This window comes from Microbulbifer mixtoriginis (SeqCode) (assembly GCF_052466695.1).
Genome location: NZ_CP174285.1, coordinates 4,880,726 through 4,927,283 on the forward strand (window position 1 = coordinate 4,880,726; position 46,558 = coordinate 4,927,283).

Below are 46,558 nucleotides of genomic sequence, written 5' to 3' on the forward strand. Positions count from 1 at the left end.
AGTGCTGACATCGTCGGCCAGTTGCTGGCACTCCTCGTCAGTAAGGGTGAGTGGAGGCAGTAGCCGCACCACATTGCCGGCGGTGACGTTGATCAGTAACGCCTGCTCCCTAGCCCGCTCAACCAGCTCAGCGCAAGGGTGGTTGAGTTCAATACCGATCATCAGACCCTGTCCGCGAATATCCACAACCTCAGGGCAATCGCCCAGTCGCATGCGCAGGGAGTGTAGTAATTGTTCGCCCAGTTTTTCTGCGCGCTCGATTAACCACTCGCCCTGAAGAGTCTCCAGCACTGCAAGACCGGCACGGCAAGCGAGAGGGTTGCCGCCGAAGGTCGAACCGTGGCTGCCAGCGGTGAAAAGGCCGGCAGCCTTGCCGCGGGCGAGACAGGCGCCGATAGGGACACCATTGCCGAGCCCTTTGGCGGTGGTTAATACATCCGGCACTATGTCGGCGTGCTGGTAGGCAAACATTCTGCCGCTGCGACCGTTGCCGGTCTGGATCTCATCCAACATTAACAGCCAGTTGTGTCGATCGCAGAGTGTACGAAGTTGTTTTAGGTAATCGGTATCTGGTACGCGGACACCGCCTTCCCCTTGTATTGGTTCCACCAGTATGGCGACGATATCGCTGTGCTGTTGTGCCAGGTTTTCAATGGCTTGCACATCGTTGAAAGGCACCCGCAAAAAACCCTCGGGTAAGGGGGCGAAGCCCTGTTGTGCCTTTTCATTGCCTGTTGCCGTAAGCGTGGCGAGTGTTCGCCCATGGAAAGCGCCCTCCATAACCACAATTTGCGGTGTCACCAGCCCGCGCTCATTACCGAGTTTACGCGCTAGCTTGATAGCGGCCTCATTGGCCTCAGCACCGGAGTTGGAGAAAAATACATTATCCATACCCGATAGGAATACGAGCCGGTCGGCCAACTGCTGTTGGGGAGGAATGTTGTACAGGTTGGATACATGCAGCAGGGTGTTGGCCTGCTCCTGTAGGGCTTCGGTGACTTTTGGATGGCAGTGGCCAAGACCGCAGACGGCGATACCGGAAATAGCGTCCAGGTAGCGGTGGCCGCGATCATCCCACACGTAGTTTCCCTCGCCGCGGACCAGGGTCAGGGTCCTTTCGCCATAGTTGTGCATCAGTGTGTGGGGGGGCACTGAGACGCCTCCTTATTTAATCATTGGGTTTGTTTAATAGAAGTCGTTTCCGCAGATAATTCTGTTTGATGTATTTTAATCTGCAAATTATATTGTTGAACTAATGCTAACACAGCCTTTACGGCGTGTGGGCCATCTATTTGATTTCTCTTTGTAAAGGATGGGGCCATTGGGGAGTGGTGCGCATTTTTTGGCTATGCACTGCTGCGGGTACTTATTCCCCCCTGCGCTGAGGTACAATGGCCGACCGTGCGCAATGGCTGGGTGCCGATGCGATACACGTTAATAAATTTGCTTCCACCACCTGAGGTTTCTCACGCTTATGGATACACTGGAGAACATCAAACAGCAGATTGCTGACAACGACATTCTGCTCTACATGAAAGGTAGCCCCAACGCGCCCCAGTGCGGCTTTTCCATGCGCGCCTCCCAGGCGATGATGGCCTGCGGTAAGCGCTTTGCTTATGTGGATATCCTGGCTAATCCAGATATTCGCGCTGAATTGCCCAAGTACGCCAATTGGCCGACTTTCCCTCAGCTTTGGGTGAAGGGTGAGTTGGTCGGCGGTTGCGACATCATTATGGAAATGTATGAAAATGGTGAGCTGAAAACCCTGATCGATGAGGCATCGGCGGAGAGTGAAGGCGAAGGTTAATTTTCGTTTTTGCTTCGATGTATCTGCCTGGTGAAAGCGGCAGTACATGGTTGAGAATAAAAAAACCGCAGTTGAAACTGCGGTTTTTTTATACCTGTTAAGGTTGTTCTAATTATTTGCCAGAGTGGCCGGCTGCAGTTTCCATTTGAGTTTGCAGGTAGTTTTGAATGCCCACTTTGTCAATCAGTTCGAGCTGAGTCTCCAGCCAGTCGACATGCTCTTCTTCGGAGTCGAGAATTTTTTCCAGTAATTCACGGCTGCCGTAATCGCGTACCGATTCACAATAGGCGATGGCTTCGCGCAGATCGGGAATTGCTTTGGATTCAATCTTCAAGTCGCACTTGAGCATTTCCTCGGTATTCTCACCGATCATCAATTTGCCCAGGTGCTGCAGATTGGGGATACCCTCAAGGAACAGGATACGCTCGATCAGCCAATCGGCGTGTTTCATTTCATCGATGGATTCGTGGTATTCCTGTTTGCCTAGCTCTTTTAAACCCCAGTTGTCGTACATGCGCGCATGCAGAAAATACTGGTTGATAGCTACCAGCTCATTGCCCAGTACTTTATTTAAATGTTCGATAACCTTGGGATCGCCTTTCATAGCTTTTGCTCCTGTGGCCCTGCGAGCTAGATAACACCCTCAGAGAATTCCTATTTGTTGGTTACTTGAAATAAGTAGCAATAAAAAGTCACTAAATTGTGTTAGTCACTTATGTCTGCAGCTGACCGATTTCCCACAATTTATTTTAGGGTGATAGCTGCAATCCGGGCCGAGTTTGCGTTGCGATTTGCGGCAAGTCAAGAAGAAGTTGTTAGCTGCGGAATGCAGAAAAAACACGGTTTTTAACACGAATTTGGCCGAAAATAGCAACGAAAATGATTCTTGTTTAGGTTGCAGTGTCAGCTGGCGAGCTTTTTTTGAATAGCAGATATTATTTGCTGAATTTCAGTGGAATCGGTTTCACTCCTAATAAAGTTTTTATTGTCGTTGGCCAGACGTTGCAGATAATTAAATAGTGCAGTCTTGTCTTTTTCCCTTTGGCAAACTTCGGCGAGATGTTCCAATGCGTTGAGTAAGTGGCGCATAAAAACGCCATTGGCGCGGCCGTGTTCGACGATTTCATCCAGTGAAGCATCAAGCAGCTGAGCAAATTCCAATTTGCAGCTGATTAGGCGTAAAGCTCCGCTGGAGTCAGTAAAACAATTCGCAGGTTCCGGTCTTTGCAGCACAGTACCCAGCCCCTCAATGAGGCGGTCAACACAGGAATAGGCTGTGAAAGGATCATTAATACCGGGGGATAGTGCACGTACTGCAATCTGTGATAACTGGCGCACTGAAAAAACAATGTCCTGCTCGGCAGTGGGCAATGCGCCAATTTGTAGGGCGGACTGCAGTGGTGGAATTATCTTTTCAGGGTTGTCGCCCTGATAAATTCTGCCGATGTGTCCCCAGTGATGCACATAGGAGCCTGGGTGATAATTGACCTGCACACAGCAATTAAATTTTTCCGCAATGGCAATCATTTTTTCCCGATCGATGATTTGTATATAGCCCCCGCGGGGAGTGGGTAAGGGGATCCACCCAGGCCCCAATGCCAGGCGCTCAGTATCGAAGTGCTCGCCGCGTTTGGGCTCTGTTGAGCTTGGGTATTCACGGTTTATTGCCTGGTGGAATTCCAGGTTGATCTGGTGGGCGATGTTATCCACTTGGATGGATTGCGCCACGTTGTGGATGAAATAAACGAGGTAGCCGACGCTGATTAGAGTGAGCAGTAAAGCGACTTGGATAGCAAAGCCATAGGTAGTGATTTCCCCAGTGCTACCCTCAATACCGCGCATTGTGACCAGTGCATAGACATAAGTTGAGAGAAAGATCCCGAGGGACCCCTGGGTACTGCGATCGCGGATAAAGTTTCTTACCAGGTGAGGGCCAAATTGGTTGGAGGCAAGGGTTAGGGCCACCACAGTAATTGAGAATACAGTACCGGCAACTGTAATAGTTGAACCGGCAATTACCGAGAGCAAGGCGCGTGCGCTGTTAACGTCGGTCATATGCAGCCAGTCGAGAGTGGCGATATGGCCTGTTTCAAATACAGGCAGTGCGCTTAAAAGGGCGTCCAGCTGACGCATCAGGTAGGCGAGCAGCAACGCCGACAGAATCATCACGAGTGGCACACTCCAAAAGCTGGAGCGAAGCCGTTCATAGAAGTGTAAGAGGTGCTTCTTCATGGGCAAAGCTGAGCACATTGATGTGCACCCAGCTTAGCGCACCGAGTGTGATTGCCAGAAGTCTAGGGAAAGCTACAGGGGTAGGGCTTTAAGTATAACTGGCCGCCATTCATGGCAATCTATTCGTGCGCGGCGGCCAAAAAGAGAGCTTAGCTGGCGGAGTAAAACAGTCCGCTGGTGGCAGAGGAAATCATTCCGGTACCCAGGGTTTCACTGATAATTTCCTTGGTCTGCTCGGCGCAGCGACCGCACTGGGAAGAAACTCCGAGCTGGCGTCTTAAGGCCTTCACTGAAGTGGAGCCATCGTAGACAGCCTCTTTGATTTGGCGGTCGGTTATACCTTTACAGATACATACATACATCGTGGTGGGCTCTGCTCGATTTCTGTTCAATACTAGACTGATGTGAATCCTATTGCAATTGAGAATGAGTGTCAATAAGATTCCAGAAAGATTAAAAAGCGACCTCTGTGTTTCTTTTTTATGCGAATTATCGGTTGTTTTTTCCTATTTTGAGGCCTGGTTCACGCATAGCTTTTCCGCTATCAGGCTCATTAAAAAAATTTATGGGCCTGCAATTAGTGGATGTGTATCATAGCGGCCCACTATCAATTCCTATTCAATTTATAGCTGTTGCGTATAAATTGAACACTTCACTCTCTTTATCAACAACCCATCATTGGATTGAGGAGGTTTTCATGGCAGTACTGGTAGGCAAGCCGGCTCCGGACTTCACCGCTGCAGCGGTATTGGGTAATGGCGAAATCGTCGATACCTTTAACCTGAAAGAAGCGATTAAAGGTAAGAAAGCAGTAGTTTTCTTCTATCCGCTGGACTTCACCTTCGTATGTCCTTCTGAGCTGATCGCTTTCGACCACCGCTTTGCCGAGTTCGAAAAGCGTGGTGTTGAGGTAATCGGTGTTTCCATCGACTCTCAGTTCTCTCACAACGCATGGCGTAACACCCCGGTCAACGACGGTGGTATCGGCCCTGTAAAATACACTCTGGTTGCCGATGTTAAGCACGAAATCTGCCAGGCGTACGACGTAGAAGCTGACGCTGGCGTTGCTTTCCGTGGCTCTTTCCTGATCGATGAGGAAGGTTTGGTTCGTCACCAGGTTGTGAACGATCTGCCGTTGGGCCGCAACGTTGACGAAATGCTGCGTATGGTTGATGCTCTGGCGTTCCACCAGGAGCATGGCGAAGTTTGCCCGGCCGGTTGGCAGGAAGGCGACAAAGGTATGAACGCTTCTCCGGAAGGCGTAGCGGCTTACCTGAGCGAGAACGCTGAGAAGCTGTAAGCTCAAGATCGCTGGGCTAGCTCGAAGCTAGTCCCGATGCAGAAAAAACCGCCGAAAGGCGGTTTTTTCGTTTTAATGAGTGCCAATACGCAGATCTATGCGGGTGGCATGGGGATTCACACAAGACTAATGGCAAGCGACTAGAATTCAGCAGTCAGTCCTGCGTGGCGCCTAAATAGAGTTTTTGTCCGTTGGCTGCTAGTCTTATCTGCATGTACCGGATTGCTTTGGCGGCTCGATTTGCTTATGAGACCTGCAATTCTTTCAAATATCGTCTACCACCTACGTGCCTGGAAGGCGTGTACCATTCTTTCACTACTGCTCCTATGCGCTGTGGCGCTACCTGTGCGGGCGATGGATATAGACGCCAGGGCCAAGGAGTTCGATCGATACTTCCGCAAGATGATGGCTGGCAAGTCGATCCCCGGTGGTGCCTATGTCATTGTTGATGGCAACCGGGTGGTGGCCATGGACACTTACGGTGTGCGCACACGCGGAAAGAAAGGTAAGGTGGATTCGGATACCGTTTTTCGCCTGGCCTCGGTCTCAAAGACCTTTGCCGCCAGTATGGCCACTCTGTTGGAGCATGAGGAGCGCTTTAATTGGGATGACAAGGTAGTCAATTATGTGCCGGATCTTAGCTTCAAGACGCCGTCCCTGTCTCGCCAGCTGCAGGTAGAGCATTTACTCAGTCACTCCTCCGGCTTAACGCCCAATGCCTACGATGATTATCTGGAGGACAATAAACCGCTCAGCAAAATATTGCCGAAATTCGCGAATATTGACCCACGCTGTACTCCGGGAAAATGCTATGGCTACCAGAATGTGCTGTTCAGCCTGATTGAAGATGTGATTCTTGAGGCGACAGGTACCACCTTTGCCAAACAACTCAAGACGCGAATCTTTGTACCGCTGAAAATGCAGAATGCCTCGGTAGGTTGGGAGAGCTTTATGGCCTCGGACAACCGCGCCGCGCCCCATGTGCAAACAGGCAGTGGCTGGCGTCCGGTGAAGGTGGAAAAAGAGTACTATTTCGCTGCCCCAGCGGCGGGTGTCAACGCCAGTATTTCGGATATGGCCCAGTGGTTGAAAGCACAAATGGGTTACTACCCCAAGGTACTTTCTCCCGCAATGATTGAGGATATGACCACCGAGCGAGTGTCCACTCAGCGCCATATGCGCCATCGTATCTGGCGGGATTACCTATCTCATGCCGGTTATGGCCTCGGCTGGCGTCTCTACACCATTGGTGATGACCGCATTATCTATCACGGTGGCTGGGTGGCAGGTTTCCGTGCGGCAGTTGCCTACTCGGAGAAACTAAAAATCGGTATCGCCATTTTGCTGAATGCCGAATCCCGGGTGATCTCCGATATGACCGCCAACTTTGTGATCGACGTGACAGGCAGCAAGGGCAAAGCCGCAACGCTCAAGGCGAAGGCCAGTCGCAAGCGTTAGTTGATTGTGCAATAGTCAATAATGCGCTCCCCTTAAAGCCCCAGCTGGTGGGGCTTTAAGGGGAAGTCCCAACTCTAAAATGTCTTCTTGAAACCCCACCGTTTCCCGTAAAGTCCCAGCTGAATAGCGAATTACTGTCAGCGCCGTTTGCGTTACGGCATCATGCAGATATCCTCTATTTCCAGCTTTGCCCTTGAAACCTGTCAGCAGGTCCCAATATTTGCTCCCTGTTCCGATTGACGTGTATGGGGAGACCTACAGATGACCGTTGAGGCCCACAAAGAGAGCCACGGGTTCCAGACAGAAGCCAAGCAACTGCTGCACCTGATGATCCACTCGCTCTACTCCAATAAGGAGATTTTCCTGCGCGAGCTGGTATCCAATGCCTCCGATGCCGCTGACAAACTGCGCTTTGAGGCACTGTCCAAACCAGAATTATTTGCCGATGATACGGATTTGCGTATTCGTATCGAGTTCGATAAAGATGCGGGCACCCTGACCATTACCGATAACGGTATTGGTATGAGCCGTGACGAAGTGATCGAAAACCTCGGTACCATCGCTCGCTCCGGTACCTCCGCCTTTATGCAGCAACTCACCGGTGACCAGAAAAAAGACGCGCACCTGATCGGTCAGTTTGGTGTTGGTTTTTACTCAGCATTTATTGTCGCCGATAAAGTGGATGTGTTTACTCGTCGCGCAGGTGCAGAAGCCGATCAGGGTGTGCACTGGGAGTGTCACGGCGAAGCGGAATATTCCGTAGAAAATGCAGAGTTGCCCCAGCGCGGTACCCGTGTCGTTCTGCACCTGAAAGAAGATGCCAAAGAGTTTGCCGATGGTTGGCGCCTGCGCTCCATTATTAAAAAGTACTCCGACCACATCGCTATTCCGGTAGAGATGCTGAAAGAGGAAATGCCGGCGGCAGAGGGTGAGGAAGAAAAAGAAGAGAAGGCGCCCGAGTTTGAAGCGGTCAATGCGGCCCAGGCGTTGTGGACCCGCCCACGCTCCGAAGTGAAAGCCGAGGAGTACAAAGAATTCTATAAGCATATTTCCCACGATTTTGATGATCCACTCAGCTGGAGCCACAATCGTGTTGAGGGCAAGCAGGATTACACCAGCCTGCTGTATATTCCGGCGCGTGCACCTTTTGACTTGTACCAGCGCGATGCCGCCCGCGGCCTCAAGCTTTATGTACAACGCACCTTTATCATGGACGACGCCGAGCAGTTCCTGCCGCTGTACCTGCGTTTTGTGAAGGGTGTGCTGGACTCCAACGATCTGCCGCTAAACGTTTCCCGTGAAATCCTGCAAAAAGACCGCAATACCGATGCGATCAAAAGCGCACTGACTAAGCGTGTGCTGGATATGCTGGATAAGCTGGCGAAGAAGGATGGTGACGAGTACCAGAAATTCTGGGACCTGTTTGGCAATGTGCTGAAAGAGGGGCCGGCAGAGGATTTCTCCAATAAAGAGAAAGTGGCCAAGCTGCTGCGTTTCGCCACCACGCATACCGATACCGACAAACAAGATCAGTCCCTGGAAGACTACGTCAGCCGTATGAAAGATGGCCAAAAGGCGATCTACTACGTGTGCGCAGACAATTTCGCGACAGCGAAATCCAGCCCCTATCTGGAAGTATTCCGCAAGAAGGGTATCGAGGTGCTGCTGCTCACCGATCAGGTGGACGAGTGGTTCGTGGGCCATATGAACGAGTTTGATGGCAAGCCGTTCCAGGACGTGGCTAAAGGCGCGCTGGATTTGGGTGAAGCCGAGAGCGAAGAGGATAAAGCCGAACGCGAGAAAGTTGAGAATGAGTCCGGTGCGCTGGTTGAGCGCGTGCAGTCTGTTCTGGATAGCCGTGTGGAATCTGTACGCGCTACCACTCGCCTGGTGGACTCGCCGGCGTGTCTGGTGGTGAGCGAACAGGATATGGGTCCGCAGATGCGCCGTATCCTCGAACAGGCTGGACAGGCGGTACCAGAGGCTAAACCGATTTTTGAAATCAACCCATCGCACCCGCTGGTACAGCGCCTGGATCAGGAGCAGGATGAGGATCGCTTTGCCGATCTCACCAATATTCTGATGGATCAGGCCAATTTGGCGGCGGGCAACCAGCTAACAGATCCGGCCGACTACGTGCGTCGCCTGAATACACTGCTGCTGGAAATGCACGACTAAGTTTTAATCAGTTGTTATTGGCTTTCAGGAGCCTGGCGCGGTGATTTCTTCGGAAGTTCTTGCGCCTTATTTCTGCGGCCTCAGCGGAACAGCCCGGTTGTGCAACCGGTAGCTTGTCCCGCTGGGGCCGTTTTCCGTTTTTGGCGTGTTAATTTGTAACTTTACGCGCAAGATCCTGATAGTTGAACCCTTTGGGCTGAGCGGGTCATACCTCTATAATCCCTGCCCTCGAGAAGCTTTATCGGTATCAATATGCAAAAGGAAACTTCCAACCCTCTCTCCATCGCTGTATTGGGCGGCGGTAGTTTCGGTACGGCCATTGCTAATATTATTGCGGGTAATGGTCACGATACCCGCCAGTGGATGCGGGATTCGGAGAGCGCGGAAGCCTGTCGAGAAACCCGTGAGAACAGCAAGTATTTGCCCGGAGTGGCCCTGCACCCAGAACTTTGTATCAGCAGCGACCTGCAGGAAGTGGTACGGAACTGCAATATTGTATTTGTCGCTATCCCGAGTAAATCTTTCCGTGAAGTGGTCCGCCGGGTGGCCCCGCTGCTAAAACCGGGCACCATGTTGATTTCCACCACTAAGGGAATAGAGCACGACAGTTTTCATTTGATGAGCGATATCCTGCGCGAGGAGACCCAGGGTATGCGCGTGGGGGTGCTGAGTGGGCCCAACTTTGCCAAGGAAATTGTCGCGGGTCACTACACCGCAACCGTGGTTGCCAGTGAAGATGAGGCGCTGTGCAAGGATATCCAGTCCGCGCTGCACTCCGAGACCTTCCGCGTTTACTCCAGTAACGATGTATTTGGCGTGGAACTGGCTGGGGCGCTGAAAAATATTTATGCCATTGTCACCGGTATGGCGGCGGCCTTGGACCGGGGGCAAAATACCATCAGCCTGCTGATTACCCGTTCGCTCGCAGAGATGATGCGTTTTGCCGAGGCTATGGGTGCAGATCCTATGACTTTTATCGGCCTCGCCGGCGTTGGCGATTTAATCCTGACCTGTTCCTCCGACCTCAGCCGTAACTACCGGGTAGGTTATTTGGTGGGCAAGGGCAAGCCTTTGGATCGTGCTGTCGCGGAAATCGGTCAGGTTGCCGAAGGGGTGAATACGGTTCGTCTGATTAAAAAGAAAGCGGATGAAATGGGCGTCTACATGCCCTTGGTTTCCGCAATTCACGCCATATTATTTGAAGAGCGACCGATTCCTGAGGTAATTCGCAATTTAATGTCGGGCGCGCAAACTTTTGATGTGGCCTACTCGGCCAAGCCTTGATGGAAGCCTCTTATGAAAAATGATGATTTAAAGCGCAACCTGACTTCCGGGAACCAGTGGGTGCGGCTGATCTATATGGTGCTGTTTGCTATCTGCCTGCAGATTGCCAGCTGGGTGCTGCTCGCGGTGGTTGTGCTGCAGTTCCTGTTCTCGATTATTGGTGGCAGTGCCAATGATAATTTGCGTCGTTTTGGCGACCAACTCGCCTCCTATATTTATCAGGCGATACAGTTTTTAATTTACAACTCTGAGGAAAAGCCTTTTCCTTTTGCAGAGTGGCCGGAATCTGAAGTGGACGATCTCTCCGGTTACGAGGGCGCGCAAGAGGTTAATGCAGAAGTTATGGCTTCCGATGATGAAGCCGAGTCCGAGAAAAAAGCTGAGTCCAAAAAGGAAGAAGAAGCCGAGGAGGCCATTATCCTCGGTAGTGATGACGGTAAACCCGAGCTGGTAGAGGAGAGCGCAGAGGAGTCCTCAACGCCCTTCAGTGAGCAGAAGGGTGAATCTGACAAGCGCGGCGACACACACTAAAGCGATTGAGGCGAAGTCAATGCAGCTGTTTATCCTGCGTCATGGTAAGGCCGAACCCATGTACGGTAACGATGCCGGCCGCGCGCTTACGGAGCGCGGTCGTAAGCAGGTGGCGCAGGTATGCAAAGAGCGCGCTGGGGAGTTGTCCTCAGTGCGCGCTATTTGGGCGAGCCCCTTTGTGCGCACTCAGCAGACAGCTGATATTGTCTCCGCCCACTTGGGGTTGCCTGTTGTTACCGAGCCATTGCTGATTGGCGATACCGATCCACAGCAGCTACTCGATAAGTTACAGAAACAGCAAGCCGATCATTTCCCTCTTCTCCTGGTGAGCCATCAACCACTGGTGGGTAGCCTGTTGAACGGTCTCTGCGGTAGTGGCAATCAACACCCGATGGGGACTTCCAGCCTCGCCTGTGTCAGCGCGGAGGTCTGGGCTAATGGTTGTGCTGAGTTGCAGTGGTTACAGCACCCCGGCTAGCCATTTTTCCCTCCGGTTTTTCCCCTTTGCCTTCAAATCCCTAGGTTGCTGGCGCTAACTGTCATTGCCTGCGGGCCTTTGGACCTGCACCATCTGGCTCTTTAATATTCACTTTTTTCTGGAATCTGCGCGCATGAAGCAAGCCGCCCCCCGTGAGATCAGCCTGGAATTCGACAGCAAGACCATTGCCGCAAAGCAGTGGGGGGATGGCACAGGAGAGCCGGTATTGGCACTGCACGGATGGCTGGATAATTGCGCCAGCTTTGATCGTCTGGCCCCACTCTTGAAAGGCGTTAATTTGGTTGCCGTGGATATGGCAGGCCATGGGCGCAGCTACCATCGGTCTCCCCATGCTAATTACAATATTTGGGAAGAAGCTGAGGATATTATCGGTGCCTCCGAAGCACTGGGCTGGCGCAATTTTTCTTTACTGGCCCATTCCCGCGGTGCTATTGCCAGTGTGATAACGGCAGGCACCTTCCCCAAACGCATCAAACGCCTGGCCCTGATTGATGGCCTGGTACCTCCTGCTACCAAGGATAGCGAGGCGCCGGAAATTCTCGCTAAGGCTATCGCCCAGCGTGCCCGTTACAGCCAGCGCAGGGCAAAGATTTACCCCACTTTTGAGGGGGCGGTAGAAGCGCGTATGAACGGCATGTTCCCGCTGACAGAATGGGCGGCGCGTGCGCTGGCCGAGCGGGGGACCCTGCCACTAGAAGGTGGCTTCACCTGGAGTAATGATCCGCGCCTGATGGCGGCGTCCTCTGCCAAGCTTAACGAGGCACAGGTGCGCGCTTTTCTATCCCGCCTGAGCATGCCGGTGCGCCTGGTGCTGGCGAAGGAGGGGATTGCGAATATGATCGAGCGGCTGCGTCCGGTGTTGGAGAGCTATAAAACGATCGAGGTTAGGGAAATACCCGGCAGCCATCACCTGCATATGGAAGAGGGCGCCGAGGGCATTGCCGAGTGGTTTGGTCCCTTCCTGCGTGGAGAAGCTTAGAAGGGCACCCGCTTTGAGTAACTGCCGGGGTCCATTTCACGCACTTCTACCGAGACCGCTGGTACCCCATCGGCAAATTGGCACAGGCAGTTAAAAACCGCTGAACTCAACGCTTCCCGCTCGCGGTTGTTGCGGCCTGCCAGTAGACGGATTTCCGCGTGAATAAAGCTATCGCCGTGCTCACCGGCAATAAATTGGTCGTAGGGCTTGGCGCGGGTCTTGATGGTATGGGAGGCGAATAAGCCGGAGCTATGCATTGCCTCCTGAGCCGAGCTGACCAGGGCGGCGACAGAAATACGGTCTTCCAGATTCTTGGCGTACTCAATAACCAGATGGGGCATGGTGGCTCACTCCGTGATTGCGGGCGGCCCAGGGGACCGCACGTTGCTAGCTCGCAGCCTTTAAGGGCGGCTGATCAGGGAAAGAAACTCGTTGCGTGTGGCTTGGTTCTCGCGGAAGGTGCCCAGCATTGCCGAACTCTTCATCACGGAGTTCTGCTTCTCCACGCCGCGCATCATCATGCACATATGCTTTGCTTCAATAATAACGCCAACACCGGCAGCATTAGTGACAGATTGCAGGGTTTTGGCGATCTGTGTGGTCAGCTGCTCCTGGATTTGCAGGCGGCGTGCGTACATATCGACAATACGCGCTACCTTGGATAGGCCCAGCACCTTGCCTTGGGGGATATAGGCCACGTGGGCGCGACCGATAAATGGCAGCATATGGTGCTCGCACAGGGAGTAGAGCTCGATATCCTTGACCAATACCATGTCGGTGCAGTCACTGGGGAAGAGTGCGTCGCTGACAACCTCTTGAACGGTCTGCTGATAGCCGCGGGTTAGGTATTCCATGGCCTTGGCAGCGCGCTTCGGAGTATCTTTGAGTCCGGGGCGCTGCAGGTCTTCGCCGATTGCTTCAATAATTCGTGCGTAGTGTTCGTTCATGCTGCTCTTTCCAACATCTCAGCCCGAGGGGGCGGGTGCGCTACCCTAAGCGTTTGTAACCCGAGAGTAAAGATCCGCGCGGACCTAGGGGCCTATTGGTACCAATTTGATCGCTACTCTCGGGGCCATTGTGAGCTCGGGGAGGCAAAAGGAGTGAATCCACATAAACGACCGACAATGCAGTTGGGTGAAAATTAGCCTAGGTCCTTCGGGTTACAGCTGTTAAACCGTCACTCAGCGTTACTCGTCGCTTATTTGGAACAACCAAACTACACTCCTCGTGCCTTGATTGGCGCTTCTATAGCCACAGCAGAGGCTACTTAATGAGTGACAATAGGCCTTGATGAGATACATAGCACTTAAGGATAGATTCAATGATAGAAAGGCGTGAATCCAGCCTGCACGAGCTGACCACGGTTTTGGACTATATCCGCTGGGGAGCCAGCCGTTTTAGCGAAGCGGGCCTTTGGTATGGTCACGGCACGGACAATGCCTGGGACGAGGCGGTACTGCTGGTAACCCACGCACTGCACCTGCCGCCCTACAGTAAGCAGGAAATCCTGCATGCGCGGTTGACCATGGAGGAGAGACGGGACGTGCTTACTCTCCTAGAGCGGCGTTTTATCGAGCGTTTGCCAGCGGCTTATTTGACCAATGAAGCGCATTTTTGCGATATGACTTTTTATGTGGATGAGCGGGTGTTGGTGCCGCGTTCCCCTATAGGTGAAATGATCCGCCACAATTTTGAGCCTTGGCTCAATGTAGAACCGTTGGCAATCCTCGACCTCTGTTGTGGCAGTGGCTGTATCGGCCTCGCCTGTGCAGAGGCCTTCCCTGAAGCGAGAGTCGACCTGAGTGATATTTCTGAAGGCGCTATTGAAGTGGCACAGCTGAATATCAATCGCCACCAGCTCAACGAGCGTGTGCGGGCCGTGCAGTCGGATCTTTTCAGTGGTTTGCAAGGCATGAGTTACGAGTTGATCGTGTGTAACCCTCCCTATGTGGATGCACGCGATCTGGCAGAGATGCCGCAAGAATACCTGGCCGAGCCGGAGATTGCCTTGGGTTCCGGTGACGATGGTCTTGATTTTACCCGCCGTTTGCTGCGTGAGGCTGCCAATCACCTGCAGCCAGAAGGCTTACTAGTCTGTGAGGTGGGCAACAGTTGGGAAGCTCTGGAACAGGCTTTCCCGGAAGTGCCATTTATGTGGCCCGAATTTGAGGATGGTGGCCACGGTGTGTTTGTGATTAGTCGCGAAGAGCTGCTCGCCTACCAAAGCCACTTTGAAAAAGAGTAATTCTTTTTCTGAACCCGGCAAAAGCTATTGCCGGGTTCTCTGATAAAGCCACATAGCTGCAGCAATTGTGCTTTTTACCTTGAACGCCGCGCGCGGCGGCTAGATCCTTTATAATGCGCGGCTCTGCATAAAGCCAACCGCTGTTAATTTATCAACCGTTATCTGGAAAAGTCGCATATGTCGGGCAATACCTTTGGCAAGCTGTTCTGCGTCACCACCTTTGGCGAGAGCCATGGTCCAGCCTTGGGCTGTATCGTCGATGGCTGCCCCCCGGGGTTGGAGATCAGTGAAGAGGAGATCCAGCTGGAGCTGGACCGCCGAAAGCCGGGTACTTCTCGCTATACCACACAGCGCCGTGAACCGGATCAAGTGAAAATTCTATCCGGTGTGTTTGAAGGAAAAACTACCGGTACTCCCATTGGCCTGTTGGTTGAAAATACGGATCAGCGCTCTAAAGACTATGGCAATATCGCTGAGCAGGTACGCCCGGCGCACGCCGATTACACCTACTGGCAAAAATACGGTATTCGCGACTACCGCGGTGGAGGCCGCTCTTCTGCACGGGAGACCGCCATGCGTGTTGCGGCCGGGGCCATCGCCAAAAAATGGCTTAAGCAGAAGTATGGTATTGAAGTACGCGGTTACCTGTCCCAGCTGGGACCAATTAAAGTGCAAAAACTGGATTGGGAGCAGGTCGAGCAGAATCCCTTCTTTTGCCCGGATGCTGAACGAGTACCCGAGATGGAAGCTTATATGCAAGCCTTGATTAAAGAGGGTAACTCCATCGGTGCACGGATCTCAGTACAAGCCAGCGGCGTCCCTGCAGGGCTGGGCGAGCCGATTTTTGATCGCCTGGATGCAGACCTGGCCCACGGCCTGATGAGTATCAATGCGGTGAAAGGGGTGGAGATTGGAGCCGGCTTTGAGTGTGTGGAGCAAAAGGGCACCGAGCATCGCGATGAAATTACTCCCGAGGAGGGTTTCCTCTCCAATAATGCCGGTGGCATCCTCGGTGGTATTTCCAGTGGCCAGGATCTTGTTGCCCATATTGCCCTGAAACCCACTTCCAGCTTGCGTATCCCCGGCCGAAGTATCGATCGCTCAGGCAATGCTATTGAGGTGGTTACCAAAGGTCGCCACGATCCTTGCGTAGGTATCCGCGCAACGCCAATTGCTGAAGCAATGATGGCTCTTGTTTTGATCGACCATGCTCTGCGCCACCGAGCACAGAACGGCGACGTAACACCGGGATAATTTGATCGGCCTTTTTCTATTGCGATACCGGCGAAAGCCGGTATCCGGTCTCCTCGCCGCTAAGATGCAGCCAATAAGCTAAGCCCGTGTACTTCCTCTACTTTGTTCCCCAAAAAATAGTTAGCTCCAGCTTCCTCAATTTTATTAATGTTGCGCAGTCGATCCGAGGGGCTTAAAACGCCTTTATTTCCCCGATTTACGACATGGGTATAAATTTCAGTAGTACTAACATCCGAATGCCCTAGCAGTTCCTGAATCGTACGCAAGTCATAACCCGCTTCGAGCAAGTGAGTCGCAAAACTATGGCGAAATGCATGGCAACGAGCCGGTTTGTTGACTCCCGCTAGCTTGACAGCTAAACGAACCTGGCGTGCTAAAGTTGTTGCGTGCATATGGTGCATTCTGTTTTCACCGGAGCGAGGACATTGGCCGATGGTCCTGGAAGGGAAAAGGTATTGCCAGGCGAGTTGTCGGCTTGCACTTGGATACTTTCTTTCCAAAGCGTTAGGTAAATAAACCGAACCAAAACCAGCCAAAAGATCTTGTTGGTGCAATAGGGAAACAGTCTCTATTTGCCTATGTAATTGCACAATTAGCCCGTTGGGTAATATTGTGGTGCGATCCTTATCTCCCTTACCACCTCGAACAAAAATATTATTGCTGTCGAAGTCTATATCCTTTATACGCAAAGAAAGCAGTTCGGCACTGCGAAGACCGCTACCGTACATTAGCTCAACCTGTAATCTGTAAGTGCCTTCAAGATGATCCAAAATTCCTGATATTTCTCTACGGCTATAAACCACAGGCAAGTACTTTTGTTGTTTTGCCAGTTTAAAGTCTAATGCGTGAATATCCCTACCTAAGAATCTCTTGTATAGATATATCAAAGCGTTCAGAGCTATTCGCTGTGTATTTGCGGAGCAAAGACCTTAAACTGCAAGGTGAGAGAGAAACGTCTCAATCTCAACAGCTCCCATATCAGCAGGGTGCATCTTTTTATTGAAATGAATGAAGCGTTTAACCCAATGCGTGTAAGTTTGCTCTGTTCGGTACGATAGTCCTTGTTTTCGGATATGAAATCGCAGATTGTCCATAAAGCGTTCAGGCTTACTTGGAATTTTGTGGCGAATGTCGTCCATGATATTGCTCTTAAACTGTTTTTATATACAGTGTTTGCTCTTTTGTTCTGTTGTCAATATCAGAATTCAAGAGAAGCTTCTCCTATTTCTGGGGGTGAGGGTCTAACTCTTTGACTTTTATAGGGTTGGTAATGTTATAAAGAGCAGAAAAAGCAGGTAGATATATAGTGCCTGCTATATATCTACCTGTTGAGAATTATGCCAAAGCTCTTAACTTTTTGATATTATTGGGTTTTTTAGGTTATCTTGAAAGTGGTGAGTAGAATTATATAGAAGGGTGATATAAAGATGCTTCTTTTGAATTAACTGTTATGAGTAAGGAAAAATCGTGCTAAAACGGAAGTGCCCTGAGTGCGAAAATAAGACTGTTAAAGCCCCCTTAATTAGCGAGCGCTTTGTCTGTGACACCTGTAAGTCTTCATTTATTATAAAGCGCTCATTCAAAATTAAGACTTTCTTGATTGGCATGTTGGTAGTATTGGGGTTACTTTATCTGTCCTTTAATCTACTCCATATTTTAGGTTTTCATCTGCTCCACTTTGGTCTGGTTACCTATATTATCATCCCAATAGTGTTCTCTGTGGTCTTAAAAATAGTGAATATGAAGTGGGGTTCGTTGTCTTTAAGTGGTGTCAGAGGTAGGTTGCGTGAGCACTCATAACAAAGTGCTGAATTTCGTTCCGGCCACAAAAAACGTGGCCTCCACGGGACAGCCTACGCGTTGCTTCGGCTGCCCATTAGCACGGCGTTAAATGCTCAATGGAGAATGAAGTATATGGATGATTTATCGGAAAGATTGAGCAGTATGATACGAAGCTTCGATGAGGAAACTAAAACTCGATTTTGTCATGCAATCATCCAAGCCTCACAAACTGGGCGCTATGAAGCTTGTTGGTGTCAAAGTGGAAAAGAATATAAAGACTGTCATCTCGAAAGGAATAAGCACCGAAAAATAAGTAAAGGAGAAGTAAGAAAAGAGCTATCAAAGATTTTTGACAGTAAAAAATACTGTTCAGCTTCTTTTGATGATAGAAACTGTAAGCTTCCAATAAAAGGTGCACATACAGTGCAACGAGGTAGAGTGCTGTCTAGTATGGCAAAAGATGGTCACGTAGGAACCTTCTATCGGAATATAAATGGTTTTGAACAGCCAAGAGATATAAAAACAGGCATCAAAAAGGAAGCGTCAATATTTTATGGGTTCTGTGAATATCATGATACTGAGCTATTTAAAGACATAGAATTAAATGAATTCATTGCTACACCGGAGAATTGCTGGGCTAGTTCATATCGTGCGGTTTGCCATGAGTACTATCAGAAAAGTGCTGCTAAAAAAGCAGTTATCTGGCAATTAGAAAACTTTGATAAAGGCTATGAGTTGAGTGAACAGTTGATTCTTCAGGGCGAATTGTTTCGCCTAAAAAGAGATGTACTCAAAGGATTTGAAGATATTTCATCAATTAAAAATAAATATGAGAGAGCAAAAGTACAAAGTGAGTATGATTTGCTCTCTTCCTATGTGATTGTGTTGGATGAACCTCTCTGTCTTTCTGTAAGCGCTACAATGTCGCCATATTACAATATCAGTGGAGTCAAGGTTCAGAACTTAGGTGATCCTATGTATCTCTTTCAACATTTTGCTTTGTCTACGGTAACTGTTAATGGTTGTGCTGCTTATGTGGTTTCTTACTTGAAAGAGCATAATGTTATAGAAAAATACTTGGAGGAAGTTTTTGAGAAAGGTTCGGAGTTCGTCAAATCGTGGTTAACGAAGTGTATTTTTGCATACGCAGAAAATGCTTTTTTTAATTTGGATTGGTGGAGTAACCTTAGAGAGTATAAAAAAACTTCGATATACGATCTTGCAATGTCTGAGAATTATACTGTGCACTTTGAAATAGATGACTTGGTCAGTAGTGAAGTACCAGGTTCAATAGTATCCATAGAGCGCATTTAACAAAGCATTGCAGCGGACAAGCCGCTGAATGCGGCGTTAGGCACATAATGAGTATACGTTTAAAAAGTGGCCGTTATTGGGATCCTAGTGTTGATCCATTTTCTTATCAGGGTGCCACTGACAATAATAGAGAGCAGATAGTAGGAAGTGATGTTTGCGGTTGTATTGGCTGTGGTGAAATATATCCACCATCTGAAATTACCAGATGGTGGGATGATGGAGCTACTGCCTGTTGTCCGCGCTGCGGAATGACAGGCGTTGTAGTTGGTTCGGAATCTGGTCTGGCTATCGATATTGAGATGCTAGAAATAGCTGGGGCACACCTTGTTCGCTAGCTTGTACCAAATGCCTAACAAGCGCATGTTACTGGACTGGTTTTCCGCTGCGCTCCAAACCAGCCGCAAATGCGGGCGTTATTGTGGCGGTCAATTTTTAGATAGTTTGTAGTTGCTGCCAGTAACAATCTCTACCTGAACACGCTTCGCCAGAGAGTTTTCCTGCAAGCTGGCACCGCAGTTTTGTTCAAATGCCTTCGTTTTAAGTCAACAGCCCCTGCAAGTCAATTGCACCATTGTGGAGTGCCAATCAGATAGTTAATTGGTGGGGGAAATATGGTATTTTTCCCTGTAAATTTATCGGGCAGTGGCCAGCCAAAGGTGGCTGGCAAAGAGCAAGTAGGTCGGTCAGTGCGCGCCAGCTATAACCAGGCCAAGCAGGCTCGCCCAGACCCTGTGGGGCTAGGCTGGACAGCCTACGCAGCGCGCTTCGCACGCAAACGCTCCGGCTGCCCCTGTTGGCAACGTTAAGGCTCAATCTGACATGGAGGTTCTGAATGGAACTTGAAGGTTCTGGAAGAAGAGTATTAGAGGTTTTAGTTCCTCATCTAAGTAAAGTTGTCCCTGGAAAACCCGAAACCTACCTGGGTTATAAGCATGTCCACGAAGCGTTGGGGCTTACATATCTTGGCCCTACTTGGGGTGAGAGTCTAAAAAAGCAAGGACTTGCAGCTCTCGCTGATTGGACCCATGAGAATAACCTTCCAGGTATAACCGGAATAATTATAAGCACAGACTCATTTGAACCGGGAAAAGGGTACTTCAAACTCTTTGGTAAGGACGAAGGTGATTACCCTTGGTGGGCTGAAGAAGTAAGAAAATCAAAAGAATTTAATTGGACGCCCTATATTCAAGATGAGTTTGATCTTAAGCCGGTAGACCTTTCTTCGCCGGATAGAGAAGATGTAACGGTTTCGAGAATCATCAGAGATTCAAAGCTATCTGCAAAGGTTAAAGCTTTGAATGACTATGAATGCCAAATCTGCGGTTTGACATTAGAGATGCCTGCGGGGAAAAAATATGCAGAAGCCCACCACATTCAACCGCTTGGTGAGCCACATAGTGGGCCTGATGTGGTCGAAAACATGATCTGTGTTTGTCCAAATCATCATGCCATGCTTGACTATGGAGCAATGCAATTACGTTTGGAAAATATCGTATCAAAGGAAGGTCATGCAATATCGGAACAATTCATTGCATACCATAATGCAAATGTATATCAGCCCTAACAAAGTGCTGCTAGGGACAAACCTACGCTCCGCTCCGGTTTGCCCCAGAGCACGGCGTTATGCTCTTTGGAGGAGAAATTAGTTGAGTTGGTATGGTGCTAGAAGCGTTTATCACTTCGGAGTCAATTCTGAGGGCTTGAATATCTTTGAAGAAAGAGTAGTTTGCATTAAAACCGATTCTTTCAAGAAGGCGCATAGTAGAGCGAGAAAAGAAGCTGAGGAATATGCTGAAAGCAACGGCATTGATATGTATCCAGAGCAAGTTTGTTATAAACAGGATGGCGATAAGCTTATTAAAAATTACGAAGTTTGGTCCGAGTTGTTTCAGTCAAACATGAGTCTTGAATCTTTTTATCAAGAGCGTTATTTAAAGTATTTATATGTCCCAGAACAAGCATAACCAGGCCAGGCAAGATCGCCCAGCCGGAGGCTGGGCTGGACATCCTACGCTTCGCTTCGGCTGCCCTTGCTGGCAACGTTAAAGGTACTCAATAGTGTGGCTCTTAAAATTTTCAAGTAAGCGCAAGGCCATACAGATCTTCAAAAGGGATTTGAGGCGTAAATTGTCAGATGATTGGGGTAACAAGAGGAAGTATTTGGCCTCTGAGGTAACTAATAGTGTTCAAAGCCACTACCCCAAATTATCTAAGTATGAAATGTACGCAATATACATGTGGTCAGAGAAAAAGCAGTTTGATAAATATTGTACAGAATCTAACATAAGCCTTACCTCAATCGAGGCTAGGAAAGAAATTGGATCTGTTGTGATCTCCATGAGTAATAACGATTCTTCCGGATTAGAATTAGATTCTAGCAACGACTTTTCTGGCTCAGGAGGTTTGGATTGAACCCATCTTTAACAAGCAAAGGCACCCGACATCAAAACCGTCGCTTTGCTATGGTTTTGATGCAGGTGCTTTAAGCGTTAAGCACCATGGAGAACTTAGTGCAAAATTTAATCTCAGATGTAGTTCTAGGAGCTTCAATCGGGTCATTTATTACGATTGTCGGGATGTGGCTAGCGAATCGTTACCAGTTAAAATCAAAAAAAGAAGATAGAGAACATTCTTTAAAGTCAGGTATATATTTGGCGGCAGCAGAACAACTGGTGACTTCTAAGCTAATGATAATGAAACTTCCGAATATATCGCAGCAAGAAATGGAAAGTTCATCAGCTCAGGGAGTGGCTACAGCAAAATTAACCATAGTTGCAGAAAACTCTACTGTACAAGCCGTCACGGAACTCTCTGCTGCTATTGCCCAGGCTATTCTTGCTCTAGTTCCCGAAAAGCTACCATTGGATAACCTTAGAACAGATATTCAGATTTTATCTTCTCAACTGGATGGTAACTTCCAGAAACAGAATCAAATGCTTAATGAAATGACTGCATACAACCTTAGGGGGGATAGTGACCCGAGACTGTGGAAAGCATTACAAGATAATTTTGATCACTATTCATCGCAGATTGATCATATTGTTAAAAGCAGAGACGCAAAATATACTGAGCTAAACCGAGCTATGAAGGAGTTGTTTGTTAAGTGTATGGAAGCTTCAATAAGCTTGTCAGAGTTAGAAGTTAAAGCCATAACTTGCATACGTAATGAACTTAATATGCCGTTTAATGAGTCAGAGTATCGCAAGACTATAGAGGCGAATAACTCTAAAATGGAAGCAGAATTCAGCAAGTTTTTGGTTCGTGTGCCAGATGCTGCTTAACAAACAGCTCAATCCGACCTCCACTGCGTTGCTCGTTTTGTGCTCTTCCGCTACGCTCGCACAAAACAACCAACTCCGTTCCGGCGGCTTAGCTGAGCGTTAAAACTCAAAAGGAACCTGAGGTTTGATCGAAAAAATTAAGGCGGTTTATAGCCGAAATATCACAGCAAGACTTCGTTGGTTGGCAATGCGCGTACCTAGATTAGTTTGGTTCTTTATGGCAATGCTGACATTTGCGTTTGTTCCAATCCTTTTAGTCTTAAAATTTCAGATTTTCGGCTATGACCTTACAGCATTTCGCATGTTTGCAGAATCTGGATTCAGAGATCACCGGTATTTAGGTCTTGCTTCAATTTTATTTTTGTGGAGCTGTTTGGTCGGCTATTTTGCTAACGCAAGTTGGCTGTTCTTTCGTAAGGCTGCGGAGGGCGCGTTTTAACAAGTAAAGGCACGGGACGCCAAAACCGCCGCTTCGCTATGGTTTTGCCGCCCGTGCTTTAGGCGTTATTGTGGCGGTCGGTTTTATTAATTTTTCGTAGTAGCTGAAGGTTTTGTGCCACTAAATAGCACCCAGTATTGAGCAGTTTTTACTGATTGCTATTCAAGCAGTTTCGCTCCTAGAGCGTTCGCTCAGGTGCTGTAAAAAGAGGCAGTCCACAGCAATTTCGTGGAGTGCCAGTAAGATAGGAATTAGTTGGGGAAAGTGCGGTATTCTTTCCTCGTAAATATTGAGCAGCGGCCAGCCAAAGGTGGCTGGCAGAGAGCAAGTAGGTCGTTCAGAGCGCGCCAGCTATAACCAGGCCAGGCAAGCTCGCCCAGCCGGTGGCTGGGCTGGACAGCCTACGCTTTGCTTCGGCTGCCCTTGCTGGCAACGTTATGTGTTTTAAGAAGGGACTGAGCTTTGCCAAAATATCAAATCCCCAGGTCAGCCGGAGAATTTGAGATTCTTGAATCTAAATCTGGTAATCCAATGATATGGAATCGGAAAAAAGGTAAAGGAAAGGTTATGATTCCATGCAGAGATCGTAATCATGCTGAAGAAATATTAGGGAAGTTAAAGGATCTCAAAAATGGAGGTGAACTATGGATTTAAAGCTTGAATTAGACGGTTCGGCGGGTACACATAACCAGTTGCTGTAGTACGTTCCGGCCACAAAAGACGTGGTCTCCACCGGACAGCCTGCACTGTGTTTCGGCTGCCGCTAAGCAAGGCGCTAAGTTTTATACACAAGTTTTTTCAGTTTTATTATAAAAATCAATGAGTTACAGTTTGTACGTTATAGGGGCTACAAATTTGGCTAGATAATTATGCAGGACTGGGTCAGGGACGAAGTGAAAAATCAGGTTATGGGTGATACACGATTGAATAAGCGCTTGTCCAATATTCTCAGTAATTTAAGTTCCGACCCAAAGGGTAGCATTCCCTGTGCAAACAAGTCTTGGGCAGAAACCTTTGCAGCCTATCGATTTATCGAAAATGATAAAGTCAGCTTTGACTCCATTATGAGTGGCCATAAATCAGCCACTCTTGAAAGAATCAAGGTTCAACCAGTTGTTCTTATCCCTCAGGATACCACTTTCCTAAATTTTGCTACCGATTTAGAAAGCAAAGAAATGGGAACACTCCGACGCAAAGAGACTAATCAGCAGCTCCTACATACCTCTATCGCTATAACACCATCCAGAGATAATCTGGGCATTATTGAGGGTAGCATGTGGCAGCGAGATAAAGAATCTAGTGCTAATTCTCGCTATACCAAGTCGATACAAGATAAAGAGAGTCGACGCTGGCTAGACCATTATGAATCAGCTTGTGAGATACAAGAGCGCTGCCCTGAAACCACGATTGTGAGCATCGCGGATAGAGAGGGGGATATTCATGAGTGGTTTCAATTAGCTGAAGATCAAAATGAACAGCGGCGTGCAAGCTATATTGTTCGAGCCAAGGCTAATCGTAGTTTAGAGATCGAAGGAGAAGATACGACTTTACTTTGGGACTATATGACCAAGCAGAAGTCCATCGGGAAATACTCAGTAGGTATCCCCAAAAGGAATGGACAGCCAGAAAGGGAAGCTAAGGTCAGTGTATCCATTGCAGAAGTAAGATTGCAGGGAAAAGGAAAATCAAAACGACCTCTTTCTCTCTACGCAGTCTTTGCTAAGGAATTAAGCCCACCAGAAGGGGGAAAAGGTATTGAATGGATGCTGCTGACCGATCTTGCAGTTGAGGACTTTAAGCAAGCGAGGATCATTATTGAGTGGTATCGAAGTCGATGGGAAATTGAAACCTATTTTCGAGTGCTGAAAGGCGGATGCCAGATAGAAAGTAATCGCTTTAGAACCGAGCAGCGAATGTTGAACTGTATTGCAATCTATATGATTATTGGGTGGCGTCTACACTTCATGACAACACGGGCACGAACGCTTCCTGATACGTCGTGTACGAAATTCTACTCTGAAAAAGAGTGGCGTATGATATGGATAATGCAAGCTAAAACCTCCCCACCCAATGAAGCTCCAAGTATGAGAGATATAACTCGTATGTTGGCAGGACTTGGAGGCTTTCTGGGGCGGAGCGGCGATGGTGAGCCTGGAGTTAAAACCGTTTGGCAGGGGTACACAAAGCTTCTCCATTATATGGAGGCAGCGGAGGCTTTAAATGGACTTGAATGATGTGTATAAAGCACAGGCAAGGCGTTAAGCATACCTATGGACATCATCGAAAAATTGAAAAATTTCTCATCACGTGAAGATATCAAAAACGAAGGTCTTCAATTGACTGATGGGCTAGTGGAAGGGTGGTATGAATGTTCACCAGTTAATTGTGTAGCATTTGCTACAACGGGTGGTGACGGTGTGCATTTTAGTGTCTTCAAAGAGTTAGCGCTAGAAGAATCCCCGATTGTCATGACTGTTCCAATGAACTTCGGAGAAGAAAATTTGGTTATTGCTCGCAGTATGCAAGATTTTCTGAGATTAGGTAGCCGCTACGGATTCTTCGAGCTAGAGCAGCTGTCTTATAATTTTGAATCAACTGCACAAGGTATTCAGGAGGCGAGCAGTAGGGAAGCAGAATCAAAGGCTTTGCTTGCACTAAGTAAAGAATTTGAATTGGCGCCTATTGAGGGTGTTGTTTACTACATCCGCGAAGTCAATGAAGAGTTTTATTCAAGGCTGGAGCTAAAAAATGCTTAACAAGGCCATGTTGTACGCCCAGCGAAGCTGGGCCGGACAGCCAAAAGCTACGCTTCGCTCCACTTTTGTCTGCCGCAAATGGCAACGTTATGTGTAAACTAGTATGAAATTAATTTTTTCCCTCATGGCCCTCGTTTCGATGATGGCGACATCTTTCTTCTTAGGTATGAAGTGGGAAAAGTACCGAATTTTGGAGTCGGACAGCTTGGAGCTCCAGGCTCCGTTCGTACTTCAGTCAGATAAAGGCAATGGCCAATTGCCTGTTGGCACTATTTTGTATCCCTATTCATCTGGGCCCAGTATAGATACCTTTGTCGTCTTCATTAATACTAAGAACTTGAATGCACTAGAACCATTTTCATTTGAAAAGCCCTTTACTATGGTTCCATTGGATGCATACCAAGAGTGAAACACATAACAAGTGACTATGGTCCTTTGTCAAGTATTTAAGCCATTTTCTCATCCCAGTAAGTGTTGTTTTTTACCATCGTATTTAGAATGGTAAGTTGCTTCCTCATACATGCGATAAGGGCTACTTTCTTTGGTTTACCAGCAGCGACCAGGCGCTCATACATTGGCTTTAATTTAGGGTGGCATTGTATTGCTGACATCATAGAAACAAACAAAACCGTGCGTACACGATGTCGCCCACCTCGAATATAGCGCTTACCCTGGAAGCTGCCGCTATCACGATTCATCGGGGCGATACCCACAAGTGCCGCAATCTCTTTGCGGTTCAACTTGCCCAGCTCAGGAAGTTTGCTCATTAGCGTGTAAGCCAGTACATTGCCGACTCCTTTAGCGCTTAATAAGGGATCGCGTTTTTGTCGCCACTCGGCAACACTATTAACAAGTTTATCAAGTTGCTTATCGACCCCTTCTAGCTCTTTCTTGATGGCTTTTAAGATAGCCTGAATGGGCCTGTGAACAGACTTGGGCATTCTCTTGAGGCGATTCTTTTGCATTGTGCTCATCTCTAAGCACTGGTTCCTGACCGTCAGCAAATCACTGATATTTCTTAGTTTTTCTGGTTTGATTGATGACAATCTTGGCTTCATAGCTTCACCAAAATGTGCGATATCAATTGCATCCAGCTTATCTGTTTTGGCAAGCCGCCCCGCTGACTTTGCAAAGTTTCTTACTTGCGCAGGATTGCAAACAACTATCGGCAGTCCAGCTTTATGAGCAGCACAAACGAATTCTAATTCTAGTCTTCCTGTGGACTCGATTAATACTTTTTGAGGTTTAAGCGGTTGTAGTTGTTTGATGGCGTCTTTAATACCTTCTTTGTTATTGGTAACACTAAAGAACTGGCCAGTAGGTCTCACATAAATATCGAGTTGTTTACTGCTGGTATCGATACCGACATTGATCTCTTGAGGTTCCATAAGATAAGCTATCTCCGCCTTGCTATTCGGGCTCGAGGCCCACATGACTATTCGAGTTATGCCTAGTGAGTGCTTATCACGTTCACACTTGCTATCGGTCTTTTGCGAGCCGGCCAGGCAGCGAACTGTGATAAACAAGGCCTTCGGTGGCCGCCGAAGGTGGGTCTCAATTTACCCGTTAGCGAAAAGGATTTTCAACATCAGAATCGGGCAAGAACAACCATACAAGCCGCTCAAGCACTATTCCGGCCGCGAAAAGCGCAGCCTCCACTGGACTCGCTACGCGTTGCTTCGCTCGCCGCTTAGCGGGGCGTTAAATTTCAAGACGAATGATGGAATATTTACCACCAAATTTAAGTTCTGAAGAGATATCATTTGGATTAGTTCACTTAGCTTTATTCTCGAACGAGCAGGCCGAAGAGCGCCAAGTTGGATTTTCAATCGATCGTGAAGGAAATCCATTGTTTGGGTTTGACGAAGGGGATTGGCAGGAGGGTTGGTATGTTATTGGTGCCGAGCTTAACTGTTATGATCCCATATTCATTGATTTAAATGATCCCGACTTCCCTGTGTATACTGCTATGCATGGTTGCGGAGCATGGGAAGAGCATTTGGTTAGTGCGAGTTATGGACAGTTTTTATCAGCTACGCAGACTCTAAAAGAATTGACTCTCAAATATTCCCTAGCAGATTCAGTTCCGGATGAGATTGTCCAGGAGTTTATGGGAAATATCAGTTCCATTACGGGAGGCGGATATCCTTACTTTTGGGGGATGTTTATCCTATTAGAGGAAAGGGATATAGAATTTAACAAGGCGCTAAAAAACGACGCCGATAAAGCTGACGTGTTTTAGCGCGACGTTATGTTTCTGGAGCAATATGCTGAATCCTAATAATTTTGAGAATGAAGTGTCTCCAGCTTCGAGAAAAGTACTCGGAGTTGCTTGTACGCTCATTGGTTTGGCTCTTGCCTTGTCTGCTTGGCTTACAGGTGAAATAGTTGTTGTTATTCTGAGTTTTGTAGCAGGTTTACCTGTAGGCCTAGTTGGGTTGTCTTTACTCTTTGGTAAAGCAAAGCGTGGGAATGGAATATTTTCGTCATTAACCCTTTATGTTATTGGTTCGCTCATCGCATTGGCTTCGGTTGTAGGTGTGTACAATGGACAGCCCAAGACAGGCTTCGGTGTTTTGGTTGCTTTTGGTTGTTTCGCTTTAGCAAGAAAGAGGAGCAATTAACGAAGGCCATGGTAAAACATAGCAAGGCCATTAAATACGTTCCGGGCGCAAATAGCGAGCCCTCCACCGGGCTGCCTACGCTTTGCTTCGGCAGCCGTTTATGACAGCGTTAATGGGCGCGGGTACAATCGAAAACAATGAATAACAAACTAAATATAAATACGTTGGTAATGCTTCTTGTGAGCTTGGCATTCAATTAATTTACTGCCAGCCTAATTGCAACTAACGAAGGACCTTCAGCATATGCTATAGGATTTGTTTTTGGCCGTGCCATAACCAATGTTCTAATTGCTTTTGCAATAGTAGGTATACCTCTTGCCATTTTTCGCCGCGGGAAAAAGAAATTTACTAGAGGGGCTTACATAGTCTGGTGGGTTATCTTTGTTTTGCTAAGTTTAATGGCTTTGTTTGGTAATATGTTGCCGCCGGAGGGTTAAGCCATTAACAAGTTACTCAAGTTCACTCCGGGCCTTCGGCCCTCCGCGGGACAGCTTACCTTGTGCACGTTTTGCACAGGTCGCTGCGCTCCCATTGTCGCGCAAAGTGTGTACAAGGTAAGCTGCCCCTGCCGGCGGCGTTAGCTGCTCCGAATCATTTACACTCAATATCAAGGGACGATGATGAAAGATATAACCAGAATTAATCATGTAGGATTGAGGGTTAGAGATTTGGATGTCTCTCGTGAATTCTATGGCAAGCTAGGTTTTGAGTTTATAGTTGGCCCAGTTGGCCCTGAGCCAGTAGCTATAGTTGAGCATCCATCAGGAGTTAACATCAACTTGATCCTTAATGCTTCAAAGGATGCACCAAGGAAAAATGTGCTAATGGAAGGTGATATGAAATATCCAGGCTATACGCACATCGCTTTAGAAATAACAGACTATGATTCAGCCAAAAGTAACGTCGAAGCTCTGGGTTTTCCTATAACAGGGGAAGCCGAATACAACGGTGCTCAGTTTTTCTTTATAAGAGATCCAGATGGCAATGTTATAGAGTTCCATCAACCAGCACGCAGCTAACAAAGCATTCAAGGTGACGCCTACGGCGGACCTGAATGCGGCGTTAAGTGAAAACGTAGTTCCAGAGTATGAGCAAAGAATTCCCCAAAATTGAAAAGTACATAATAGCTAGTGATGTCGGTAGTGATAGGGATGGCATCGGTGTTGAGGTATACACCGGAAAGGATATGGTGTTGGAGGTTTTTCGTGATGACTCCAAAAAAACTAGAGAAGTTACTCTTTACAAAAAGGATCTTGATTTAGAGCTAGTAGAGCAAACTATTGCTCTATTTAAAAAGGAAATTCCATGGGATTTTCAAGATTAGCCTTAATCTCACATAACAAGGTGGTGTTGTCGCCTCGGCTGGGACTGCCATTCCGCTGGCGCTCCATGTCAGCCCCAAACCACGGCTTATGAATTCATGAGAAATACTAAATCAATACTACTTCTAGTTCTCTTGGGGCTGACCGCTTGTAGTAATAAGCCGTCCGGCGGGTTCATGCGTGGAGGTGTGCCTATGGTTGTCGGTATGTTTGAAAGTTACTATGGCAATCATGTTCAAGTTGTCGATTATATGTACAAACCACCCAGAGGCAATGCTTTAGTATTAATTCCATCAAAAGATCATGTTAATTTATAGACACGGCCTCCAGCTAACGTATTGAGTTTACTGTTATTCTCCGACTCAGCAATTAGAAATGGCAGGGTTCACTCCGAGATGGAAGGGTGTATTGGTAAGACTACCTATGTGTCTGGGCTAGTCGGCATTTTTTCTGGGTTACCTGCAATTGAAGAGATTCGTGAAGTGGCGTGCTAAATTCATACCAAACGCAAGCAGGATGCTCCGCCCCTTCGGGCCTCCGCGGGACGCCCAACGCAGTGCACATTTTGTGCGGATCGCTGCGCTCCCAGTTTCGCACAAAATGTGCACAGCATTGGCAGCCCCTGTTTCGGGCGTTATGTTTTTATTGATTCTTAGCTTCAATTTTAAATTTGTGATGGCTAAAGGGATTTAGTGTGAAAGAAGATATAGCCGAGTAAAAAAGTGAATTTAAGGCTAAGTTATTGTTCTGGAATAACATCAAAAGTAAAAAACTTAAAGTAGCCTTAATAGTTCTGTTTGTTGGCCTCGTAGGTTTGAAAGTTTTTACAAGCGTTTTGACGCTCGACTGGCTAGTAAGTTTTTTCAATTGATAAAACAGTGTAGTAAAACATAACAAAGCACTCAAGAACGGACAAAAAACAGTTGGCTGTTGTTCACTACGTTCACTATTTTAGCCAACAATGTTTTGCCGCTTAGTGCGGCGTTATGCAGCAAAGGAGAAATGTAGATGATTGTTGATGCTTGGGCACAGCACCCAACATTACGGCACTCGCAAGATCCAGTCTTCGAGTCGCTACGCAGGTGGACGAAGATGCCTATGCCGACAACAGAAATCCCGATAGAGATGACTCTCGGAATGATGGATCAAGGTGGTGTGGATCGCAGCCTGATATCGGCTTGGGTTGCTCCCCGAAATGTCATGATCTCCAATGATGAAGTCGCAGGTTTCATGGCTAAGGCACCTGACAGGTTGGTTGGCGTGGGGTCAGTGGACATCTCGAAGCCGATGGAGGCTGTTCGAGAGATCCGACGTTGCGTAAACGAACTAGGTTTCAAAGCGATTCGGGTTTTGCCCTGGATTTGGGAGGTGCCGCCGATCGATCGCCGGTTTTATCCCGTGTACACAGCATGCTGTGATCTTGGTGTTCCGTTCTGCACCCAGATTGGTCACACCGGGCCGCTCATGCCGTCGGAGGTTGGTCGACCTATCTACCTAGATCAGGTGGCCCTGGATTTTCCTGAGCTAAAAATCGTCGGTGGTCACATTGGCTACCCTTGGACAGATGAGGCTATTGCGGTGGCTACAAAGCACGAAAACGTATACATCGACACGTCAGCGTACACCGCTAAGAAATACCCACAGCCTCTAGTCGAGTTTATGCGAGGACATGGCCGCAACAAAGTTCTCTTCGGCACAAATTACCCAATGATCATGCCCGCCAAAGCGCTCGAGAATCTTCCAGAGCTGGCGTTGGGAGAAGATGTGGAGGAGCTTTTCTTGAGTGGTAACGCATGCCGAGTATTCAATTTATAGTCAGAGCGGTGTGGCCTAACAGGCACTGCCTGGGACAAACCTACGCTGCGCTTCGGTTTGCCCCAGAGCGCGGCGTAAGGTGTAAGACTTACCCACGTTTAGTAGACACCCTGTATAGTTAGGTTTAGGCCTAATACGAAATTTAACATGGGTTTGGTTATTCACGCGGGTTCAAATGTAAAGCTCTTCTGTTGCAGCTCAACCATTTTTTCAAATGGCGCTAACAATTTTAAAAAATTGTTATTCCCCTCTAGCAATTGCATTGCCATGGCGATACTTTCAATTGTCGATAGCCCGTCTGCTACAGAAGTTTTACGGATTTCATAATTTGATTTTAGGCCCCCACCAAGATTGATCCGTGGAAGACGTTGCAATTGAGGATTGAGGTGGAGAATTTTTTTGGATTTCTTCCAGGTTGCATCTAGCACGATCAGCTGCTTAACAGGTGCTTGTTTACTTGAAGTTTTATTAGATTGGTGATTATTAGAGTTCAGCTCGCCACTGTCAGGTAACCATTCCAGGGATGGGTAGAGTAGGGCGGAGGGCGTGCAAAGCAAAGTATTTAGCTGATGGGTCGATAGGCTCTCGGCTATCATCATTTCGCTGTTACTCAGGCATAGGTGTGCCATACGTCCTGTATTGAATGGGTGCTTCTCCTCCTGCGGGTGCTGTATGATCACCACTTTTATGGTGCTTGTTAGGCTAACCAATGCGCTGCAATAGCAAACATTGGGTGGGCGCAGGCAAGTATTGCAGGTTTCTCTGGGCATTTTTCGACTACTGAGTACAGGCAGGTTTATGGGAGTTACGCAGCCTTCTTATAAGGTTCAATGGTTGGCAGATATTGAGATTCCGCTAGCGAACAAATTCTATCGCATGCATGGATTTCGTGGCAAAGCCAAGCGACATGAAGATTGTGCAGTCGTGCGTAACGAGCGAGGTGAGGTGATCGGCTGTGGCTACCTGCGTAGATATGAATCTTTTAAATTACTTGCAGGGGTTGCGGTGGCCCCTGAGTACCAGGGGCGGGGAGTCGCGCGTTTATTGCTAGCACTCCTGGCTAAGAGGTTTGATAGGAATACCTATACCTTTCCCTATATCCACTTAGAGTCTTTTTATTTGTCGCTGGGCTTTGAGGTAGTGGAGGCCGAATTGCTGCCAACCCCTGTAGCTGAACTGTATAGTAGCTACCTGAATCAAGGGCGCTCCATATCAGCAATGGGTTATAGATAGCTGTTTTTTGGGTTTATATTTCTCTAAATGATTGAGTGCAGAGTATATATACCCTTTGTGCGATTTAATTGAAATTTTATAACTTTCCTCACAATCAGATAATAAACTGGGCATCATCATTAAGATGCTGCCCAGACCGTCCAGAAGACGTTGGTTTCTCAGGTAGGTAATCTGTACGCTGTGCTCCGTTTGGTACAATTAATTTTTAAGTAGGGTAGTTGCAGTTTACACTGATTGAGTGTTGACGTTTGTGATTACTTAATCCGTACAGGGACTGGATATTGTCCGGTGGCTGTCATCGTTATTCTCCAGCAGAGTCTAGACAGCGGTGTTGATGACCTCCCAGTCGATAGTTACAGAGCTGATCATTGCTGAAGTCACTATTACTGAAGTCACTTAGAGGGCTGCAGGGCTTGCACTTTCTTTTAGGCTGCTCCTGTCGCCCGTGATGTGGATGGCACTTGTGGGGTGGGTGCTGACAGTGAGATCCAGAGGCTTCACTGGAAAAATAGATGTTATCGATCTCAATATTAGTGATATCTCCTTCTACACCTAATATTTCAAATAACTGAATCACGTTGGACATATCCACTTCATCGCTGAAGTCGCTGACTGGGATGGATATTTGATGCCATTGGCCGTCACGGACAAATTCATAGGGATCAGGGTTTTTGTTAAATTCGATCCACTTTTGTTCAACATTATTGATGCTGCCACTCTTCATGCCGACTTTAAAAGGGGTGTCACTGCTGGTTTTAAGGAAAAAATTTAGTGTGGCTCTATCGTTATCGTAAGCGGATAGGTCGTGGTAGCTGTTGGCGGTAAATGCCATGCCAAACCAGCCGGCTCCAGAGGATTGGTAGGAGAGGGACTTTTCGCCTTCGAATGGTGATTGAGAGACTTCCAGCAGGGTGTTTTCCCACACGAATAAATTGCCATCGCTACCCAGCTTAAAAGTCGAATCGGCTTCGAGCGTTTCACTGTATACGGAAAAAATGCCAGCGGGGATAGTCTTTGCCTCTCCCTCACTGAAGTAAATTTCATCAATGGCCAAGGTGAACCCCTCTGCAGGTGCGTCACCACGAACCATTATGGTCTGGCTAATGGTGTGGAAGTCCACAGCATATTTGCTTAGCGGAATGCTGACCAAGTGCCATTGTCCATCTCGTTTTAACCCATAGTCTTCACCGCCATCGATTAAATCAACCCAACTATCGCTACCACTGCCAGTGCTGGCGATACCAATCCCAATCGTTTCAGTGCTGCTGGTCTTGATACGTAAGTTTAAGTGACCATTTTGATAGTGCATCATATTTAGGTCGTAGTGCATCCAAAAACCCATGCCAAACCAATCGCCAGCGTCAATATTAAATTCCAAGGCCTCATTGTCATCAACACTTGCGGTGGATTCCATATTGTTCCAGATATAGAGTTCGGTATGGGTGCCAAGCTGCAAAGACTCAGAGATATCTTCACCGTCACCGTATATGCTTAGGTTGCCGAATTTTGCCTTGTCTTCGGCCAGGGTGATTTCTGTGTTGTAGTTATTATCGTCGTTATCATAGATACGGATATAATCCACATACATTTTGGCGGGCATCGGTGCGGTGATTTCTTCATTGCGAAAGATCTGTGGGAAAATACCACCCACAGCGAGGTTGAGTATCAGGAAGTGTTCTTGACGAAACTCATCAAACGCCGGGTCTTCACTGCCAATGCTGATGATTTCGTTGGCTTCATCGTCCACCCACATCGTAATATGGTCGGGTGTCCAAGTCATACCAAAAATATGGTAACCCTCGGTTAAATCCCTACTGTAGCCAAAATCTTTGATGAGGTTTTTACTTTGACCGTAATCCGCTTGTCCTGTGTATTCATCGGACTCATGATGCCAGTGGAAGGCACTGGAAATCGCTGAATTGACACTGCCGCTTTCGAGCGCCTCGGCCATGCCGGCTTCGAGAATATCCAGTTCACCGCATGCGGGCCAGCCGACCTGCCCATAGTTATTACCGAGCTGCCAAAAAGCCGGCCAGAGACCGGCGTTGAGATCAGGTAGTTTGATGCGGGCCTCAATCGTACCGTATCGATAAGAGAGTCGACCAATCGTTTTCAGGCGGGCAGATGTAAAACTGCCGTCAGTATTGCGTTGTGCCTGAATAACCAGGTTACCATCTTCAATATAGGCATTATTACTATTGCCCGTGTAGTCTTGTAGTTCGTTATTGCCCCAGCCCCAACTGCCTACATCGTAAGTCCAGACGGATTTATTAATACTGTTTCCTTCAAAATTATCTTCCCAGATTAAAGTTTTTGCGTTGATTAATGGAGAAGCGCAGCTTCCCAGGATAGTCATAACCATCACTGATTGTTTTATTCGCATAGCTTTTTATTCTTTTTTGGCTATCAAAGGGGTATCGTTGATTTTTTTATCGACGAATAAAGCCTAACAAATAGCGGGTTATTCTTGGGTGAGTGCTTTCCCCCTTTATCGCGTGCTCAGTCCTGCTTATCGCACGAGGTTAGTACCATGCATTTTTCTTTGTCCTGTAGCTATATTTTCCGCACTTTTAAAACCTATGAGGATGTTTATGTGTTGGACGTGCCCGACTAGAAGAGCTACATCTTTTTTGTGGGTAGTTATGTCTTGATTAAAGGGAGGTAGTTTTTTGAATCTACAGAGGCTGTAGTACCGCTTCAGTAATTTTAAGGCTGGCACGGTAATGTTATTTTCATTTGCTGCTTGTAGGTCTATGGATGGCTATACGCCATTGCTTGGTGCAGCGAATGGCGGTCTTGTTAGTGGAGGTTGCGTTCAGTTGGCATAATATAAGGTGATGTGCGGGTTGCTCCTGGCGAGTGAGTACCTTGAGAAATGATACGCGGGTAGAAAAATGGCTGATCATGGCGAGATATTAAGTTTGGCACAGCAGCTTGGTGAGGAATTGATAAAGCGCTGTTGGTTTGTAACCTCTGCGGAGTCCTGCACTGGTGGTGCGATTGCCGCGGCGATCACTTCTATTCCCAATGCGTCCAATTGGTTTGATGGTTCAGTCGTTAGTTATGCCAATCGCATCAAGCACAGTGTGTTAGGGGTGGATGCGAAGGACCTAAAACAGTTTGGTGCGGTCAGCGAACCAGTTGCCCGGCAAATGGCTTGTGGAGTGCTGGCTATGATGGATGCCAACCTGTCCGTGGCGGTAAGCGGTATTGCTGGTCCCAGTGGTGGTACCGAAGAGAAACCAGTCGGTACTGTGTGGATTGCCTGGGCTCATGCGGAAGGGCAGGAACCGGTTCAGATTGATGCTCGGTGTTTCCACTTTAAAGGGGGTCGGGCCACAGTTCAGGCACAAACGGTGCTGGAGGCTCTCAAAGGGATGCTGAAGATCTTGGAGGAACACCCTGTTTAAAGGTGATCTACCTGGTCAGTTTACTGGTGTGATAGCGGGGTTGTGCAGAATTGAGAGCGGTGTAACCGTGTTGGGAAGATTGGTACAGATTGTGCCGGAATTACTGGTTGCCTATACAGTAATCCTTCGATAAGCTTGCCCCACTCAACACAGCTCAGATATACGGGAACGGTCATGGATTCCAATAAAGACAAGGCATTGAAAGCGGCGCTGTCGCAGATCGAACGCCAGTTTGGCAAGGGCACAGTGATGCGTATGGGAGATAAGGAGCGCGAGCGTATCCCCGCAATCTCCACTGGCTCTCTCGGCCTGGATGTGGCGCTGGGTATAGGCGGCCTGCCCCGCGGTCGTATCGTTGAGATCTATGGCCCGGAATCCTCTGGTAAAACCACTCTAACCCTGCAAGTGATCGCCGAGGCCCAGCGCAAAGGCGGCACCTGTGCTTTCGTGGATGCAGAACACGCCCTAGATCCCATTTATGCCGAAAAGCTCGGTGTAAATGTTGATGAGTTAATCGTCTCCCAGCCAGATACCGGCGAGCAGGCCTTGGAAGTGGCAGATATGCTGGTGCGTTCCGGTGCTGTGGATGTATTGGTTGTGGACTCCGTTGCAGCCTTGACACCGCGCGCTGAAATTGAAGGAGAGATGGGAGATTCCCACGTAGGTTTGCAGGCTCGTCTGATGTCCCAGGCACTGCGTAAGTTGACCGGTAATATCAAGAACACCAATACCTTAGCGATCTTTATCAACCAGATTCGTATGAAGATCGGTGTAATGTTCGGCTCCCCGGAAACCACTACTGGTGGTAATGCTCTTAAGTTCTACTCCTCCGTGCGTTTGGATATCCGTCGCATCGGCTCGGTAAAAGACGGCGATGAAGTAGTGGGTAACGAGACCCGCGTGAAAGTGGTGAAGAACAAGGTGGCTCCGCCCTTTAAGCAGACTGAATTTCAGATCATGTACGGCGAAGGCATCAATATGATTGGTGAGGTTGTTGACTACGGTGTGAAGCTGGGCTTGGTTGATAAGGCGGGCGCTTGGTATAGCTACAAGGGTGATAAGATTGGTCAGGGTAAGGCCAATGCTACCAAGTTCCTGCGTGATAACCCCGATATCCGCAATGAAATTGAGGCTCAGCTGCGGGCACAGCTGTTAGGCGATCTGGTTCCGGCCAGCCCTGAAGAGGCTGCCGAACTGCCCCAAGAGTAAGTGTCTTTTTCCTCCAAGGCGGCCTTCACCGCCGACCCCGCTCAAGCGCTTTTCGGCGCGGCGCTTGAGCTGCTTACTCGCCGCGAGCACTCCCGTTTGGAATTGAGGCGGAAGCTGGTGGGTAAGTTCCCCGGTGCCGACTTCGATGCGCTATTCACGCGCTTGCAAGAACTCAACTACCAGTCTGATCAGCGCTTTGCCGAAGTTTTTGCCCGTTCTCGTGTTCAGCGTGGTCAGGGGCCCCTGCGTATCCGCCTGGAATTACAACAGCGCGGCATTTCCGCTGAGCTTTTATCCCAGGTCTTAGAGCAGCTAGAGGTGGACTGGTTTTCCTTGGCCCAAGAGCAGCTGCAGCGCAAATATCGCTCGCCAATTGATTTGGCGTTGCCGCGGGAACAGCAACTGAAGGAGCGCGCACGTCGCCAACGCTACCTGTCTTACCGCGGTTTCTCTTCAGATGCTATTAGCTGGGCGCTGGACGAAGAGTAATCACGCTTATACTCTCATGCTTGCTTGAGGCGCGAAGGTAATGCTTTCCCTCAGGCTTAGGGTAATGAGAGAAAGAATAATAAGCGCGAGAGACTTTATGATCCTGTCTATTGATCAGGGCACTACAGGCACCACAGCTTTCGTTTTTGATAGTAGCGGTACCCTGGTGGGGCGCAGTTACTCAGAGATCCCCAATTATTATCCAGAGCCTGGATGGGTCGAGCAGGATGCCGAGGAAATCTGGCAAGTCACCCAGCGTGTCTGTACGGCTGCCCTGCAGCGTGCTGGTGTTTGTGCATCCGAAATCAAATCGGTTGGTATCACTAACCAAAGAGAGACCACGATCCTGTGGGATCGCCACACAGGCGAGCCAGTTCATAGGGCAATTGTCTGGCAGTGTCGGCGCTCAGCAAATATTTGTGCGCAGTTTGCCACAGAAGGAAAGTCCGAATGGCTGCGCGCGCGCAGCGGACTACTATTGGACGCGTACTTTTCTGCCAGTAAGCTGTTGTGGCTATTTCGAGAGCAGCCGGATCTACAGGCGCGTGCTCGCAAGGGGGAGCTGTGTTTCGGCACGGTAGACAGCTGGTTGATCTGGAAGATGAGCGGTGCCCGCGCGCACATGACTGATCATACTAATGCCAGTCGCACCCTACTTTATAACTTGGAGCAGAAAAGCTGGGATCCAGAGCTATTGGCGCTTTTTGAGTGCCCTGAAACGATTCTGCCAGAAATCAGGCCGTCTGCCGGATATTTTGTCGATACGGATCCAGCAGCTTTTGCTGGCGTCAGTGCACCTATTTGTGGGGTGGCTGGAGATCAGCAGGCGGCGCTGTTTGGGCAAGGCTGTACGAACCCAGGAGATCTCAAAAATACCTATGGCACTGGCTGCTTTATGCTGGCCTATGCCGGCGAAAAACGCCCTGAGCCGCCTCGCGGCCTGCTGGCCACAATCGCCTGTGATCCCCATGGGTTACCAGGCTATGCAGTTGAGGGCTCAGTTTTTACCGCGGGTTCTGCAATACAGTGGCTGCGTGATGAAATGGGATTGATTCAGCGGGCTGTCGATAGCGAGATTATTGCGCAGAGCATTCCCAATACCCGCGGAGTGTATTTGGTGCCGGCGTTTAGCGGCCTGGGTGCACCACACTGGGATTCATCGGCGCGGGGGACCTTGTGTGGCCTGAGCCGGGGCGCGGGGCGGGCTGAAGTAGTTCGCGCCACTCTTGAGTCCATCGCCTACCAGAGTGATGAGCTGGCGCGGCTTATGAAAGAGGCTCTAAAGGTTGATATCAGCCATATGCGTGTCGATGGTGGGGCAAGCGCGAACGATTTCTTGATGCAGTTTCAGGCCGATATTTCCGATCTGCGTGTAGAGCGCCCCAGACAGATTGAGTCCACGGCAATCGGCGCGGCGCTATTGGCGGGGATCGGCAGTGGTCTCTGGCATTTTCACCGGCTACCGGAGCGTCTGCTGGAGATTGAGCGCGATTTTCTGCCGGGAATGCCAGCAGAAAAAAGGGATTCCCTACTGACGGGTTGGAAGCGAGCAGTTGCAGCCTGCAAAGCATTCTAATTTAAGCGTCTATCCTTGACTGGGTTTTGGCACATGGAGGTGTTTCTATGACAGTTCACGATGAGTTAAAAGCAACGATAGATTCTCTGGTCGATGGTCGTCGGGGAATCCTGGCTGCAGATGAGAGCAGCGGAACTATCGCCAAGCGCTTTTCTGCTGTAGGGGTGGAATCAACCGAAACAAACCGCCGAGATTACCGTGCGGCGCTGTTGTCGAGTGAGGGGCTTGGGGACTTTATTTGTGGTGTCATTCTGTTTGAGGAAACGCTCGGTCAGAGTGATAGAGGTGGTACGCCTTTGCCTGAGGTGGCGGCGGCACAGGGGATTCTACCGGGTATTAAAGTTGATAAAGGCAAGGGGCCTCTTCCCGGTGCGGAGGGGGACATGATCACCTATGGGCTCGATGGCCTTATCGAACGCTTGCGGGAATATAAGGCCCAGGGAGCGCGATTTGCCAAGTGGCGGGAAGTGTATCCCGTGAGTGCTCACAACCCGACTGAGTTGGGGCTTACGGCTAACGCGGAAATGTTGGCTCGGTATGCCGCCGCTTGCCAGTCTGAGGGGTTGGTGCCCATTGTTGAGCCGGAAGTGCTAATGGACGGCAATCACAGTCTCGAACGCTCCGCGACTGTTAATGAACAGGTTTGGAGCAGTGTTTTTCATGCCTTGAATCGTCATGGTGTTATTTTGGAGTTGATGTTGCTCAAGCCGAGTATGGTCACTCCCGGAGCAGAATTGCCTAGTGCGGAGCCGCAAGAGGTGGCTGAGTACACTTTGCGCAGCCTGCGTCGCAGTGTGCCTGCCGCAGTGCCCAGTATCAATTTTCTTTCTGGCGGCCAGGGCCCGGAAGAGGCTACAGAAAACCTTAATGCCCTTAACCAGCTTAACAATGCCCCATGGCAGTTGAGTTTCTCCTATGGGAGGGCATTACAACAGCCGGCGTTAGCGACTTGGCATGGCAAGCTGGAAAATATCGAAATGGCGCAGAGAGCCTTGGTGAAGCGAGCATGTATGAATCATCTGGCTATGTTGGGTAAGTATCGCGATAGCCTTGAGGGGGAGGGTTATGGGTGACCAAAGCGCGATAAAACAATAAGGAAAGTGGGCTGCGACAATGGAATTTTTAACAAGAAACATCAGTTTACATTACCGTCGCTGGTGGGTTGAAGGCGCGCGGGGAACTGTGGTGATTTCCCATGGGCTGGGTGAGCACAGCGGCCGTTACGTTAATTTAGCGGCACATCTTAATCGGGCAGGTTTCAGTGTGTATGCGCCGGACCATTATGGTCATGGTTTGTCCCAGGGGAAGAGGGGCCACATAGAGGATTTCTCGCTCTATAGCGAGGACCTCTATGAATTTATCTGCCTGGTCAAAAGTGGTAACCCCGGCACACGGCTGCATCTGTTAGGGCATAGTATGGGGGCGGTGGTCGCTTGTGGCAGTGCCGTTCGCTACGGGGCTGTAGATAGCATCATCTTATCAGCACCGGGTTTCTGCGGGGCTAAGGAGCCTTCGGGACTCGAGTTGAGGCTGGTACTGATACTGGCAAAGATGTTCCCGGGGCTAGTGCTTTCCAGCAGGATAGATAGCCAGTGGTTGAGCCGGGATTCTGCGGTAATTGAAGCTTACCGTAAGGATGAGCTAACGCATCGAGGGGTTTCACTGCGCTGGTTTGAGACATTTCTTCGCGAGCGGGAGTTTCTCTCCGCTAATCTGGAGCGATTACTGGTGCCTTGTCTGATGTTGCTGCCGGAATCCGATCGGCTGGTGGATGTTGGAGTGAGTCGTGAGTGGTTTGGGCGGATGGGCTCGGCCGGCAAAATGCTGCACTGTTTTCCCAAGGCTTATCACGAGCTTTTTAATGAGGTCGAAGAGGGGCGTTTAGCACGTGATCTGCTGCTTGGTCATTTAAAATCCTACGAACCGCAGGCGGGGTCTGTCGTCTCTTGATAAAAATAAGGGGCAGTCAACCATGCTGGTTGTAACCCTTGGCGAATGCCGTGAAAAACCCTATGAAGCATTGTATGATACGCGGTCATTTTTGCCCCCTGCTTGTTACGCCAGGGGGAAATAGTGGGGTGGAACATGGATAAGAAGTTACTGAGCCTGTTAGTGTGTCCGGTAAGCAAGGCGCCGCTTGAGTACCGTGAGGAGACCCAGGAGCTGGTGTGTAAAGCTAGCGGTCTGGCCTATCCAATAAAAGACGGCATTCCGGTGATGCTGGAATCCGAGGCGCGTCAGCTGACTGCTGAGGAAAAGCTGGAAAAATAAACCAATGGGTGAACCCAGCGTTTTCAGTCGAATTATCTCGGGCGAAATAGCGAACGAGAAAATCTACGAGGACGATCTTTGTATCGTTATTGAGGATCGGGCGCCACAAGCCCCGACCCATCTCCTCATTATCCCGCGTAAACCCCTGGTTAACTTGTTCGACGCCAAAATCGATGACAAGGCTCTGCTCGGCCATCTGATGTGGGTGGCCGCTGAACTTGGCAGAAAGCTGGGATTAGAGGGATTTCGACTTGTGGTCAACAATGGTCGAAGCGCGGGACAGACCGTATTTCACCTGCATGTCCATCTACTGGCTCAACAAACCATGCCCGAGCAGGGGCTTGCACAGTAGCGGGATAGACGAGACACCGCGTCACCGGTGTCATTCAATAACTCTCAACTAACGAAGTGGAATTACGCCGGATGAAAAGCGCACAGATTCGCGACGCCTTTCTGAATTACTTTGCCGAACAGGGCCACACTGTGGTGCCGTCAAGCTCCTTGATTCCGGGCAATGACCCGACCCTGCTATTCACCAACGCCGGCATGGTGCAGTTTAAGGACACCTTCCTCGGCCAGGAAAAGCGTCCCTATAACCGGGCCACTAGTTCGCAGCGCTGCGTGCGTGCTGGGGGTAAGCATAATGACCTGGAAAATGTAGGTTATACCGCGCGCCACCACACCTTCTTCGAGATGCTGGGTAATTTCAGCTTCGGTGATTACTTTAAGCGCGATGCCATCCGTTTTGCCTGGGACTTCCTCACCAAGGTGCTGAACTTGCCAGAAGAGCGCCTGTGGGTAACCGTGCATATCAGCGATGATGAAGCAGCCGATATTTGGCAAAAGGAAGTTGGGGTGAGCCCTGAGCGCTTCTCCCGTCTTGATGAGGATAATTTCTGGCAAATGGGTGATACCGGCCCCTGTGGTCCCAGTTCAGAAATTTTCTTTGACCACGGCGAAGATGTACCCGGTGGCCCTCCTGGTTCCGACAACGACGATCTCGATCGCTATATCGAGATTTGGAACCTGGTATTTATGCAGTACGAACGCACGGCGGACGGCGAGCTGCACCCGCTGCCCAAACCCTCTGTCGATACCGGGATGGGGCTGGAGCGTATTGCCGCTGTTATGCAGGGCGTGCACTCAAATTATGAAATTGACCTATTCCAGGCGTTGTTACGAGCAGCCAGTAGCATTGTTGGTTGCGATAACCTAGAGGAAAAATCCCTGCGGGTAATTGCCGATCATATTCGCTCTTGCTCCTTCTTAATTGCCGATGGTGTTATGCCTTCCAATGAAGGTCGTGGCTTTGTATTGCGTCGTATTATTCGCCGGGCAGTGCGTCATGGACACAAGTTGGGCCACAAAGAAGTCTTCTTCTTCAAGTTAGTGAGCGCTCTAGTAGAGCAGATGGGAGAGGCCTACCCAGAATTGCGTGAGAAACAGTCGCTGATTGAGCAGGCGCTGCGCAAAGAGGAGGAGCAATTCGCCAAGACCCTGGATAAAGGCATGGCTTTACTTGAGAGCGCATTGAGCACTCTCGAAGGGAGTGAGGTGCCGGGTGAGTTGGTATTCACCTTGCACGATACCTACGGTTTTCCTACAGATCTAACCCAGGACATCGCCCGCGAGCGTGGCCTATCTCTGGATATGGCGGGTTATGAAGCCGCTATGGAAGCTCAACGTGAGCGGGCCCGTGCCGCCGGTAAATTTAAGCAGGATTATACCGAGGCGTTGGATCTGCAAGGTGCCACGGAGTTCCTTGGATACGAAACCACCGAAGCTGAAGGCACAGTAACCGCGATTCTCAAAGGCGGAGAGCAGGTTGAGCGTCTGGAGAATGGGGAAGAAGGCGTGGTAATCCTCGATCGGACACCATTTTACGCTGAATCAGGTGGCCAGGTTGGGGATAGCGGTTATCTAAAGGCCGCATCGGGCCGTTTTGAGGTGCGTGATTGTGCCAAGCAGGGCAGTCATCATTTACATACCGGCAAGCTGCTGCAGGGAACAGTAGTTGTTGGTGAGCAGCTCACTGCTGAGGTGTCAGCGGATGTGCGCCAGGCAACGGCATTGAATCACTCTGCGACTCACTTGCTACACGCCGCTCTGCGCAAAGTGCTCGGCGAGCACGTAACCCAGAAGGGCTCACTAGTGGATTCCGAGCGCTTGCGTTTTGACTTCTCCCACCCGGAAGCGGTCACCGCCAAGCAATTGCATGCGATCGAATCCCTAGTGAATACGCAGATTCGCGCGAACACACCGGTTGATACCTGCGAGACAGATATTGAGTCAGCCAAAGAAATGGGTGCCATGGCACTGTTCGGTGAAAAGTATGGCGATACAGTGCGCGTTCTCTCTATGGGCGTTGTAGAGGGCAGGACTTTTTCTGTAGAGCTGTGTGGTGGCACTCACGTGAAACGCACGGGGGATATTGGTCTTTTGCGTATTGTCAGCGAGAGTGGCATCGCCTCCGGCCAGCGACGTATTGAGGCGGTCACAGGTGCGCATGCGCTGTCACAATTTGATCGCGCTGAGCAGCGGCTAGAGCATGTTGCGGCTCTCCTCAAGGCGCGCCCGGACACTCTTGCAGATAAGGTAGAGCAGTTACTGCTCAATAACCGCAAGTTGGAAAAGGAAGTTGCGCAACTCAAGACTAAGCTGGCCAGTGGTGCTGGTGGAGACCTCAGTGCCCAGGCAATAGAGATTGCGGGCTTTAAACTGTTGGCTACATCAATCGACGGCGCCGACCCTAAATCTTTGCGTGACCTGGCTGACCAAATGAAGAGCAAATTGGGCAGCGGAGTTGTATTGCTGGCGGCGCCGGGAGAGGAAAAGGTTGCCCTGGTTGCGGCAGTGACTAAAGACCTCACCGACCGCCTATCGGCGGGAGACTTGATGCGTTTTGCTGCTGGCAAGATTGGCGGCAAGGGCGGTGGTCGCAGCGATATGGCGCAGGGGGGGGGCACTGACGCTTCGGCTCTGCCAGGTATGCTGCAAGAAGTACCTGTATGGGTAGAGAACGCCCTAAAAAGCTGATTTCGGTCAATTTGGCGCCATAAATAGCGTGTGAAGTTGATTTCGCCGAAGTTTGGTGATTAAGTGCGCGCCTGCACGATTTCGGGTGGTGCGCGGACTTGGCCTGGAGCTAAGGAAACACAGAAAGTTATGAGTTTGTTCGTGCAGAAATACGGCGGGACTTCCGTAGGCTCTATTGAGCGTATTGAAGCCGTCGCCGATAAAGTAGCCGCATTTCGTGCAAAGGGGCACGGTATGGTTGTCGTTCTTTCCGCTATGAGTGGGGAGACCAACCGCCTGATTGAGCTCGCCTACCAGATTCAGGAAAAACCCGATCCCCGCGAACTCGATGTACTGGTGTCCACAGGTGAGCAGGTCACTATTGCGCTGTTGAGCATGGCCCTTAAGAAGCGCGGTTATGATGCCTGCTCCTATACTGGCGGGCAGGTCAAGATCCTCACGGATAATGCCCACACCAAGGCTCGCATCCAGCGCATTGATGTCGAGCGTATGCGCACAGACCTGGATGAAGGCAAAGTAGTTGTGGTTGCCGGTTTCCAGGGCGTGGATGACAACGGAAATATCACCACTCTGGGGCGCGGCGGTTCAGACACCACGGGGGTAGCGCTCGCTGCTGCCCTTGATGCCACGGAATGCCAAATCTATACGGATGTTGACGGGGTCTATACCACTGATCCACGTGTGGTGGATAGTGCGCGCCGTATGGATCGGATCACTTTTGAGGAAATGCTGGAAATGGCCAGTCTTGGCTCCAAGGTCCTGCAAATCCGCGCCGTGGAGTTCGCTGGCAAATACAAGGTTCCTTTGCGCGTGCTCTCAACATTTGAAGAGGGTGAAGGAACCCTGATAAGCCTGGATGAGGAAGATAACGAGATGGAGCAGCCTGTCGTATCCGGCATCGCATTCAACCGTGATGAAGCCAAATTAACGATTCGTGGTGTCCCGGACACCCCCGGTGTTGCCTGCCGTATTTTGGCACCTGTAGGTAAAGAGAATATCGAGGTCGATGTAATCGTGCAGAATATCAGTGCGGTTGACGGGACTACCGATTTTACTTTCACGGTACATCGCAATGATTTGGTTAAGGCTCGCGAAGTCTTGGAGCGTGTTTCGGCGGAACTTGGCGCCCGTGAGGTGATCACAGACGACAAGATTGCCAAGGTTTCTATTGTCGGCGTGGGAATGCGTTCCCATGCAAATGTGGCCAGTCGTATGTTTAGTGCGCTGGGTGAAGACAATATCAACATTCAGATGATCACTACTTCGGAAATTAAGATTTCGGTGATTATCGATGAGCGCTATCTCGAGCTGGCAGTGCGTGCTTTGCACAGTGAGTTTGAACTCTCCAAGTGAGAGAGCTGAAAGAAACACTATAACCGGAGTTAAGGCAAAGAGAGCCTTCCCATTTCGATTCAGTTGTTTGGCATTGCATCCAACCTGTTGAGATTTTGTTCGACTGGTCAATACTGAAGAGTGTGATGGGTAGTTTTTGACCTTGCGTGCACCGCCACCCGGTTATGATGACCAAATAAGAGCAGCTTTGGATAAACACCGGCTGTTCTTTATCACAGGATGATCAAGGAGAAGTAGGTAATGTTGATTTTAACCCGCCGAATTGGCGAGACGCTGATGGTTGGCGACAATGTCACGGTTACCGTGCTGGGGGTGAAAGGCAATCAGGTGCGTATTGGCGTAAATGCGCCAAAAGAAGTCGCCGTACACCGTGAAGAAATTTATCAGCGTATCCAGCGCGAAAAGCAATCCTCTGAGGAGGGTGGCAACGAATAAGCGAATCGTTTTCAAAAAGGCCGGTATCCCGGCCTTTTTTTATTTGTGCTGCAGGGTAGTGGTATTCCACATTTGGCGGAAAAGTCTTTTTTTTGAACATCCTGTATGAAAGGTGTCCGGAAAAGCAAAAAACTGCAAAAAGTTATTGATTCGCCATTGCTTTTTGCCGAGCCGTTGGTATTATGCCGCCCACTTTCAGCAAGCAATCAAACAGGTTGATTAGCGTGAAAGGCCTCTTCGGAGGTGGCCTAAAGCGGAACTTCTGCTTCGGCTTAAAAGGAGAGATGGCCGAGTGGCTGAAGGCGCGCCCCTGCTAAGGGCGTATGGGTTAACACTCATCGAGGGTTCGAATCCCTCTCTCTCCGCCATTATTTGGGTCTTCCAGGGTGAGGGCTTGAGCCTTGAAAAAAGAACTTTTTCAAGGCTTGCAAAAGAAGGTGTCGCGA

The 46,558-nt window shown here is 49.2% G+C and carries 47 protein-coding genes, 1 tRNA gene and 1 pseudogene (1 of these 49 only partly in view); 38 read left to right on the forward strand and 11 right to left on the reverse strand.

All coding sequences use genetic code 11. The features are described from left to right. Positions 1-1,152, reverse strand: partial view of an acetylornithine transaminase gene (locus tag ACJJI0_RS21305; RefSeq protein WP_444884107.1) — the 5' portion only. It extends 33 nt beyond the left edge of the window; only the first 1,152 of its 1,185 coding nucleotides appear in the window; its start codon is at positions 1,150-1,152; the stop codon falls past the left edge of the window. Positions 1,153-1,474: 322 nt separating this feature from the next. Between ACJJI0_RS21305 and grxD the strand changes: the two genes are divergently transcribed. Beyond that, a complete protein-coding gene (gene grxD / locus ACJJI0_RS21310) occupies positions 1,475-1,807 on the forward strand; it encodes a Grx4 family monothiol glutaredoxin (protein ID WP_444884108.1) in 333 nt (110 codons plus the stop codon). A 112-nt stretch (positions 1,808-1,919) separates the two neighbouring features. Here the strand turns inward: grxD and bfr are convergent, their stop codons facing one another. From bfr to ACJJI0_RS21325, 3 genes are all read right to left on the reverse strand, one after another. After that, positions 1,920-2,411, reverse strand: a complete 492-nt coding sequence (gene bfr / locus ACJJI0_RS21315) for a bacterioferritin (protein WP_252082861.1) — start codon at positions 2,409-2,411, stop codon at positions 1,920-1,922. Between the two features lie 299 nt (positions 2,412-2,710). Then, on the reverse strand, positions 2,711-4,039 hold the full coding sequence (locus ACJJI0_RS21320; RefSeq protein WP_444884109.1) for a DUF2254 domain-containing protein: 1,329 nt from the start codon (positions 4,037-4,039) through the stop codon (positions 2,711-2,713). A gap of 149 nt (positions 4,040-4,188) precedes the next feature. Next, a complete protein-coding gene (locus ACJJI0_RS21325) occupies positions 4,189-4,431 on the reverse strand; it encodes a bacterioferritin-associated ferredoxin (RefSeq protein ID WP_435583619.1) in 243 nt (80 codons plus the stop codon). A gap of 305 nt (positions 4,432-4,736) precedes the next feature. Here ACJJI0_RS21325 and ACJJI0_RS21330 point away from each other — a divergent pair, with 305 nt between their 5' ends. The 7 genes from ACJJI0_RS21330 to ACJJI0_RS21360 all read left to right on the forward strand — a co-directional run bounded on the left by ACJJI0_RS21330 (position 4,737) and on the right by ACJJI0_RS21360 (position 12,268). Next, a complete protein-coding gene (locus tag ACJJI0_RS21330; protein WP_252082857.1) occupies positions 4,737-5,339 on the forward strand; it encodes a peroxiredoxin in 603 nt (200 codons plus the stop codon). A 246-nt stretch (positions 5,340-5,585) separates the two neighbouring features. Beyond that, the gene (locus tag ACJJI0_RS21335; RefSeq protein ID WP_252082855.1) at positions 5,586-6,797 is read left to right on the forward strand and encodes a serine hydrolase domain-containing protein; all 1,212 of its coding nucleotides are present in this window, start codon (positions 5,586-5,588) and stop codon (positions 6,795-6,797) included. 261 nt (positions 6,798-7,058) lie between these two features. Next, positions 7,059-8,975, forward strand: coding sequence for a molecular chaperone HtpG (htpG, locus tag ACJJI0_RS21340; protein ID WP_252082854.1), 1,917 nt, complete (start codon positions 7,059-7,061; stop codon positions 8,973-8,975). 252 nt (positions 8,976-9,227) lie between these two features. Continuing rightward, a complete protein-coding gene (locus ACJJI0_RS21345; protein ID WP_252082853.1) occupies positions 9,228-10,259 on the forward strand; it encodes an NAD(P)H-dependent glycerol-3-phosphate dehydrogenase in 1,032 nt (343 codons plus the stop codon). A gap of 12 nt (positions 10,260-10,271) precedes the next feature. Then, entirely contained in the window at positions 10,272-10,790 is a 519-nt protein-coding gene (locus ACJJI0_RS21350; protein WP_444884110.1) for a DUF4389 domain-containing protein, read from the forward strand. 19 nt (positions 10,791-10,809) lie between these two features. Continuing rightward, positions 10,810-11,268: a phosphohistidine phosphatase SixA gene (sixA, locus tag ACJJI0_RS21355; protein WP_444884111.1), complete on the forward strand. Its 459-nt coding sequence runs from the start codon at positions 10,810-10,812 to the stop codon at positions 11,266-11,268. A 133-nt stretch (positions 11,269-11,401) separates the two neighbouring features. Continuing rightward, positions 11,402-12,268 carry an alpha/beta fold hydrolase gene (locus ACJJI0_RS21360; RefSeq protein ID WP_444884112.1) on the forward strand — a complete coding sequence of 289 codons (867 nt, stop codon included), beginning with the start codon at positions 11,402-11,404 and terminating at the stop codon, positions 12,266-12,268. Here the strand turns inward: ACJJI0_RS21360 and ACJJI0_RS21365 are convergent. After that, positions 12,265-12,609 carry a 5-carboxymethyl-2-hydroxymuconate Delta-isomerase gene (locus tag ACJJI0_RS21365; RefSeq protein ID WP_444884113.1) on the reverse strand — a complete coding sequence of 115 codons (345 nt, stop codon included), beginning with the start codon at positions 12,607-12,609 and terminating at the stop codon, positions 12,265-12,267. The two genes, ACJJI0_RS21360 and ACJJI0_RS21365, sit on opposite strands and share 4 nt — an antisense overlap. A gap of 60 nt (positions 12,610-12,669) precedes the next feature. Beyond that, complete coding sequence (gene folE, locus ACJJI0_RS21370) at positions 12,670-13,215, reverse strand: GTP cyclohydrolase I FolE (RefSeq protein WP_252082843.1); 546 nt, start codon at positions 13,213-13,215, stop codon at positions 12,670-12,672. Positions 13,216-13,589: 374 nt separating this feature from the next. Between folE and prmB the strand changes: the two genes are divergently transcribed. Beyond that, positions 13,590-14,513 carry a 50S ribosomal protein L3 N(5)-glutamine methyltransferase gene (gene prmB / locus ACJJI0_RS21375; RefSeq protein ID WP_444884114.1) on the forward strand — a complete coding sequence of 308 codons (924 nt, stop codon included), beginning with the start codon at positions 13,590-13,592 and terminating at the stop codon, positions 14,511-14,513. Between the two features lie 177 nt (positions 14,514-14,690). Then, the gene (aroC, locus tag ACJJI0_RS21380; protein WP_444884115.1) at positions 14,691-15,767 is read left to right on the forward strand and encodes a chorismate synthase; all 1,077 of its coding nucleotides are present in this window, start codon (positions 14,691-14,693) and stop codon (positions 15,765-15,767) included. A gap of 59 nt (positions 15,768-15,826) precedes the next feature. Here the strand turns inward: aroC and ACJJI0_RS21385 are convergent. Further along, a pseudogene (locus tag ACJJI0_RS21385) lies at positions 15,827-16,675 on the reverse strand (integron integrase); the annotation flags it as partial. 21 nt (positions 16,676-16,696) lie between these two features. Next, positions 16,697-16,906 carry a site-specific integrase gene (locus ACJJI0_RS21390; protein WP_444884116.1) on the reverse strand — a complete coding sequence of 70 codons (210 nt, stop codon included), beginning with the start codon at positions 16,904-16,906 and terminating at the stop codon, positions 16,697-16,699. 775 nt (positions 16,907-17,681) lie between these two features. On the opposite strand from ACJJI0_RS21390, the gene ACJJI0_RS21395 reads away from it, so the two are divergent. From ACJJI0_RS21395 to ACJJI0_RS21435, 10 genes are all read left to right on the forward strand, one after another. Continuing rightward, positions 17,682-18,863, forward strand: coding sequence for an SEC-C metal-binding domain-containing protein (locus ACJJI0_RS21395; RefSeq protein ID WP_444884117.1), 1,182 nt, complete (start codon positions 17,682-17,684; stop codon positions 18,861-18,863). A 47-nt stretch (positions 18,864-18,910) separates the two neighbouring features. Further along, positions 18,911-19,198: a hypothetical protein gene (locus tag ACJJI0_RS21400; protein WP_444884118.1), complete on the forward strand. Its 288-nt coding sequence runs from the start codon at positions 18,911-18,913 to the stop codon at positions 19,196-19,198. 276 nt (positions 19,199-19,474) lie between these two features. After that, entirely contained in the window at positions 19,475-19,669 is a 195-nt protein-coding gene (locus ACJJI0_RS21405; RefSeq protein ID WP_444884119.1) for a hypothetical protein, read from the forward strand. Positions 19,670-19,695: 26 nt separating this feature from the next. Further along, complete coding sequence (locus tag ACJJI0_RS21410) at positions 19,696-20,427, forward strand: HNH endonuclease (RefSeq protein ID WP_444884120.1); 732 nt, start codon at positions 19,696-19,698, stop codon at positions 20,425-20,427. Positions 20,428-20,509: 82 nt separating this feature from the next. Then, on the forward strand, positions 20,510-20,827 hold the full coding sequence (locus ACJJI0_RS21415) for a hypothetical protein (RefSeq protein WP_444884121.1): 318 nt from the start codon (positions 20,510-20,512) through the stop codon (positions 20,825-20,827). 94 nt (positions 20,828-20,921) lie between these two features. Beyond that, the gene (locus tag ACJJI0_RS21960; protein ID WP_507021904.1) at positions 20,922-21,275 is read left to right on the forward strand and encodes a DUF6559 family protein; all 354 of its coding nucleotides are present in this window, start codon (positions 20,922-20,924) and stop codon (positions 21,273-21,275) included. 98 nt (positions 21,276-21,373) lie between these two features. Further along, a complete protein-coding gene (locus ACJJI0_RS21420; RefSeq protein WP_444884122.1) occupies positions 21,374-22,144 on the forward strand; it encodes a hypothetical protein in 771 nt (256 codons plus the stop codon). Positions 22,145-22,268: 124 nt separating this feature from the next. Then, on the forward strand, positions 22,269-22,583 hold the full coding sequence (locus ACJJI0_RS21425) for a hypothetical protein (protein ID WP_444884123.1): 315 nt from the start codon (positions 22,269-22,271) through the stop codon (positions 22,581-22,583). A gap of 869 nt (positions 22,584-23,452) precedes the next feature. After that, on the forward strand, positions 23,453-24,817 hold the full coding sequence (locus tag ACJJI0_RS21430) for an IS4 family transposase (protein ID WP_444884124.1): 1,365 nt from the start codon (positions 23,453-23,455) through the stop codon (positions 24,815-24,817). A 36-nt stretch (positions 24,818-24,853) separates the two neighbouring features. Further along, positions 24,854-25,339, forward strand: coding sequence for a hypothetical protein (locus tag ACJJI0_RS21435; RefSeq protein ID WP_444884125.1), 486 nt, complete (start codon positions 24,854-24,856; stop codon positions 25,337-25,339). A 446-nt stretch (positions 25,340-25,785) separates the two neighbouring features. Here the strand turns inward: ACJJI0_RS21435 and ACJJI0_RS21440 are convergent, their stop codons facing one another. Next, complete coding sequence (locus ACJJI0_RS21440; protein WP_444884126.1) at positions 25,786-26,727, reverse strand: IS110 family RNA-guided transposase; 942 nt, start codon at positions 26,725-26,727, stop codon at positions 25,786-25,788. A gap of 332 nt (positions 26,728-27,059) precedes the next feature. Here ACJJI0_RS21440 and ACJJI0_RS21445 point away from each other — a divergent pair, with 332 nt between their 5' ends. The 5 genes from ACJJI0_RS21445 to ACJJI0_RS21465 all read left to right on the forward strand — a co-directional run bounded on the left by ACJJI0_RS21445 (position 27,060) and on the right by ACJJI0_RS21465 (position 31,100). After that, complete coding sequence (locus ACJJI0_RS21445; protein ID WP_444884127.1) at positions 27,060-27,581, forward strand: hypothetical protein; 522 nt, start codon at positions 27,060-27,062, stop codon at positions 27,579-27,581. A gap of 25 nt (positions 27,582-27,606) precedes the next feature. Continuing rightward, complete coding sequence (locus ACJJI0_RS21450) at positions 27,607-27,963, forward strand: hypothetical protein (RefSeq protein ID WP_444884128.1); 357 nt, start codon at positions 27,607-27,609, stop codon at positions 27,961-27,963. Positions 27,964-28,583: 620 nt separating this feature from the next. Further along, a complete protein-coding gene (locus tag ACJJI0_RS21455) occupies positions 28,584-28,982 on the forward strand; it encodes a VOC family protein (RefSeq protein WP_252082786.1) in 399 nt (132 codons plus the stop codon). A gap of 68 nt (positions 28,983-29,050) precedes the next feature. After that, entirely contained in the window at positions 29,051-29,287 is a 237-nt protein-coding gene (locus ACJJI0_RS21460) for a hypothetical protein (RefSeq protein WP_252082784.1), read from the forward strand. Positions 29,288-30,293: 1,006 nt separating this feature from the next. Then, positions 30,294-31,100, forward strand: coding sequence for an amidohydrolase family protein (locus ACJJI0_RS21465; RefSeq protein WP_252082782.1), 807 nt, complete (start codon positions 30,294-30,296; stop codon positions 31,098-31,100). 161 nt (positions 31,101-31,261) lie between these two features. Here the strand turns inward: ACJJI0_RS21465 and ACJJI0_RS21470 are convergent, their stop codons facing one another. Continuing rightward, on the reverse strand, positions 31,262-31,870 hold the full coding sequence (locus ACJJI0_RS21470; protein WP_252082781.1) for a tRNA-uridine aminocarboxypropyltransferase: 609 nt from the start codon (positions 31,868-31,870) through the stop codon (positions 31,262-31,264). 28 nt (positions 31,871-31,898) lie between these two features. On the opposite strand from ACJJI0_RS21470, the gene ACJJI0_RS21475 reads away from it, so the two are divergent. Then, positions 31,899-32,333: a GNAT family N-acetyltransferase gene (locus ACJJI0_RS21475; protein WP_252082780.1), complete on the forward strand. Its 435-nt coding sequence runs from the start codon at positions 31,899-31,901 to the stop codon at positions 32,331-32,333. 301 nt (positions 32,334-32,634) lie between these two features. On the opposite strand, the gene ACJJI0_RS21480 is transcribed toward ACJJI0_RS21475, so the two are convergent. Next, the gene (locus ACJJI0_RS21480; protein ID WP_444884129.1) at positions 32,635-34,716 is read right to left on the reverse strand and encodes a glycoside hydrolase family 16 protein; all 2,082 of its coding nucleotides are present in this window, start codon (positions 34,714-34,716) and stop codon (positions 32,635-32,637) included. A gap of 511 nt (positions 34,717-35,227) precedes the next feature. On the opposite strand from ACJJI0_RS21480, the gene ACJJI0_RS21485 reads away from it, so the two are divergent. The 12 genes from ACJJI0_RS21485 (at position 35,228) to ACJJI0_RS21540 (ending at position 46,480) form a co-directional block, all read left to right on the forward strand. After that, a complete protein-coding gene (locus tag ACJJI0_RS21485; protein WP_444884130.1) occupies positions 35,228-35,743 on the forward strand; it encodes a CinA family protein in 516 nt (171 codons plus the stop codon). 174 nt (positions 35,744-35,917) lie between these two features. Beyond that, the gene (gene recA, locus ACJJI0_RS21490; protein WP_252082775.1) at positions 35,918-36,952 is read left to right on the forward strand and encodes a recombinase RecA; all 1,035 of its coding nucleotides are present in this window, start codon (positions 35,918-35,920) and stop codon (positions 36,950-36,952) included. Beyond that, positions 36,953-37,441: a regulatory protein RecX gene (locus ACJJI0_RS21495; RefSeq protein ID WP_444884131.1), complete on the forward strand. Its 489-nt coding sequence runs from the start codon at positions 36,953-36,955 to the stop codon at positions 37,439-37,441. A gap of 97 nt (positions 37,442-37,538) precedes the next feature. Next, positions 37,539-39,017, forward strand: a complete 1,479-nt coding sequence (gene glpK, locus ACJJI0_RS21500) for a glycerol kinase GlpK (RefSeq protein WP_444884132.1) — start codon at positions 37,539-37,541, stop codon at positions 39,015-39,017. Positions 39,018-39,064: 47 nt separating this feature from the next. After that, a complete protein-coding gene (locus ACJJI0_RS21505) occupies positions 39,065-40,090 on the forward strand; it encodes a class I fructose-bisphosphate aldolase (RefSeq protein ID WP_444884133.1) in 1,026 nt (341 codons plus the stop codon). Positions 40,091-40,130: 40 nt separating this feature from the next. Further along, positions 40,131-40,967 carry an alpha/beta hydrolase gene (locus ACJJI0_RS21510; RefSeq protein WP_444884134.1) on the forward strand — a complete coding sequence of 279 codons (837 nt, stop codon included), beginning with the start codon at positions 40,131-40,133 and terminating at the stop codon, positions 40,965-40,967. Positions 40,968-41,102: 135 nt separating this feature from the next. Further along, positions 41,103-41,288 carry a Trm112 family protein gene (locus ACJJI0_RS21515; protein WP_152452364.1) on the forward strand — a complete coding sequence of 62 codons (186 nt, stop codon included), beginning with the start codon at positions 41,103-41,105 and terminating at the stop codon, positions 41,286-41,288. A gap of 4 nt (positions 41,289-41,292) precedes the next feature. Continuing rightward, positions 41,293-41,640, forward strand: coding sequence for a histidine triad nucleotide-binding protein (locus tag ACJJI0_RS21520; RefSeq protein WP_444884135.1), 348 nt, complete (start codon positions 41,293-41,295; stop codon positions 41,638-41,640). Between the two features lie 71 nt (positions 41,641-41,711). Continuing rightward, positions 41,712-44,324 (forward strand): alanine--tRNA ligase, encoded by a 2,613-nt coding sequence (gene alaS, locus ACJJI0_RS21525; protein WP_444884136.1) that lies wholly within the window; start codon positions 41,712-41,714, stop codon positions 44,322-44,324. Between the two features lie 129 nt (positions 44,325-44,453). After that, positions 44,454-45,677 (forward strand): aspartate kinase, encoded by a 1,224-nt coding sequence (locus tag ACJJI0_RS21530; protein ID WP_444884137.1) that lies wholly within the window; start codon positions 44,454-44,456, stop codon positions 45,675-45,677. Positions 45,678-45,917: 240 nt separating this feature from the next. After that, positions 45,918-46,112, forward strand: a complete 195-nt coding sequence (csrA, locus tag ACJJI0_RS21535; RefSeq protein WP_091391203.1) for a carbon storage regulator CsrA — start codon at positions 45,918-45,920, stop codon at positions 46,110-46,112. Between the two features lie 278 nt (positions 46,113-46,390). Then, a tRNA-Ser gene (locus ACJJI0_RS21540) sits at positions 46,391-46,480 on the forward strand. Positions 46,481-46,558 lie beyond the last annotated feature (78 nt).

Excerpts from the sequence above, each read along its gene's own strand:
- grxD (WP_444884108.1), top strand. The coding sequence starts at position 1,475 with ATGGATACACTGGAGAACATCAAACAGCAGATTGCTGACAACGACATT.
- bfr (WP_252082861.1), bottom strand. The coding sequence starts at position 2,411 with ATGAAAGGCGATCCCAAGGTTATCGAACATTTAAATAAAGTACTGGGC.
- ACJJI0_RS21320 (WP_444884109.1), bottom strand. The coding sequence starts at position 4,039 with ATGAAGAAGCACCTCTTACACTTCTATGAACGGCTTCGCTCCAGCTTT.
- ACJJI0_RS21330 (WP_252082857.1), top strand. The coding sequence starts at position 4,737 with ATGGCAGTACTGGTAGGCAAGCCGGCTCCGGACTTCACCGCTGCAGCG.
- ACJJI0_RS21335 (WP_252082855.1), top strand. The coding sequence starts at position 5,586 with ATGAGACCTGCAATTCTTTCAAATATCGTCTACCACCTACGTGCCTGG.
- htpG (WP_252082854.1), top strand. The coding sequence starts at position 7,059 with ATGACCGTTGAGGCCCACAAAGAGAGCCACGGGTTCCAGACAGAAGCC.
- ACJJI0_RS21345 (WP_252082853.1), top strand. The coding sequence starts at position 9,228 with ATGCAAAAGGAAACTTCCAACCCTCTCTCCATCGCTGTATTGGGCGGC.
- ACJJI0_RS21350 (WP_444884110.1), top strand. The coding sequence starts at position 10,272 with ATGAAAAATGATGATTTAAAGCGCAACCTGACTTCCGGGAACCAGTGG.
- sixA (WP_444884111.1), top strand. The coding sequence starts at position 10,810 with ATGCAGCTGTTTATCCTGCGTCATGGTAAGGCCGAACCCATGTACGGT.
- ACJJI0_RS21360 (WP_444884112.1), top strand. The coding sequence starts at position 11,402 with ATGAAGCAAGCCGCCCCCCGTGAGATCAGCCTGGAATTCGACAGCAAG.
- ACJJI0_RS21365 (WP_444884113.1), bottom strand. The coding sequence starts at position 12,609 with ATGCCCCATCTGGTTATTGAGTACGCCAAGAATCTGGAAGACCGTATT.
- folE (WP_252082843.1), bottom strand. The coding sequence starts at position 13,215 with ATGAACGAACACTACGCACGAATTATTGAAGCAATCGGCGAAGACCTG.
- prmB (WP_444884114.1), top strand. The coding sequence starts at position 13,590 with ATGATAGAAAGGCGTGAATCCAGCCTGCACGAGCTGACCACGGTTTTG.
- aroC (WP_444884115.1), top strand. The coding sequence starts at position 14,691 with ATGTCGGGCAATACCTTTGGCAAGCTGTTCTGCGTCACCACCTTTGGC.
- ACJJI0_RS21390 (WP_444884116.1), bottom strand. The coding sequence starts at position 16,906 with ATGGACGACATTCGCCACAAAATTCCAAGTAAGCCTGAACGCTTTATG.
- ACJJI0_RS21395 (WP_444884117.1), top strand. The coding sequence starts at position 17,682 with ATGGATGATTTATCGGAAAGATTGAGCAGTATGATACGAAGCTTCGAT.
- ACJJI0_RS21400 (WP_444884118.1), top strand. The coding sequence starts at position 18,911 with ATGAGTATACGTTTAAAAAGTGGCCGTTATTGGGATCCTAGTGTTGAT.
- ACJJI0_RS21405 (WP_444884119.1), top strand. The coding sequence starts at position 19,475 with ATGGTATTTTTCCCTGTAAATTTATCGGGCAGTGGCCAGCCAAAGGTG.
- ACJJI0_RS21410 (WP_444884120.1), top strand. The coding sequence starts at position 19,696 with ATGGAACTTGAAGGTTCTGGAAGAAGAGTATTAGAGGTTTTAGTTCCT.
- ACJJI0_RS21430 (WP_444884124.1), top strand. The coding sequence starts at position 23,453 with ATGCAGGACTGGGTCAGGGACGAAGTGAAAAATCAGGTTATGGGTGAT.
- ACJJI0_RS21435 (WP_444884125.1), top strand. The coding sequence starts at position 24,854 with ATGGACATCATCGAAAAATTGAAAAATTTCTCATCACGTGAAGATATC.
- ACJJI0_RS21440 (WP_444884126.1), bottom strand. The coding sequence starts at position 26,727 with ATGGAACCTCAAGAGATCAATGTCGGTATCGATACCAGCAGTAAACAA.
- ACJJI0_RS21445 (WP_444884127.1), top strand. The coding sequence starts at position 27,060 with ATGGAATATTTACCACCAAATTTAAGTTCTGAAGAGATATCATTTGGA.
- ACJJI0_RS21450 (WP_444884128.1), top strand. The coding sequence starts at position 27,607 with ATGCTGAATCCTAATAATTTTGAGAATGAAGTGTCTCCAGCTTCGAGA.
- ACJJI0_RS21455 (WP_252082786.1), top strand. The coding sequence starts at position 28,584 with ATGAAAGATATAACCAGAATTAATCATGTAGGATTGAGGGTTAGAGAT.
- ACJJI0_RS21460 (WP_252082784.1), top strand. The coding sequence starts at position 29,051 with ATGAGCAAAGAATTCCCCAAAATTGAAAAGTACATAATAGCTAGTGAT.
- ACJJI0_RS21465 (WP_252082782.1), top strand. The coding sequence starts at position 30,294 with ATGATTGTTGATGCTTGGGCACAGCACCCAACATTACGGCACTCGCAA.
- ACJJI0_RS21470 (WP_252082781.1), bottom strand. The coding sequence starts at position 31,870 with ATGCCCAGAGAAACCTGCAATACTTGCCTGCGCCCACCCAATGTTTGC.
- ACJJI0_RS21475 (WP_252082780.1), top strand. The coding sequence starts at position 31,899 with ATGGGAGTTACGCAGCCTTCTTATAAGGTTCAATGGTTGGCAGATATT.
- ACJJI0_RS21480 (WP_444884129.1), bottom strand. The coding sequence starts at position 34,716 with ATGCGAATAAAACAATCAGTGATGGTTATGACTATCCTGGGAAGCTGC.
- ACJJI0_RS21485 (WP_444884130.1), top strand. The coding sequence starts at position 35,228 with ATGGCTGATCATGGCGAGATATTAAGTTTGGCACAGCAGCTTGGTGAG.
- recA (WP_252082775.1), top strand. The coding sequence starts at position 35,918 with ATGGATTCCAATAAAGACAAGGCATTGAAAGCGGCGCTGTCGCAGATC.
- glpK (WP_444884132.1), top strand. The coding sequence starts at position 37,539 with ATGATCCTGTCTATTGATCAGGGCACTACAGGCACCACAGCTTTCGTT.
- ACJJI0_RS21505 (WP_444884133.1), top strand. The coding sequence starts at position 39,065 with ATGACAGTTCACGATGAGTTAAAAGCAACGATAGATTCTCTGGTCGAT.
- ACJJI0_RS21510 (WP_444884134.1), top strand. The coding sequence starts at position 40,131 with ATGGAATTTTTAACAAGAAACATCAGTTTACATTACCGTCGCTGGTGG.
- ACJJI0_RS21515 (WP_152452364.1), top strand. The coding sequence starts at position 41,103 with ATGGATAAGAAGTTACTGAGCCTGTTAGTGTGTCCGGTAAGCAAGGCG.
- ACJJI0_RS21520 (WP_444884135.1), top strand. The coding sequence starts at position 41,293 with ATGGGTGAACCCAGCGTTTTCAGTCGAATTATCTCGGGCGAAATAGCG.
- alaS (WP_444884136.1), top strand. The coding sequence starts at position 41,712 with ATGAAAAGCGCACAGATTCGCGACGCCTTTCTGAATTACTTTGCCGAA.
- ACJJI0_RS21530 (WP_444884137.1), top strand. The coding sequence starts at position 44,454 with ATGAGTTTGTTCGTGCAGAAATACGGCGGGACTTCCGTAGGCTCTATT.
- csrA (WP_091391203.1), top strand. The coding sequence starts at position 45,918 with ATGTTGATTTTAACCCGCCGAATTGGCGAGACGCTGATGGTTGGCGAC.